The organism is Priestia sp. TGN 0903, assembly GCF_050846855.1.
Lineage (GTDB): Bacteria > Bacillota > Bacilli > Bacillales > Bacillaceae_H > Priestia > Priestia zanthoxyli.
This window is the reverse complement of sequence record NZ_JBOZGL010000008.1, coordinates 57,672-114,118: the sequence shown is the minus strand read 5'-3', so window position 1 is coordinate 114,118 and position 56,447 is coordinate 57,672. Positions and strand designations below refer to the sequence as shown.

64 protein-coding genes and 3 riboswitches (2 of these 67 cut by a window edge) are annotated in these 56,447 nt (G+C 37.7%); of the genes, 44 read left to right on the top strand and 20 right to left on the bottom strand.

Features of this window, described 5'->3' with window-relative positions:
- Both ACRPLY_RS22855 and ACRPLY_RS22850 read left to right on the top strand, forming a co-directional pair.
- On the top strand, window positions 1–74 hold the 3' end of the coding sequence (locus tag ACRPLY_RS22855; RefSeq protein WP_325077425.1) for a LacI family DNA-binding transcriptional regulator. 952 nt of this gene lie to the left of the window's left edge; the window shows 74 of its 1,026 coding nt (coding positions 953–1,026); the start codon falls outside the window, past its left edge; its stop codon occupies window positions 72–74.
- Between the two features lie 134 nt (window positions 75–208).
- Window positions 209–997 (top strand): 5-deoxy-glucuronate isomerase, encoded by a 789-nt coding sequence (locus ACRPLY_RS22850; RefSeq protein WP_033580684.1) that lies wholly within the window; start codon window positions 209–211, stop codon window positions 995–997.
- A 243-nt stretch (window positions 998–1,240) separates the two neighbouring features.
- Here the strand turns inward: ACRPLY_RS22850 and ACRPLY_RS22845 are convergent, their stop codons facing one another.
- From ACRPLY_RS22845 to ACRPLY_RS22835, 3 genes are all read right to left on the bottom strand, one after another.
- Window positions 1,241–1,459, bottom strand: coding sequence for a hypothetical protein (locus ACRPLY_RS22845; RefSeq protein ID WP_013055227.1), 219 nt, complete (start codon window positions 1,457–1,459; stop codon window positions 1,241–1,243).
- A 349-nt stretch (window positions 1,460–1,808) separates the two neighbouring features.
- A complete protein-coding gene (locus ACRPLY_RS22840) occupies window positions 1,809–2,675 on the bottom strand; it encodes a YitT family protein (protein ID WP_028414344.1) in 867 nt (288 codons plus the stop codon).
- 383 nt (window positions 2,676–3,058) lie between these two features.
- On the bottom strand, window positions 3,059–3,469 hold the full coding sequence (locus ACRPLY_RS22835; RefSeq protein WP_154990761.1) for an Lrp/AsnC family transcriptional regulator: 411 nt from the start codon (window positions 3,467–3,469) through the stop codon (window positions 3,059–3,061).
- 195 nt (window positions 3,470–3,664) lie between these two features.
- A riboswitch (PreQ1 riboswitch) is annotated at window positions 3,665–3,709 on the top strand.
- 9 nt (window positions 3,710–3,718) lie between these two features.
- Between ACRPLY_RS22835 and ACRPLY_RS22830 the strand changes: the two genes are divergently transcribed.
- The 4 genes from ACRPLY_RS22830 (at window position 3,719) to ACRPLY_RS22815 (ending at window position 5,782) form a co-directional block, all read left to right on the top strand.
- Window positions 3,719–4,207, top strand: coding sequence for a QueT transporter family protein (locus tag ACRPLY_RS22830; RefSeq protein WP_028414342.1), 489 nt, complete (start codon window positions 3,719–3,721; stop codon window positions 4,205–4,207).
- A gap of 435 nt (window positions 4,208–4,642) precedes the next feature.
- Window positions 4,643–5,092, top strand: a complete 450-nt coding sequence (locus tag ACRPLY_RS22825; RefSeq protein WP_155008646.1) for a hypothetical protein — start codon at window positions 4,643–4,645, stop codon at window positions 5,090–5,092.
- 69 nt (window positions 5,093–5,161) lie between these two features.
- Window positions 5,162–5,407, top strand: coding sequence for a hypothetical protein (locus ACRPLY_RS22820; protein ID WP_028414340.1), 246 nt, complete (start codon window positions 5,162–5,164; stop codon window positions 5,405–5,407).
- A 27-nt stretch (window positions 5,408–5,434) separates the two neighbouring features.
- Complete coding sequence (locus ACRPLY_RS22815; protein ID WP_028414339.1) at window positions 5,435–5,782, top strand: hypothetical protein; 348 nt, start codon at window positions 5,435–5,437, stop codon at window positions 5,780–5,782.
- Between the two features lie 56 nt (window positions 5,783–5,838).
- Here ACRPLY_RS22815 and ACRPLY_RS22810 read toward each other — a convergent pair whose 3' ends face one another.
- Entirely contained in the window at window positions 5,839–6,372 is a 534-nt protein-coding gene (locus ACRPLY_RS22810) for an MFS transporter (RefSeq protein ID WP_432232124.1), read from the bottom strand.
- A 276-nt stretch (window positions 6,373–6,648) separates the two neighbouring features.
- Here ACRPLY_RS22810 and rluF point away from each other — a divergent pair, with 276 nt between their 5' ends.
- On the top strand, window positions 6,649–7,365 hold the full coding sequence (rluF, locus tag ACRPLY_RS22805; protein WP_014461744.1) for a 23S rRNA pseudouridine(2604) synthase RluF: 717 nt from the start codon (window positions 6,649–6,651) through the stop codon (window positions 7,363–7,365).
- A gap of 37 nt (window positions 7,366–7,402) precedes the next feature.
- Here rluF and ACRPLY_RS22800 read toward each other — a convergent pair whose 3' ends face one another.
- On the bottom strand, window positions 7,403–8,356 hold the full coding sequence (locus ACRPLY_RS22800; RefSeq protein WP_033580681.1) for a TRM11 family SAM-dependent methyltransferase: 954 nt from the start codon (window positions 8,354–8,356) through the stop codon (window positions 7,403–7,405).
- 260 nt (window positions 8,357–8,616) lie between these two features.
- Here ACRPLY_RS22800 and ACRPLY_RS22795 point away from each other — a divergent pair, with 260 nt between their 5' ends.
- The 5 genes from ACRPLY_RS22795 (at window position 8,617) to ACRPLY_RS22775 (ending at window position 13,171) form a co-directional block, all read left to right on the top strand.
- Window positions 8,617–8,775: a hypothetical protein gene (locus ACRPLY_RS22795; RefSeq protein WP_165635927.1), complete on the top strand. Its 159-nt coding sequence runs from the start codon at window positions 8,617–8,619 to the stop codon at window positions 8,773–8,775.
- A 167-nt stretch (window positions 8,776–8,942) separates the two neighbouring features.
- Window positions 8,943–9,332 (top strand): tautomerase family protein, encoded by a 390-nt coding sequence (locus ACRPLY_RS22790; protein ID WP_033580680.1) that lies wholly within the window; start codon window positions 8,943–8,945, stop codon window positions 9,330–9,332.
- Window positions 9,333–9,691: 359 nt separating this feature from the next.
- On the top strand, window positions 9,692–10,696 hold the full coding sequence (gene ftsZ / locus ACRPLY_RS22785; protein ID WP_014461739.1) for a cell division protein FtsZ: 1,005 nt from the start codon (window positions 9,692–9,694) through the stop codon (window positions 10,694–10,696).
- Window positions 10,697–10,698: 2 nt separating this feature from the next.
- Window positions 10,699–10,889, top strand: a riboswitch (cobalamin riboswitch).
- 143 nt (window positions 10,890–11,032) lie between these two features.
- Window positions 11,033–12,574, top strand: coding sequence for a nickel ABC transporter substrate-binding protein (gene nikA, locus ACRPLY_RS22780; protein WP_432232123.1), 1,542 nt, complete (start codon window positions 11,033–11,035; stop codon window positions 12,572–12,574).
- Window positions 12,575–12,643: 69 nt separating this feature from the next.
- Entirely contained in the window at window positions 12,644–13,171 is a 528-nt protein-coding gene (locus ACRPLY_RS22775) for a GNAT family N-acetyltransferase (RefSeq protein ID WP_432232122.1), read from the top strand.
- A 574-nt stretch (window positions 13,172–13,745) separates the two neighbouring features.
- Here ACRPLY_RS22775 and ACRPLY_RS22770 read toward each other — a convergent pair.
- Entirely contained in the window at window positions 13,746–14,189 is a 444-nt protein-coding gene (locus tag ACRPLY_RS22770; RefSeq protein WP_028414332.1) for a YfmQ family protein, read from the bottom strand.
- Window positions 14,190–14,376: 187 nt separating this feature from the next.
- On the opposite strand from ACRPLY_RS22770, the gene ACRPLY_RS22765 reads away from it, so the two are divergent.
- Window positions 14,377–14,514, top strand: coding sequence for a lmo0937 family membrane protein (locus ACRPLY_RS22765; RefSeq protein WP_013055244.1), 138 nt, complete (start codon window positions 14,377–14,379; stop codon window positions 14,512–14,514).
- Window positions 14,515–14,546: 32 nt separating this feature from the next.
- On the opposite strand, the gene ACRPLY_RS22760 is transcribed toward ACRPLY_RS22765, so the two are convergent.
- Both ACRPLY_RS22760 and rarD read right to left on the bottom strand, forming a co-directional pair.
- The gene (locus tag ACRPLY_RS22760; protein WP_028414331.1) at window positions 14,547–15,317 is read right to left on the bottom strand and encodes a TatD family hydrolase; all 771 of its coding nucleotides are present in this window, start codon (window positions 15,315–15,317) and stop codon (window positions 14,547–14,549) included.
- 62 nt (window positions 15,318–15,379) lie between these two features.
- On the bottom strand, window positions 15,380–16,300 hold the full coding sequence (rarD, locus tag ACRPLY_RS22755) for an EamA family transporter RarD (protein ID WP_033580677.1): 921 nt from the start codon (window positions 16,298–16,300) through the stop codon (window positions 15,380–15,382).
- A 335-nt stretch (window positions 16,301–16,635) separates the two neighbouring features.
- Between rarD and ACRPLY_RS22750 the strand changes: the two genes are divergently transcribed.
- Window positions 16,636–17,031, top strand: a complete 396-nt coding sequence (locus ACRPLY_RS22750) for an SET domain-containing protein (protein ID WP_028414329.1) — start codon at window positions 16,636–16,638, stop codon at window positions 17,029–17,031.
- Between the two features lie 35 nt (window positions 17,032–17,066).
- On the opposite strand, the gene ACRPLY_RS22745 is transcribed toward ACRPLY_RS22750, so the two are convergent.
- Complete coding sequence (locus tag ACRPLY_RS22745) at window positions 17,067–18,209, bottom strand: AI-2E family transporter (RefSeq protein WP_013081622.1); 1,143 nt, start codon at window positions 18,207–18,209, stop codon at window positions 17,067–17,069.
- A 127-nt stretch (window positions 18,210–18,336) separates the two neighbouring features.
- Here ACRPLY_RS22745 and ACRPLY_RS22740 point away from each other — a divergent pair, with 127 nt between their 5' ends.
- On the top strand, window positions 18,337–18,606 hold the full coding sequence (locus ACRPLY_RS22740) for a hypothetical protein (RefSeq protein WP_028414328.1): 270 nt from the start codon (window positions 18,337–18,339) through the stop codon (window positions 18,604–18,606).
- A 340-nt stretch (window positions 18,607–18,946) separates the two neighbouring features.
- Here the strand turns inward: ACRPLY_RS22740 and ACRPLY_RS22735 are convergent, their stop codons facing one another.
- Window positions 18,947–19,477, bottom strand: a complete 531-nt coding sequence (locus ACRPLY_RS22735) for an IseA DL-endopeptidase inhibitor family protein (protein ID WP_033580675.1) — start codon at window positions 19,475–19,477, stop codon at window positions 18,947–18,949.
- 413 nt (window positions 19,478–19,890) lie between these two features.
- Here ACRPLY_RS22735 and ACRPLY_RS22730 point away from each other — a divergent pair, with 413 nt between their 5' ends.
- Entirely contained in the window at window positions 19,891–20,883 is a 993-nt protein-coding gene (locus ACRPLY_RS22730; RefSeq protein WP_154974264.1) for a zinc-binding dehydrogenase, read from the top strand.
- A gap of 97 nt (window positions 20,884–20,980) precedes the next feature.
- Here the strand turns inward: ACRPLY_RS22730 and ACRPLY_RS22725 are convergent, their stop codons facing one another.
- Window positions 20,981–22,561 (bottom strand): lactate permease LctP family transporter, encoded by a 1,581-nt coding sequence (locus tag ACRPLY_RS22725; protein WP_033580673.1) that lies wholly within the window; start codon window positions 22,559–22,561, stop codon window positions 20,981–20,983.
- A 62-nt stretch (window positions 22,562–22,623) separates the two neighbouring features.
- Window positions 22,624–23,580 (bottom strand): L-lactate dehydrogenase, encoded by a 957-nt coding sequence (locus ACRPLY_RS22720; protein ID WP_013081626.1) that lies wholly within the window; start codon window positions 23,578–23,580, stop codon window positions 22,624–22,626.
- A gap of 332 nt (window positions 23,581–23,912) precedes the next feature.
- Between ACRPLY_RS22720 and ACRPLY_RS22715 the strand changes: the two genes are divergently transcribed.
- Both ACRPLY_RS22715 and ACRPLY_RS22710 read left to right on the top strand, forming a co-directional pair.
- Entirely contained in the window at window positions 23,913–24,788 is an 876-nt protein-coding gene (locus ACRPLY_RS22715) for a cation diffusion facilitator family transporter (protein ID WP_432232121.1), read from the top strand.
- 141 nt (window positions 24,789–24,929) lie between these two features.
- Complete coding sequence (locus tag ACRPLY_RS22710) at window positions 24,930–26,948, top strand: methyl-accepting chemotaxis protein (protein WP_432232120.1); 2,019 nt, start codon at window positions 24,930–24,932, stop codon at window positions 26,946–26,948.
- Between the two features lie 37 nt (window positions 26,949–26,985).
- On the opposite strand, the gene ACRPLY_RS22705 is transcribed toward ACRPLY_RS22710, so the two are convergent.
- Entirely contained in the window at window positions 26,986–27,897 is a 912-nt protein-coding gene (locus ACRPLY_RS22705) for an RluA family pseudouridine synthase (RefSeq protein ID WP_047751693.1), read from the bottom strand.
- Window positions 27,898–28,052: 155 nt separating this feature from the next.
- Here ACRPLY_RS22705 and ACRPLY_RS22700 point away from each other — a divergent pair, with 155 nt between their 5' ends.
- From ACRPLY_RS22700 to ACRPLY_RS22645, 12 genes are all read left to right on the top strand, one after another.
- Window positions 28,053–28,445, top strand: coding sequence for a DUF5365 family protein (locus ACRPLY_RS22700; RefSeq protein WP_325077418.1), 393 nt, complete (start codon window positions 28,053–28,055; stop codon window positions 28,443–28,445).
- A gap of 30 nt (window positions 28,446–28,475) precedes the next feature.
- Entirely contained in the window at window positions 28,476–28,640 is a 165-nt protein-coding gene (locus ACRPLY_RS22695; RefSeq protein WP_224980780.1) for a hypothetical protein, read from the top strand.
- 168 nt (window positions 28,641–28,808) lie between these two features.
- A complete protein-coding gene (locus ACRPLY_RS22690) occupies window positions 28,809–29,801 on the top strand; it encodes a Gfo/Idh/MocA family protein (protein WP_154974271.1) in 993 nt (330 codons plus the stop codon).
- 259 nt (window positions 29,802–30,060) lie between these two features.
- On the top strand, window positions 30,061–30,855 hold the full coding sequence (locus ACRPLY_RS22685) for a SurA N-terminal domain-containing protein (RefSeq protein ID WP_033580669.1): 795 nt from the start codon (window positions 30,061–30,063) through the stop codon (window positions 30,853–30,855).
- Between the two features lie 189 nt (window positions 30,856–31,044).
- Window positions 31,045–31,815: a L,D-transpeptidase gene (locus ACRPLY_RS22680; RefSeq protein ID WP_325077417.1), complete on the top strand. Its 771-nt coding sequence runs from the start codon at window positions 31,045–31,047 to the stop codon at window positions 31,813–31,815.
- 129 nt (window positions 31,816–31,944) lie between these two features.
- Entirely contained in the window at window positions 31,945–32,085 is a 141-nt protein-coding gene (locus tag ACRPLY_RS22675; protein WP_204247882.1) for a hypothetical protein, read from the top strand.
- A gap of 71 nt (window positions 32,086–32,156) precedes the next feature.
- Entirely contained in the window at window positions 32,157–33,695 is a 1,539-nt protein-coding gene (locus tag ACRPLY_RS22670; protein WP_013055260.1) for a carbon-nitrogen hydrolase family protein, read from the top strand.
- 113 nt (window positions 33,696–33,808) lie between these two features.
- Complete coding sequence (locus ACRPLY_RS22665) at window positions 33,809–34,363, top strand: glycerol-3-phosphate responsive antiterminator (RefSeq protein WP_033580667.1); 555 nt, start codon at window positions 33,809–33,811, stop codon at window positions 34,361–34,363.
- A gap of 177 nt (window positions 34,364–34,540) precedes the next feature.
- Entirely contained in the window at window positions 34,541–35,368 is an 828-nt protein-coding gene (locus ACRPLY_RS22660; protein WP_033580666.1) for an MIP/aquaporin family protein, read from the top strand.
- A gap of 67 nt (window positions 35,369–35,435) precedes the next feature.
- Complete coding sequence (glpK, locus tag ACRPLY_RS22655) at window positions 35,436–36,926, top strand: glycerol kinase GlpK (protein ID WP_098999428.1); 1,491 nt, start codon at window positions 35,436–35,438, stop codon at window positions 36,924–36,926.
- A gap of 186 nt (window positions 36,927–37,112) precedes the next feature.
- Entirely contained in the window at window positions 37,113–38,792 is a 1,680-nt protein-coding gene (locus ACRPLY_RS22650; protein ID WP_028412590.1) for a glycerol-3-phosphate dehydrogenase/oxidase, read from the top strand.
- Between the two features lie 164 nt (window positions 38,793–38,956).
- The gene (locus ACRPLY_RS22645) at window positions 38,957–40,711 is read left to right on the top strand and encodes a phospho-sugar mutase (RefSeq protein ID WP_028412589.1); all 1,755 of its coding nucleotides are present in this window, start codon (window positions 38,957–38,959) and stop codon (window positions 40,709–40,711) included.
- Window positions 40,712–40,745: 34 nt separating this feature from the next.
- Here ACRPLY_RS22645 and ACRPLY_RS22640 read toward each other — a convergent pair whose 3' ends face one another.
- Entirely contained in the window at window positions 40,746–41,354 is a 609-nt protein-coding gene (locus ACRPLY_RS22640) for a biotin transporter BioY (RefSeq protein WP_014461709.1), read from the bottom strand.
- A gap of 210 nt (window positions 41,355–41,564) precedes the next feature.
- The gene (locus ACRPLY_RS22635) at window positions 41,565–41,816 is read right to left on the bottom strand and encodes a YhdB family protein (protein ID WP_013055267.1); all 252 of its coding nucleotides are present in this window, start codon (window positions 41,814–41,816) and stop codon (window positions 41,565–41,567) included.
- A gap of 321 nt (window positions 41,817–42,137) precedes the next feature.
- On the opposite strand from ACRPLY_RS22635, the gene ACRPLY_RS22630 reads away from it, so the two are divergent.
- From ACRPLY_RS22630 to ACRPLY_RS22620, 3 genes are all read left to right on the top strand, one after another.
- Window positions 42,138–43,547 (top strand): SpoVR family protein, encoded by a 1,410-nt coding sequence (locus ACRPLY_RS22630; RefSeq protein ID WP_014461707.1) that lies wholly within the window; start codon window positions 42,138–42,140, stop codon window positions 43,545–43,547.
- Window positions 43,548–43,673: 126 nt separating this feature from the next.
- Window positions 43,674–44,003: an antibiotic biosynthesis monooxygenase family protein gene (locus tag ACRPLY_RS22625; protein ID WP_432232119.1), complete on the top strand. Its 330-nt coding sequence runs from the start codon at window positions 43,674–43,676 to the stop codon at window positions 44,001–44,003.
- A gap of 66 nt (window positions 44,004–44,069) precedes the next feature.
- Window positions 44,070–44,501 (top strand): Rrf2 family transcriptional regulator, encoded by a 432-nt coding sequence (locus ACRPLY_RS22620; RefSeq protein ID WP_013081642.1) that lies wholly within the window; start codon window positions 44,070–44,072, stop codon window positions 44,499–44,501.
- 52 nt (window positions 44,502–44,553) lie between these two features.
- Here the strand turns inward: ACRPLY_RS22620 and ACRPLY_RS22615 are convergent, their stop codons facing one another.
- Window positions 44,554–45,549 (bottom strand): NADPH:quinone oxidoreductase family protein, encoded by a 996-nt coding sequence (locus ACRPLY_RS22615; protein WP_028412585.1) that lies wholly within the window; start codon window positions 45,547–45,549, stop codon window positions 44,554–44,556.
- 179 nt (window positions 45,550–45,728) lie between these two features.
- On the opposite strand from ACRPLY_RS22615, the gene ACRPLY_RS22610 reads away from it, so the two are divergent.
- Window positions 45,729–46,673 (top strand): nucleoside hydrolase, encoded by a 945-nt coding sequence (locus ACRPLY_RS22610; RefSeq protein WP_028412584.1) that lies wholly within the window; start codon window positions 45,729–45,731, stop codon window positions 46,671–46,673.
- Window positions 46,674–46,707: 34 nt separating this feature from the next.
- Here ACRPLY_RS22610 and ACRPLY_RS22605 read toward each other — a convergent pair whose 3' ends face one another.
- Genes ACRPLY_RS22605 through ACRPLY_RS22595 form a run of 3 tightly spaced genes read right to left on the bottom strand, consistent with a single transcriptional unit; the run spans window position 46,708 to window position 48,982 of the window.
- Window positions 46,708–47,442 (bottom strand): amino acid ABC transporter ATP-binding protein, encoded by a 735-nt coding sequence (locus tag ACRPLY_RS22605; RefSeq protein ID WP_013081645.1) that lies wholly within the window; start codon window positions 47,440–47,442, stop codon window positions 46,708–46,710.
- A 30-nt stretch (window positions 47,443–47,472) separates the two neighbouring features.
- On the bottom strand, window positions 47,473–48,177 hold the full coding sequence (locus tag ACRPLY_RS22600) for an amino acid ABC transporter permease (protein ID WP_013055275.1): 705 nt from the start codon (window positions 48,175–48,177) through the stop codon (window positions 47,473–47,475).
- On the bottom strand, window positions 48,161–48,982 hold the full coding sequence (locus ACRPLY_RS22595; protein WP_013081647.1) for an amino acid ABC transporter substrate-binding protein: 822 nt from the start codon (window positions 48,980–48,982) through the stop codon (window positions 48,161–48,163). Before ACRPLY_RS22595 ends, ACRPLY_RS22600 begins: the two co-directional genes overlap by 17 nt.
- A 341-nt stretch (window positions 48,983–49,323) precedes the next feature.
- Between ACRPLY_RS22595 and ACRPLY_RS22590 the strand changes: the two genes are divergently transcribed.
- The 9 genes from ACRPLY_RS22590 (at window position 49,324) to thiD (ending at window position 55,313) form a co-directional block, all read left to right on the top strand.
- Window positions 49,324–49,722 (top strand): fluoride efflux transporter FluC, encoded by a 399-nt coding sequence (locus ACRPLY_RS22590; protein ID WP_028412581.1) that lies wholly within the window; start codon window positions 49,324–49,326, stop codon window positions 49,720–49,722.
- Window positions 49,723–50,109: a fluoride efflux transporter CrcB gene (gene crcB / locus ACRPLY_RS22585; protein WP_028412580.1), complete on the top strand. Its 387-nt coding sequence runs from the start codon at window positions 49,723–49,725 to the stop codon at window positions 50,107–50,109.
- Between the two features lie 51 nt (window positions 50,110–50,160).
- Window positions 50,161–50,376: a hypothetical protein gene (locus ACRPLY_RS22580; protein WP_013055279.1), complete on the top strand. Its 216-nt coding sequence runs from the start codon at window positions 50,161–50,163 to the stop codon at window positions 50,374–50,376.
- 158 nt (window positions 50,377–50,534) lie between these two features.
- Window positions 50,535–50,636: riboswitch (TPP riboswitch) on the top strand.
- A gap of 121 nt (window positions 50,637–50,757) precedes the next feature.
- Complete coding sequence (locus ACRPLY_RS22575) at window positions 50,758–51,381, top strand: thiamine phosphate synthase (protein WP_028412579.1); 624 nt, start codon at window positions 50,758–50,760, stop codon at window positions 51,379–51,381.
- Entirely contained in the window at window positions 51,365–52,492 is a 1,128-nt protein-coding gene (gene thiO / locus ACRPLY_RS22570; RefSeq protein WP_028412578.1) for a glycine oxidase ThiO, read from the top strand. Before ACRPLY_RS22575 ends, thiO begins: the two co-directional genes overlap by 17 nt.
- On the top strand, window positions 52,489–52,692 hold the full coding sequence (thiS, locus tag ACRPLY_RS22565; protein WP_028412577.1) for a sulfur carrier protein ThiS: 204 nt from the start codon (window positions 52,489–52,491) through the stop codon (window positions 52,690–52,692). The genes thiO and thiS overlap by 4 nt, the downstream gene beginning before the upstream one ends.
- Window positions 52,693–52,697: 5 nt before the next feature.
- Window positions 52,698–53,465 (top strand): thiazole synthase, encoded by a 768-nt coding sequence (locus tag ACRPLY_RS22560; RefSeq protein WP_013055283.1) that lies wholly within the window; start codon window positions 52,698–52,700, stop codon window positions 53,463–53,465.
- Complete coding sequence (locus ACRPLY_RS22555; RefSeq protein WP_028412576.1) at window positions 53,462–54,481, top strand: thiazole biosynthesis adenylyltransferase ThiF; 1,020 nt, start codon at window positions 53,462–53,464, stop codon at window positions 54,479–54,481. The genes ACRPLY_RS22560 and ACRPLY_RS22555 overlap by 4 nt, the downstream gene beginning before the upstream one ends.
- Before the next feature lie 22 nt (window positions 54,482–54,503).
- Window positions 54,504–55,313 carry a bifunctional hydroxymethylpyrimidine kinase/phosphomethylpyrimidine kinase gene (gene thiD / locus ACRPLY_RS22550; protein WP_028412575.1) on the top strand — a complete coding sequence of 270 codons (810 nt, stop codon included), beginning with the start codon at window positions 54,504–54,506 and terminating at the stop codon, window positions 55,311–55,313.
- Window positions 55,314–55,343: 30 nt separating this feature from the next.
- Here thiD and gpmA read toward each other — a convergent pair whose 3' ends face one another.
- A complete protein-coding gene (gene gpmA / locus ACRPLY_RS22545) occupies window positions 55,344–56,069 on the bottom strand; it encodes a 2,3-diphosphoglycerate-dependent phosphoglycerate mutase (RefSeq protein WP_028412574.1) in 726 nt (241 codons plus the stop codon).
- A 182-nt stretch (window positions 56,070–56,251) separates the two neighbouring features.
- On the opposite strand from gpmA, the gene ACRPLY_RS22540 reads away from it, so the two are divergent.
- Window positions 56,252–56,447: the 5' portion of a hypothetical protein gene (locus tag ACRPLY_RS22540; RefSeq protein ID WP_016762958.1), read on the top strand. Its footprint extends 2 nt past the window's final position; only the first 196 of its 198 coding nucleotides appear in the window; it begins with the start codon at window positions 56,252–56,254; the stop codon is cut by the window's right edge — 1 of its three bases falls inside, at window position 56,447.

The following is a 56,447-nucleotide window of genomic DNA, read 5'->3' as shown; positions in this document are numbered from 1 at the left end:
TTGAGCCGAAATTGATTGTCCGGAAATCGACGGCTCCGTTACGAAGAAACGCCACAGCATCTGCAAATAATTGAATACAATCAAGAGTATTGCTGTTAATAAAAACTCTTCACAGTCACATATTCAAAAGAATGTATAAAGTCTATGAAGAAAAAATGAGTGATTAGTAAATTCTGATTGTGCTACTACATAAAGGAGGAAGTTAAACATGCTAGGTAAATTAGGTGAATTAAATAAAGGATACAACGTACTTACAGAAATGGCCGGTCAGCACAAAGATATGCTGATGGATATTGGGATTTATAATATGTCTCAAGGAAAAGAGGAAACCTTGCTAGACAGCAACAATGAAACGGCTATTCTTTTACTAGAAGGAAAGGTAAAGCTAGAGTGGGAAGGACATTCGAAAGAAATTCAGCGTGAGTCTCTTTTTGAAGAAGAGCCTTGGTGTTTGCACGTTTCGAAAAATGTGGAGGTTAAAATTACCGCGCTTGCCAATAGTGGAGTACTAGTTCAAAAAACGGATAATGAAAAAGAATTTTCATCAAAATTATATACGCCTGAAGACTGTCAAAATACAGTGGCTGGTGAAGGAGTATGGGAAGGTACCGCTCAGCGTGTCATTCGGACAATCTTTGATTATAATAACGCTCCTTATTCTAACCTTGTTATTGGAGAAGTTATTTCTTATCCAGGAAGATGGTCGAGCTATCCGCCTCATCATCATGATCAGCCTGAAGTATATTACTATCGTTTTGACAAGCCGCAAGGATTTGGCTGTGCAATGGTTGGAGAAGATGCATACCGTGTAGTTGATAATAGTTTTATTACAATTCCAGGTGAATTAGATCATCCTCAAGCAACGGCTCCTGGCTATGCGATGTACTTCTGCTGGATGATTCGCCATCTTGACAATAATCCATGGACAGACCGTATTATGGAAGAAGAGCATAAGTGGTTATTAGAGCCGGATGCAAAAATTTGGCCTGAAAAATAAATAAAGATCTTTATACGAAATGGGTTTCAAATGTTGAAAAGCCTCGAATAAAAAAATAATTATGCGTAAAATAATAGTTTATTTTTGTAAAATATGTTTTTATATGTTAAAGTATAGCTTGTATTAATATTCAGGCGATGATATCGCTCTTTTTGGCAGATTCCTTTTTTAGGAGTCTCTTTTTTTTCTAAACAGAAGCAAGAGATCGTATGTCAATCAAAAAAAGGAGATAAGCGTAGCCGCTTATCTCCTTTTCTTTTTAGCATTATCTAACGCTAAGTTCTTTTTCACTACTTTTTCTAAAGCAACTTCCACGTGAACATTTTTTTCATCGATGTCATTCACAAGCACGACGGTTCCTTTTCGTCCCTTAATCTTTAAATCATCACCCGTAGAAGGAATGTTTTCCCTCAGCTGGCTTAATAGAAGCTTTCTGTTTTCAAAAAAGTGGACAGCCACCATTTTATCTCACCTAATTTCATATGATATGTGTGATACAAAGATGTGTATATGAAATCCTTCCTATACATTATGCCGCCAGGGGTGGTTTTAGAACACATTGAATAGACAATTGTTGCATCGATATATGAAATAAATAGGGTGGCATAGTTATAAATCTTCTATTCTTGGACATACTTATACTACTAATCTAAAAAGGGATGTGGATGAAAATGAAGGTGGCTATCGGATTAAGTGTATTTACGGTCGTTACAGGAGCAATTGCGTTAGGGTCAGTTTACTTTTTAGCAGGGATCTTTTCGTTTTTCTTAACGGTTTTTTCATAAAAAAATCCACCAAGAGGTGGATTTTTTTATTTAGCAGCGGCTTTTGTTTCATGAGGCGAATTGCCGATAAATCCAAATTTTCCGCCGACAACTTCTTTTACTTCGTGGATGACAATAAAAGAATTCGGGTCAATTTGCTGGATTTTCTTTTTAATTTTTAATAACTCGTTCTTTTTAATAACAACGTAGATAATGCGTTTATCTTTGTTGGCGTAGTAGCCATATCCATAAAAGATGGTAGCTGCATTTCCAAATTCACTGGTGATCACTTGCGCAATGTCTTTGTACTGATCAGACATAATCGTCATTGCTTTTTTGTTGTGGAAACCTTCGATAACAACATCGACGATTTTAGCACAAAGATAGACGAATATAAAAGTATAGAGGGTATTGTTGACGCCAATAGCAAAAACCGATGCTAAAATAATGACGCTGTCCATGTAGAACATGCTTTTCGAGATATTGTAGCCTTTTGTGTAGTTTAATAAATAAGCTAAAAGAGTTGTGCCGCCGGTAGATCCATCCGCGATAAAAATGAGTGCCAGTCCTGTTCCCATTAGTAAAGCCCCGAATACAATTCCTAAAATCATGTCGTGAACGTGAAAAGGAATATAGCTGACCAGACCTAAGAAAACGGACGTCATGACAGCTCCTAGAATCGTATAGAGAATGGTTTTTTTAGTTAGAAATTTATAAGCTAAGGCAATGAATACAAGGTTCACAAGAAATGTGCTGATACTTGTAGGGATATGAAATAAATAATATAAAACAAGAGCAATACCAACCGTACTTCCGTCACCTAATTTATTTGGAATGACGAAAAAATCAATGGATGCAGCAACTAAAAGCGCTCCGGCAATAATTAAAATGATGTCTTTATAGATTGTTTTCAATATGCAAACCTCCCTGATCATTAGGATATTTTCACGTGGAATTTTGTTTTTACTAGTGTTTCACAAATGATAAAATAAAAAACGTCTTAGAAATTGTCTAGTTATAAAACTGATCAACTTCTAAGACGAAGAATTACGATACGTGTATAATGTCTTGAGTCTGCTTTTCTATGCTTTGATGTCACCGATTATATAAACCTCTGACCGCTATGTCAACGCTATGAGAGATGTTCAACTTTTCAAAAAATAGAAGGCGGTTTCCTACATAAAAAAAGAATCCTTTGCGACGGCGCAAAGGATTTTCAAATTTATTGGAATAGGGGGAATACGTTATTAGGATTACCATTTTCATAAATTAATATACCTTTATTTTTTAAAAAAATTTATTTGTTAATGACGATTGAAAGTTTGTAATTCACATGCTGATTTAGCTCTGTCAAAAAATCATTTAGTTCTTCATTTGAATGAAATTTGCATTCTAGTAAGTAGCAGCCATCGCCGCTAATTTTAAAGTTGTTGATAACGTACTTCTTCTGACTTTTTACAAATGTAAGGTAGGGGTGGTGATGAATGCTCTGCGTATAGATATTTAAAAATGCATGGACGGTGTAGCCAAGTTTTCGTTCATCAATGTTAATTGTATAGCCTTTGATAATGCCTTCATCTTCTAACTTTAATACTCTAGCAGAAGCGGCTTGTCCGGTTAAATGCACTTTTTCTCCTAATTCTTTCATCTTCATACGTCCATTTTTTGATAGCTCTTCTAGTATGCGCTTATCTGTATTATCTAACATCGCTACAAATCCTTTCGTATTTCAAATCAAAAGGGTTAACTACTTTATGTCACCTATGTATACGGATACGTCTTCTATTTTATACTAAAGAAAAGTAAGAAAAAAGAGCAGTCAATATGGAAGACATGAAAGCAGCAGTAGTTTGCAAACAGCTAGATTGACGAAAGCTTAAGCTTGCTGTATGATTCTTTGAGTGTTTACGTGGTTCGTAACCATCCCACGTTAAAAAACTAAGGAGAGAATAGTAAGATGAATATAAGAACACTTTGCGTCAACGGTCTTTTAGCAGCTATGTATATTGCTGTTAGCATGTTAATTCAGCCGTTTGGCTTCACCAATATCCAATTTCGTATATCAGAAATGTTCAATCATTTGATTGTATTTAATAAAAAGTACGTGTACGGCATTGTACTAGGGGTATTTCTGACGAATTTGTTTTTTTCACCAATGGTCGCTTATGATCTGGTGTTTGGGGTAGGACAATCTGTACTATCATTACTCATTACCATTTTTTCTATGCGCTACATTAAAAATATGTGGGCTCGTATGCTTATTAATACACTTGTGTTTACGTTTACGATGTTTATTATTGCGTTTGAACTGCACCTAGCATTTGATTTACCATTTTTCTTTACGTGGTTAACAACAGCTGTTGGTGAGTTTGTGGTTATGCTTGTTGGAGCACCAATTATGGCGGCCATTAATAAACGTGTACAATTTAATAAGCTAGTTGGATAAAAAGATGCGGCTGTGATAAATCTCACAGCCGCATCTTTTTATCTTTGTTATTCTATAAGTGTAGTGATAAACCCCTTATTATTGAAGAGCTTTTCACGCATGGACAAATTACCCATATCTAGCATGTAAAAAGAGCAGGTCGCTATTGCGTTCTGCTCTTTTTGCGTAACGCAATAGCGAGTATTCAATTAGATTATTTTGAAAGAAGAAGTGACAAATCTCACAGCGCGTTCTTTTTTCTTTTGTTACGATGTACATATAGTTGGCAAACTCCTTATCGAAAAGTTTTTCGCACAACAACACATTACCTATGCGTAGCAATTAAAAAAGCAGACCGACAAGGTTTGCTTTTTTAATTGTGTATTTTTACCATTAAATAACTTTTTTGAGTTATAATTGTAAAATAATCTTTGTTACGAGAGAGGGGATTATTTTTTGAATAGAAAGTTAGGAATTCTTGTTTTATTAGTGTTAGCTATCTTATTTGCCGGGTGTTCAAAAGAAGAAGACAACGTTCCTTTAAGAGAACTAGAAAAGATCCATATTAACGTCATCAAAGAACAAAAGATGAAGCAAGGGATTTCGTATGAATTGGAATTCGTAAACAAGAGCGATTTGACCATCAAACAAAACAATGTCTTTTTATCCTATCCTTTAAAAATAAAAAACGGTTATTCTGAAAATAAATTTAAGGTGTTAGCAGAAGGCAATAAGTTAAATATTAAGCCAAAACAAAAGGTAAAGTTGACTGCATTTCTTCCTTATAAAGGAATTAATAAAGAAGCGTTAGCTATTGATGAGCCTGACGTAAAGTGCATAGGATATTGGAATAAGATCGATGACTACCATCAATTTTCTTTTGGAGGATCTTTGAAGCGAGAATAATACATGGATTTGTTAAATGATGGAACTTATGAAGCGTGAAATCGTATATAAATCAAGGGGGAGATTTTAGTGAAGAGATATGGACTATTTATCATTAGTTTCATCGTTTTCTTGGGTAGCTTTCAACTGCTATCAGGAATGATTCTTACGCTCTTATATGTTCCAGAAAGTTCGACTATGTGGAGCTCAATCGAAGGATTATCAAGTAAAGTAACGTTTGGCAGTTATTCTGGTAGCTTTGCTTTTATGATTCCCGCTGTAGCAGCTACAGCCGCTTTTTTTATCTCTAAAAAATGGGTTAGGAAAAGTGTATAAGAAACTAATAGCGGTGGTGAATAAACAGTGAATGTAGACACGGATAGATTAGTTAGCTTCTTTATTTTATGGGGAACACCCGCTGCTTTTAGTATAATAGAGTACTTTAAACTGAGTAAGACTGAAAAACAAGAAGCTATACGAGACTTAACATCATTAAAATCGATTATAACAACAGGCTTTATATTGATTGGAGGAGTGATGGCGAGTTTAGGTAGAGTATTATCGCTGCTGCCTCTGCACATTATAGGTACTTTTATTTTAGTCATTGGTGGTATCGCGGGCGCTATTGAAGCATGGAAAACAGAAAAAAAGAGAGGTATTATTATTCTTGCTTTCATAGTATCTATGATTGCTTTTACATTTGTAATATAAATTCGGCATGTAACAAGAGCTGCTCATGACTTGAGCAGCTCTTGTTAGTTTCTTATTTATTGCGTCTCCAGCTGCTGGTCTTTTTTCTTTAACGTAAGAGCGAGCAGGAACGAAACGATAGCGAAAGCGATGGCTACATAATAGACGGTATGGACCCCGCTTGTCATACTTTTTATTTGTAACAGCGTTTTATTCGTTTCATTTGATTGTTGAATAAAGTGCTGAGAAGCCATTGTCATAATACTTGTATACAAAGCGGGTCCAATTGCGCCTGAAACTTGGTTAATCGTATTTGAAATGGCTGAACCGTGAGCGTGAAGCGGTTTAGGTACTTGATTTAAAGCAAGCGTCATTACGGATCCTATGCTTAAACCTACGCCAATTGTAAAGGCAGCGTATAAAATAGCTGCAGTCATCGTAGTTGTTTCTCTTGAAATGGTAGTGAACAAACTTAAAATAAACGTTAAAAGAATTAAACTTGTTAAAAGCAGCGGTTTAAATCCAATTTTATCAAACAAACTTCCTCCGACCATAGCTGTTAGAGCCAGCGTTACTCCTCCTGGAAGCATAAGAAAACCTGATGGTAGCAACTCTATACTGATCAGTCAATCTAGACGTTTAGGTCTTGCATAGAAGTGGAGATTGACGTTAGTTTGACAGGTGTAAGCATTGCTTGAAATGTTAAGAATAAGATTACAAAGTATTTTGGATCTATACTTCTATTGCTGTTAAAAAAATATAGTCAAGTAATGAAATTAAAAGAAGACGAGAAGCGTATAGCATGTTACGATAGGGACGGTATAGAAATTGACACATATCGGTTTCTAATAGAAGAGACAAATTTTAAAATTTTTAAATGTAAGGTTGTGATTCACCTGAGACTGAATAAATTTATTAGCGAATCTGGCAAAGCGTCAAGACGCGGGGCAGATAAGTTAATTAGTGAAGGAAGAGTAACCGTTAATGGAAAGGTTGCAAAAATCGGAGATCAAGTTAAGCCTGGCGATGATATTCGAGTAAGTGGCCAACAGCTTCGGATTGCTCGAAATAATGTATATATTGCACTTAATAAACCAGTCGGCATTACAAGTACGAGTGAGAAAAAAGTAAAGGGAAACATCATTGACTTAGTCAATCACCCTTTGCGTATTCATCATGTCGGACGACTAGATAAGGATTCAGACGGCTTAATTTTACTTACAAATGACGGCGATATTATTAACGAAATTTTACGTGCAGAAAACAAGCATGAAAAAGAATATATTGTTGCAGTAGATAAGCCGATTACACCCGAGTTTATCAAAAACATGTCTGAGGGAGTAAAAATTTTAGGTACAAAAACGCTTCCTTGTAAAGTGACACAGCTATCTAAGTACGAGTTTCAAATTATTTTAACACAGGGCTTAAATCGTCAAATTCGCCGTATGTGTGAAGTGCTCGGATATGAAGTATACCGACTTCAGCGTACGCGTATTATGAATATTCACTTAAACAACTTGCCTGTTGGGCAATGGAGAGATTTAACGAAAAAAGAGCGTACGCAGCTATTCAAAGAATTAGACTATGAACCTAAAGAGTGGTAAATCAAAAGACACCAGCCTGTTAGACTGGTGTCTTTTTTTATTCGCATACAACTACTTGTCTAGAAAATACGCTTTTGCGCGCTACGCAGCGATCTGAAATAGAAAAGCCAGCTTCATGAATCATATGGTCAATCGTGTCTACTGTAATCACGACTACTTTATCCGCAAAGCGGCGAGCGTGTTTTAAAATAGAAAGCTGATCTTCAGGCGTCGCGTGGGTGTAGAGATTGTAAGGCATGTCGATGATCGCTACGTCATAGTGAGTGGTAACATCCGAAATCGGTCCGGTTTTGACATCACCCTTTAAGCCGAAATGCGCAATATTTTCACGAGATCCGTCGGTCACAAGTGGGTTGATATCGCGTCCTACAATATCAATGCCCATTGAAAGAGCTTCTACGAGGACTGTACCAATACCACAGCATGGATCAATCGCTTTGATTCCTTCAGGCTTTGGAACGGCAATGTTAGCTACAGCTCTTGCAAGGCGGGTACTGAGTGCCGTAGAGTATTCACGCGGTTTCTTCAAATGATGCAGCCATACAGCTTCGCTTTTTTGATATTTTCCAAAATACCAGCGTCCTTCAAATGGAACAATTCCAAACAAATGGTCAGGGTTATGCAAGTCTGCTTCTGCTACAAAATGCCAACCCACATCACGTTCAATCGCACGCTGACCTTTATAGCTTATTTTTTGATCTTTTTCTAAGTCATTAATCTTCATAAAAATGAGTTTAAATGTTTGATCTCCAAGGTCAATATCTTCTACTTGTTTGCAAATATCTGCAAGGTCATCTGATTCATACATAATATCTAATCGCTCTTTGATAAAAGGGCTTCTGCTTGGATCAAGTTTAACGGCGCTTCTTATGATAGGTTTCTCAGTTTCAATTTCAAAAAGAGAGCGTCTCTCTAATTGACATAGTGAGAGTTCCTCTTCGCTGCATGCGTATGTGTAGATATACTGAGGCAGCTGCGTATGGTTATTCAATATCGTATCATCCTTTATCGTATCTAATTATCCTTCTTCTCAAACAATAGCGAGAAAAGAAGAGAAAAGCAACGAATTTAAATATATTTGGCTGTGAATACTAAATTGAAGCGCTACATAGTCCACTTATTTGACAAAACATGCTAAAATAACTGATGATAACCTGCATGTGCTGCTGTTTATACAAAAGAACTGGATCAAGGTTTCTCAAAAATCATTTATACACTGCTGACATTTTGATGAATAGGAGAGGCTACGTGATGTCTAAAAGTGATCATGAAAAGCAACAGATGAGTCGGGCTGATATGAAAAAACAAGCTAAAACATCCTCGCAAAACCTTGTGATGAACGTACTCATTGCCATTGTATCTGCATGTATTTTAGCTCTTATTATAAATATTTTTGTACTAATGAAATGAGTTGTTATGCTGCTCATTTCTTTTTATTAGGTTCAGCTTTTATTGAAGAGTTTGAGGTCTCTTTCACTAGAGAGCACATTGTGAATAGCATATCTTTTTTTTACAAATGATAGTTGTGATATGATAAAGCAATAATACATTAGACAAAAAGCTGGAGGTTACTTAGTATGCCATTACTTAGATTTGATGTAATAGAAGGAAGAGACGAAAAAGAGTTAAAAGCATTACTAGACGCTACTCATCGAGCGATGCTAGAAGCCTTTGGCGTCCCAGAACGCGATCGTTATCAAATTGTACATCAGCATCCTGCTCATGAAATGATTATTGAAGATACAGGTCTTGGCTTTGAGAGAAGCAAGGATTTGGTTATTATAAGTGTGACGAGCAAACAGCGAACAGAAGAGCAAAAACAAGCTCTTTACAAATTAATTGTAAAAGAGCTGGGAGAAAGCTGCGGAATTCAGCCAAGCGACATTATGATTTCAATTGTTGAAAACGGTAATGCTGACTGGAGCTTTGGTATGGGAGAAGCTCAATTCTTAACTGGGAAATTATAAAATGGTTTATTATCTAGAGAAGCCCTTATTTCTAAGGGCTTTTTCTCATTTTGTCTATAAAAATATTATTCTCTTAGTCACATCTTACTCAAAATTAAATACAGACATCTGTCAAATGAATGATACAATAAGCTTATATGCCGTTTTGAGTGGGAAAACCAAAAAAGAGTTCGGCGTACTAACTTCAGAACAACAATAATTTTACATAAAGATGTAAAGATTTAAAGGTTAAAAGAGAAATGTATAAAATCTGTAAAACAAAAGAACAGTTACGCGTTAAACATAGGAGTAAAAGGTTCTTCACGTGTTTTTTCGGATAATAAGAGAAAGTAATTTTGATCATTGAGGAGGAACTTAGAATGTTTGGATTTGATGCAGATGTATCGCCATTAGTGCGAATTAAAGTAATTGGAGTCGGCGGTGGAGGAAATAACACCGTTAACCGTATGATTGAACATGGTGTACAAGGGGTAGAATTTATCGCCGTTAATACGGATGCTCAGGCGCTTAATTTATCTAAAGCAGATGTGAAAATGCAGATTGGTGCGGCATTAACGCGAGGATTAGGTGCAGGAGCTAATCCAGAAGTAGGAAGAGAAGCTGCAGAAGAAAGCAGAGAGCAAATTCAAGAAGTACTGCAAGGCGCAGATATGGTATTCGTAACAGCTGGCATGGGGGGAGGCACTGGTACTGGAGCAGCTCCGGTTATTGCCCAAATTGCCCGTGAACTAAATGCTTTAACAATTGGAGTAGTTACTCGCCCTTTCAAGTTTGAAGGAAATAAACGTACCAAGCAAGCAGTAGGCGGTATTACTGCGATGAATGAATCGGTAGATACCCTTATTGTCATTCCAAACGACCGCTTGCTTGAAATCGTTGATAAAAAGACACCTATGCTTGAAGCATTCCGTGAAGCAGATAATGTTCTTCGCCAAGGTATTCAAGGTATTTCAGATTTAATCGCTGTTCCGGGGCTGATTAACCTTGACTTTGCTGATGTAAAAACAATTATGTCTAATCAAGGATTTGCGCTTATGGGTATCGGACGAGCTTCGGGATCAGATCGAGCAATTGAAGCAGCGAAAAAAGCGATTTCTAGTCCGCTGCTAGATGCATCGATTGATGGAGCAAGAGGCGTGCTGCTGAACATTACGAGCGGCAGCAGCCTGAGTCTTTACGAAGTACAGGAAGCAGCAGATATTGTCACGTCCGCTTCTGATCAGGACTTAAATATGATTTTTGGATCTGTGATTAATGAAGATTTAAAGGACGAAATGATGGTAACCGTTATTGCCACTGGATTTGATGATGAAGATATTTCACCATCAGCTTCCACTTCTAGAGTTTCAAGAGCACGCTACTAAATTAAATAACCAGCTTTTATGGTGGCAATTGTTTTTCAATTGCCTTAAAAGGGAATCCGGTGAAAATCCGGAGCGGTCCCGCCACTGTAACAAGGAGCCTTATGTCAAAAAGCCACTGTCTATTTAGAGACGGGAAGGCGGTATAAGGCAATGACTTGAAGCCAGGAGACCTGCCATAAATCGCAGCACACAATAACCTACGAGGATAGGGAGGTGTTTTGGCAGAATCAAAAATACGATAAACAAGGGATACGTTTATCTGAATTTGTTGTGAAGGCAAGCACTTCTTTTTAGAAGTGCTTTTTTTGTGTATTAAAATAGAAGGTGGAAAAATGAATGATAAATAATAAAAAACTTGTATCTATGATATTTCTCGTGTTACTTTGCCTCACTGCTTGCGCTCCTAATGAAGAGAGCGTAAGTATAAAAGAAAGAAAGAAAACGGATAAAAGTGTGACGTTTTTATTTAATTTTACATCTGCAACGCTTGATCCTCATACGGACGATAATTATACAGCAGTTCGTGGGGGAGTAGGGGAGACGCTTGTTAAAATCAACGACGATTTAAAAATAAAGCCTTGGCTTGCTGAAAAGTGGGAAACGAAAGATAACGGCCTTACATGGACATTTATGATAAGAAAGAACATCACGTTTCAAAACGGAAAAGCGCTGGATGCAAATGCCGTTAAGTCTTCTCTTCAAAGAACGATAGACCAAAGTTATGCGATGAAAAACGCTTTAAATATTAAAGAAATGAAAGCGAACAGTCATGCGCTGACAATTACATTAAAAGAACCAATGCCTAAATTTCCTTCTGAATTAGTGCATCCAAATACAGCTATTATAGATGTTAATGCTTCTAATATAGCTAAGAAGCCCATTGGTACGGGTCCATTTCGCGTCTTGTCTTTTGATCAAGGAAATCAAGTAAAATTAGAAAGATATGAAAATTATTGGGGTGGAAAAGTGAAATTGAAAAGTGCGATCTTTGGATTTAACGAAGATGCTAATGCGCGAGTTGCTGCTCTTCAATCTGGAACAGCCGATATTATTTATCGCCCGCCTTTAGAAAGCTTGGGCACTTTACAAACAGATCCGTCTTTTAAAGTAAGTGGAGTACCTAGTGTGCGCACCCATTTATTGCTTTACAATCAAACTAATGACGCATTAAAAGACGAAAATGTAAGAAAAGCTATCGATACCTTATTGAACCGAAAAGAAATTGTTAGCAGCATCATGAACAATCAAGCGGCAGCGGCTCGAGGTCCATTTTTACCCCAATTTCCTTTTGCTGATAGTACTGCTAATGAGCAAAGAGGTATGACATCTGCTAAAAAATATTTAGAGAAAGCAGGCTATCAAATCAAAAATGACAAAGCAATTAAAAATGGAAAGCCACTATCGCTCTCTCTTGTCACATACAGTTCTTTGCCAGAACTGCCTTTAATTGCTCAGCTTATACAGTCTAATGCCAAAGAGTTAGGAATTACTATTAAGATTCAACTAGTTGAAGATAGCGATGAATATGTAATGGCAAAAGATGATTGGGATTTAGCATTGTACAGCCTTATCACAGCACCTAGAGGAGATGCCAGCTATTATTTAAGTACGAACTATTTGCCCGGCGGTGGTTTAAATGCCAGCCGGATTAATGATGATACGCTAACAAAAATGATAGAACAGTTAAATTCAACAGTAGATGACGCAAAACGAGATCAGTTAGCCAAACAAGCAACCGCTTTGATTAATAGAAAAATGCTGACGTCATCGATTGTACATCCAAACATTGTTGTTGCTTATAATCAAAAAGTGAAAAACTGGACAACAAATCCAAGCGAGTATTATATGCTGACTCAGCATTTAGACGTAACGCCGTAGTTAACATTGCAGCATAAGCAGAGAAAAGAAAAAGTATACAATGATCGTTAAAAGGATGTGACAGTAAACGTGCAAGAAGTACAAATGTATCAAATTAAAGAAGTAAAAGAAAAGGATGCTGAAGTGATTCAGTTTGTCATGAATATGCGGAATGAGCTATTTCCTATACTGGAAAAAAATCAGCTTCCTGTGGATTTGCTTCATTTTAATGAACATTACGTTCAAGCGAAAGACGCTGCTTTTTTTGCAGCTGTTACGGAAAATCAACAAGTAATTGGAACCATTGGTTTATACGCTTACGATGGACGGTTTCATGCATTAAAAGAGCGATATGAACATAGAACTGCAGCTGAGATTGTAAAATGCTATGTCGATCCAGCGTACCGGCGTCTAGGCATTGGACAGCAGCTGTTAAAAGCAGTTGAACAATTTGCCCAAAGTCATTTTTATGACACGCTGTATCTGCATACTCATCCTTTCTTACCTGGCGCTATTCCTTTTTGGGCTTCACAAGGCTTTATCAAAAGGCTAGCTGAACAGGACGAACCATGGAATACGCTGCACATGGACAGAAAAATACAACGAGTCGTAACGTAACGAGATCATACAGTAATTACCATGGAATCTGTATATGGGCTCATGCTATAATGAACGTAACTTACATTTATAGCCTGTAGGGCAAGTCCTTACAGAAAAGAACCACGTTTCGAATTGGCTGAAACGTGGTTTTTTTCTATAAAAAACAAGTAACAAAATATTTTTAAAAATATATATGAAATCGCTTTCAAAATAATGAAATATATTATATAATTACTAGTGTTGTGTTGTACTTTGTTAGTGTTAAATCAATATCCTACATGTGTGAGCCGATTGCCTTATGGTAGTCGGCTTCCTTTTTTTATAGTAGAAGTCTAAAGGGAAACAGCGTTCGTTAAAATGGCTGTAATTGTCATGATAATAGTTGTCCCAAAGGCCCACTTGAAAAGAAAGAAAAGTAGCAATCATTCCAAACCCTAACAAAGAAAGCATTATCCATCACCTCTTAAAAATTTAGAAAATTCTATTAATTTATGTTATAGCATTAGAATTAATGTTAAAGTTTGGTATTTTTAAATAAGGTAACTTCAAACTAAACCTAAAAACTAAAAAAGCCGCCTTGTAGGCGACTGGTTTAAGCTAGGTCAGCTGTTATGGACTGCTTTTGAAGGTGATCAGACAGAAGGCTGTAGGCGATAATCTTCTTTTTGTATTGTTTCACGACGTCGACATGATCATGATAGCTATATACGCATAGTCGAACATCGTTTTTCCCTTTTTTCGTATCGATAACAAGTGGAGTTTCACTGTCTTCTAGGTGTTTATAATAGTCCTTATTTCCTTCATGGACATAATATTGTTTTAAAAATGTTGCTTTATTAAAATAATCAATCACTTGCATTTTGTCTTTGCCTTCTAAATGTTTCCCATCAACTGTGACAGTAGCGTTTTGATCATCAAGTGTTGGGTGTAATTGAAATTTAGTCATAAGCCATTTGACCACTGGAGTTGGAAGACACGTTATTAATATTTTGAGTGCACTTACAAGAATGATGGAAAGTAATACAATCCATGTCATAGTTAATCATCTCCGCTTAAATTAAATAAGATTACATACTTATTTTACCACAGAGAACATGATTGCTTTTTGTACATTATGTGAACCTTCTTTAGTGAAAAGATGTATATGAAATGCGTTTATTTATGCACATTTAGGGAAATATAAAATTATAACAAATACTACATATAAAAAAGGAGAAAAAATTATGTTGTGGACGATTATTGGACTTTTATTTATTTTTTGGTTATTAGGATTAGTTTTTCATATTGGCGGCGGCATCATTCACATTCTTCTTGTCATTGCAGTGATTGTGCTGATCGTAAAACTTGTGAAACGAATTTAGATATAAAAAGCCTTTCCTTAGGGAAAGGCTTTTTATGTGGAGAGATTATAAAAATGAGCTGTATTTCGATATAAAAAATCATATGTCTCCGTTACAGAAACCCTTTTGAGACGTGCTATTTCCTGAACGGACTGATGCATCATTGATGGAACCGTTGTCTGGTTTTGAAAAGGTCCTTCAAATGGCCACGGACCATCTGTTTCGACCATCAAGTAGTCAAGAGGGTAATCTGTGGCAAGCGCTTGGATTTTAGGTTTATATACAATATCAGGTGTAACGGAAATATAGTAGCCGTTGTTTTTCATTCGTTCAACGGTTTTTTTAGCTCCTTTGAACCAGTGGAAGTGAGCTTTAGGCACAGAATGTTTTTCTAGTAAGTCGCACACGATCTCAGCATCTTCATATACAGCGTGAAGAATTAACGGTTTCCCCCATTTTTTTGAATGAATAATAAAAGCTTCAAGCAGCTCCAAATAGGGCTCTAGAGAAAGAGTATAGGTCTGACTTAAGTAATAAGGTAGACCAACCTCCCCAACAGCGATCATTTCTTCATTGTTTTGATCAATCCAGGCAAACAGCTCCGCTAATTCATTTGAAGAAGGCAGCATTTGTTCAGGGTGAAATCCGTAGGCAGGTTTCACGCAGGAATATAACTTGCTGATTTTTTGATTAAGTTGGCAAGAGTGTAATGTAGAAGATACAGAAATAAGCGCTTGTAACGAAGGATCCTGCTCAACTATGTCTTTCCAGCTTTTCTGTTCATATTGATCTAGATGAATATGCGAGTCAATAATGCGTTTCATAAATAATGCTCCTCCCAGCCTATTTTGTTTAAAAATAATACGTAAGAGAGTGTATGATTCTGTTAAGCCTCCACTTTATTTCTTATTTGTTTTCTGTTCCCCCATTTAGTAATAGATGAGAACGTATAAACAATAAGAGCTAACCAAATAAAACTAAAAGCAATAACATGAGCTTTTGTTAGCGATTCATGGTATAGAATGACTCCTGCTAGCAAAGACAAGGTTGGTGAAATATATTGAAGAATACCAAGCATTGATAATGATACTTTTTTAGCACTTTTTGTGAATAATAGGAGTGGTAAAGCTGTAACTACTCCACTGCCCATTAATAAAAGACTTGTTGAAAAAGAATCAAAAAACTGCAAGTGTGATTGAAACGTAAGGTAGCCTATGTATGCTAATGCAATAGGGGAGATGACCATCGTTTCAAGAGTTAATCCAATCGTTGAATCAGCTTTAATCTTTTTCTTTGCCAAACCATATAATCCGAAGGTAACAGCTAAGCTAAGCGAAATCCAAGGAACCACACCATAATGAAGACTAAGCGTTAAGACGCCGATTCCTGCTAGTATAAATGCAAAAATTTGAGCCCCGCTTAATCTCTCTTTTAAGAAAATAACACCTAATAAAACACTTGTTAGGGGATTAATATATTGTCCAAGGCTCGCTTCTACTATTTTTCCATTAATGACAGCCCACATAAAAATGCCCCAATTTGCACTAATAAGTACAGACGCAGTAAAAAGGGACCAGAATAAGGATGGTTTTTTCACTATTTCTTTTATAAACGTAATGTATGTACGCCATTTCTTTGTCATTAATAAAAGAATAAGCATAAAAATAAAAGACCAAAAAACGCGCTGAGCTAAAATCTCACCTGGTGCTACGTGGTGAACCAGCTTCCAATAAATTGGCGTGAGCCCCCACATAAGATAAGAAAGGACCGCATATATCACACCATCTCTGTCGTGATTTAAGTTCATGTGAAACCTTCTTTCTAACATAAGATAAAATCAGTAATAAAAGTCATAGATTAACATAAAAAAGCAGCATAAACGATTATATCACAGAGAAAAACGATTCTTCACATGTTGAATGGCTCAAAAAAGCGCTATGCGCCAGGTCATTGCTTTTCTATGTCTAAAATAAAATCAAATTGCGTGTTTCTAACAAGGTAAGTGCTTACACAAGTGCGTATGATAAGCGTTCCTTCAGCTTATATTCAAGTGGTTATGAAAAACAGTTGATTTCCCCATTATAAACTGTCAAGCTTAGGGAAGAAGAAAATCTTAGAGGAAAGAATATATAGGTGACGAATATGATCGAAATAAAAATGTCTACGATAAGCGACGGAGAATTTAACAGAGGTGTATTTGCTAAGCAAGATATTAAAAAAGGAACGCTTATTCACGAAGCTCCTGTTATCGCTTATCCTAATAAAGAGCATGATTTTATTGAGAAAACAACACTAGCGGATTATGCTTTTGAATATGGAGTGAATCATACGGCTATTCTTTTGGGATACGGTATGCTGTTTAATCACTCGTATACACCCAATGCTACGTATGAAATTAATTTTGACAATCATACCTTTGATTTTTATGCATATACGGATATCCAAGCAGGAGAAGAAATTCTCATCAACTATAATGGAGATGAAGATGATCAAGAGCTCCTTTGGTTTGATCGTGAAGATGAAGAAGAACAAAAGTAAAAAGTTAAGCCCATCGAAAATCGATGGGCTTTTTATTATGCTTTTTTATCTGGATACATAGTAGAGTTCAAACGGATGAATTGGTAAATATGCGTAATAATAACTTTTAAAACGGCATATCCAGGAACGGCTAAAATAATACCGATGATTCCGAATAAGTTTCCGGCGGTTAGAATGACAAAAATGACCGTAATCGGGTGAATATCCAGGCTTCTTCCCATAATTTGCGGAGAGATTACTTTGCCTTCAAGCAATTGAACAACTGCCCAGACAATGGCCAGTTTTACAAGCATGAAAGGAGACGTAATAAACGCAATAATAATGGCTGGAATAATGGCGATAATAGGACCAAGGTAAGGGACAACATTGGTTACCATGGCGATAATCGCTAGAAGTAATGCATAATCTAACCCAATAATCAGATAGCCAATGAAAAGCAGTACACCTATACAAATCGCAACAAAAATTTGCCCGCGAATATATGCGCTTAATGCGTGGTTCATGTCGGCTAAAATGAATTTAGCTTCAGAACGAGAGCGGTTTGGAAGCAGTTTTACAATGTAATTAGGTAAGTTTTTCCCATCTTTTAATAAGTAGAAAAGAATAAAGGGTAAAACGGCAACCGATAATATAATTTCTGTAATGGTGCCGACAAAGTTCACAATACCGCTTGAAAATCCAGAAACATATTTACTCAAGTGTTTTGATGCATCTTTTGAAATCTTATCTAGGTCCGTGTTAGCCGACTGAAGACCTTGTTCGACATATCGGTTATTCGAAAGGTTCGTCACCGCATGCTGAACGTCATGCGTCAGCTCTGGGATATTATCAATAAGACGGTCAACTTGATTTTTTAGAGGCGGAATAACCGATGAAATAATAATGGCTAATGCGCCGATAATCACTATGTATAAAACAAGAATGGAAATAATTCGTTTTACACCTTTTCGTTCTAAAAAGTCAACAAGCGGATTAAATAAATAAAAGCAAATTCCTGCTAAGATAATCGGCAGTGCGATTGTTTTAATAAAAATAGAGATAGGAATTAAAATAAATCCGATTTTTGATAACGAAAAAATAGTCATGCTGAGAATAAAAATAATAATTGTATATACAACAAATTTATTATTTAAGATTTTTTCTCGGAAAAAAGTTCCTTTCTGAGGTCTAGGTTCCAAGCTGTTCAACTCCTTTAAAAAGTAAATGTATAGTTATCATACCCTGATTTAGACTAATTTAAGAGGGTTTTTTACAAAGAAGTGTGCATACTAGTAGAAAATCTTCTAGAAAGAAGGGGTGAAATCATTGAAAGAAGACAAACAGCCCTCGTATCGTGATTTCTCTACAGTAGAAAAAAGCCACGAGTATATAACCGCTGAAGAATTTCCAGACGGTCCCTTCGGCTCTCCGGTTAATCAAAAACTGGGGAAATCTACTTCATGGGAAGAAGGGCAGCGAACGTATAGCGCATTTAATTATGAAAACAAAAACCTTCATGAAAAAGCTCAAAGGTTATTCCCAGGGGCGCACCCTGTACATGATAACCCAAAGGAACATGAACAAAATCCAAGCTAATGTTTTTATTTTTAATGGGAAATGAAGAGCGCTTCTTTCTTGCTTGCATTGATATATGTATAGAATAATGTCTGCCAACTGCGATATCAAAAAGTCTTTGATATGTTTAGTATATGTCGATTTATCTTTTTGTTAAATCATGTTGACAACAAGCAATTTAGCCTGTAATATAAAACGTAACTTATCAATGTTTCTACAGGATTCGACAAAATTTGATTTACTTAAACTTGTGATCTCAACTTCTATTTACAGCTATTAGAGCGCTGTAAGTAGAAGTTTTATTTATGTTATCGATCAAAAAGAAAAAAGCAGGTCTGCTCAAGCAGGCCTGCTTTTTTTATTATTGAACAGCGTCAAATTTATTTACTTTCCACTGAGAATTAGATTTATAGAATGTGACAGTTCGTTTTACACTGCCGCCATCTACAGTTGGAACTGTGAATTCATAAGAGCGAACTGTTGCTGTTTGATACACAAGCTTTGTTTTTGCTTTTGACCACTCTAACATGCTGAATCCGTCGCCGATTGGATGTGCAAGTTTGCCGTTATATGTGATATAGCCGTAATTTGTTAATCCTTTTTCTACTGCACTATTTGTAAATGTCTCAGATAAGTAGCTTGATAGCTCAGCTTTTGTATCAAATTCAGGGCAAAGGTACACGTACTCAGTTCCTTTATATTCAAATGTACGTTCTGTACATGGTTTGTTTTTATAACCGTGCAGAGCACTCCAGAAATGATTGCTGGCACTAGCTGCAATTTTGACAGCATTTGCATCCGTTAGTGTTGAAGATGTTGTTTGTGCTGTAACTCCAGTGCTTAGTGTAAAGAAAATAGCGATTGATGATAAAACTAGTCCAATTTTTTTCATTTCTAACTCACTCCTAATTAATTAACCTTATTTATGTAACGATTATGTGTTTTATATTTCTTTTGTTACATTTATATTACAATAAATCTGTAATAAAAGAAAGTGTTTTGTCTTTTTTTCTTAAATTTTTTTAGATTTTTACTAGTTTCTGAAGTAGATATAGTAAATAAATTGCGGGTAAATGTTGATTTATCAGGATTTTTAAACCGATTTTTCTATTTTATATTCGTTTTGTTACAAATAATCTTTTTTGTAACAAAACTGTAATAAAAGAAGCTGAATACTTTTAGGATACAGAAAAATAAAGATAAAACGGTGAAAAAGCGATTTTAAAAGTTTTTTTCCTTTTTTTGGGCATATTTCTTTTGCGGTTTTGAGCTTTTTAGTAGAGTAGATTAAGAGGAGGCGAAATCATGAAAGTCATTATACATAGTGAGAAAAGCGGTATAGCAGGCATGAATTACAGAGATCTTCAGGAGATGCCCCCTGAAAGAGGAGAAGTAAAAGTAAGGTTAAAAACAGCAGGTTTAAACCGGAGAGATTTATTTGTTATGAATAATCGAGGCAAAGGAGATAAGCCGTTTATTCCCGGTTCAGACGGTGCAGGTATTATAGAAGAAGTGGGAGAAGGCGTAAAAGGTTTAAAAATTGGAATAGAAGTGATCATTAATCCAAGTCTGGAGTGGGATCGTATAGAGGACATTCCGTTTACGCCTAAAATTTTAGGTGGTCCATCGAATGGAACGTTTGCAGAGTATGTAATCATAAAAGCGGATAATGTTGTGCAAAAGCCGCCTTATCTATCTTGGAAACAAGCGGGAGTTCTTTCATTATCAGCTTTAACTGCGTATAGAGCTCTCTTTACAAAAGGGCAGTTAAAAAAAGGAGAACATCTACTTATTCCTGGTATAGGGAGCGGAGTCGCGACTTATGGCTTGTTATTCGCAAAAGCTATCGGAGCTGACGTAACGGTTACTTCTAGAAGTGATGAAAAAAGAAAGCAAGCCCTAGAGTACGGAGCTGATTATGCATTAGACAGTGGAAGTAACCTAAAAGAAGAAATCAACGATAGAAAAGTAGATATCATACTTGATAGTGTGGGGGCAGCTTTATTTCCGACGTATTTTGAAATACTAAAGCCAAATGGAAGAATTGTTAATTTTGGTGCGAGTTCTGGAAATGAAGTTGAATTGCCTCTAAGAACTATTTTTTATCCTCAATTCAATATACTTGGCACATCTATGGGAAGTCAGGAAGAATTTGTGGACATGATGGATTTTATAGAGAAACATCAAATTAAACCAATCGTCGATAGATTCTATCCGCTGTCAGAGGCAGCTGCAGCTTGCGAACGATTAGATAAAGGAAAACAATTTGGCAATATAGGTTTACTTATTTCAGAATAAAAAAATCCCCGGCGCTAACTGGGGACTTTTTTATATAATCAAACGTTTGTTTAAATGAAAGAAACAAGGTAATAACAGGATTTTTAGCAGTTTTTTATCATAACCACCAAGCCAATAAAAAGGTAACAAATCCTCCTAGTATCAAAAATCCCATGCTGTATTTGAGCGTGTATTTAAACAGTTCACCCTCTTTTCCGGCTAAACCTACTGCTCCAGCAGCGACAGCAATTGATTGAGGAGAAAGCATTTTAGCCATCACGCCGCCGGCAGTATTAGCCGCTACGAGAATAATTGGCAAGACATTAATTTGCTGAGCAGTAGTTAGCTGCAAGTTGCCGAACAGCGCATTATTCGATACGACAGACCCCGTTAGAAATACGCCAATCCAGCCAAGAAATGGAGATAAAAATGGAAAATAAGCAGCTGATGTAGCGAGTGCCAATCCAAGTGTAGAGGACTGTCCTGAATAATTTGAAATAAAAGCAAAAGCAATGACCATCATAATCGTCATAATAGGTCTTGATAGTTCTTTTACGGTTTCCAAAAGAGTGGTCCATGCCACTTTTGCCGATACGTTAAGCAAGAAAACTGAAAGGATACAAGCGATAAGAATTGCCGTACCTGTTGCTGCAAATAAGTCTATTTTTAAGACAGCAGCGTAAGGCGTAGGATCTTTTACTAAAGGCGCTGCTTTAATTACGTGATTGTGTAAAAATGGGACGTTAATAAGCAGGTTCAGATGTTCAAGCGCCGTTTTGACAAAAGAAATGCTCCAAGCCGTAACGAGTATCGTTAATAGAATAAAAGGAGACCAAGCCTTTAAAATTTGTTTTGGTGACAGGCTGAAGCTTTTAGCTGCTGCCGGGCTTGTTCTTTTAATATAAAAAGCAAGAGCAAGCAAACTCACAATAGAAGATGTGATATTTGGAAGTTCAGGGCCGATGTATGTAACAGTTAAATACTGCGTCAGTGCATAGGAAATGGCTGTGATGCTCGTTGCTTTCCATACGTCTTTTAATCCTTTTATCCCATCCATAATAAAGACCAGTAAAAAAGGGATAAGAAAAGAAATAATCGGAAGCTGCGTGCCAAGAAAATGAGCAATTTCTTTTGGATCAATGCCAGATACTTGTCCTGCGACAATGACAGGAATCCCCATGGCGCCAAAAGCTCCTGAAGCTGTATTAGCAATTAAGCATAGCGCCGCTGCTTTTAACGGTTTGAATCCAAGTCCAACTAGAAGCGCTGCTGTAATGGCAATTGGAGCTCCAAATCCTGCTGCTCCTTCTAAAAAAGCATTAAAGGAAAAAGCAACAAGCAGCATTTGCAAGCGGGGGTCATCGGTTATTGAAATAATAGATTGCCTAATGGTAGTAAACTGTCCGCTTTTGACAGTTAGCTTGTATAAGAACACCGCGCCGATAATAATATAGCTGATGGGCCAAAGTGCATACAAAAACCCATAGCCTGTGGCTCCTAAGACCATTGAGGCAGGCATATCATAAAAATAAATAGCAATAATCATAGAAAGAAGTACCGTAATACCAGCAGCAATGTGTCCTTTTAATTTCAAAAGAGTTAAAGCAATAAAGAAAAAGATGATGGGGATGAGTGCAATTAGTGCAGAAAGCCAAATATTATTTAACGGATTATATACTTGAGTCCACGTCATATTCATACACCTCTACTACATATTTAAAACAAGGGAGCGGGGGAGTCCCCCGCAAAAATCTTTTGATGTTACACAAAAGCTCTGTCGCGAGTTTGCTTAAGAATGCTAGCAGAGTGCTCGAGCTGCTGCTGTTCGTGAGGAGTTAAATTCAATTCAATAATTTGGCGCACGCCGTTTTTATTAATGATAGCCGGCACGCCGATATACACATCAGAAATACCGTATTGTCCTTCTAATAAAGCAGATACCGTTAAAATAGAATTTTCATCATCTAAAATAGCCTTGGTTATGCGTACAAGTCCCATCGCAATTCCGTAATAAGTCGCTCCTTTTCGATTAATAATATGGTAAGCCGCATCGCGTGTTTGTTCGAATAGATGCTGCATATCCGGCTCTTTTTCAATAGCAGCAGTATTGATAAAATGTTCGAGCTTCACACCGCCAATTTGCGCGTGGCTCCAAACAGGAAATTCCGTATCTCCATGTTCCCCCATAATATAAGCGTGGACGTTGCGAGAATCTACTTCGAAATAGTCGCTTAACAAGTAGCGGAAGCGAGCTGTGTCAAGAATCGTTCCTGAACCAATTACTCGTTCGTTTGGTAATCCTGATACTTTTTGTGTAACGTGTGCGAGAATATCAACTGGATTTGTTGCCACTAAAATGATGCCGTCAAATCCGCTGTTCATAATATCTTTTACAATGCATTCAAAAATTTTAACGTTTTTTTCAACTAGATCTAAGCGCGTTTCCCCTGGAGCTTGATTAGCGCCCGCTGTAATAACTACTAAATCAGCATCAGCGCAGTCTTTATAATCTCCAGCCCAGATTTTCATCGGTGTGGCAAATGGCATTCCATGATTGATATCGCGTGCTTCGCCTTCTGCTTTTTCTTTGTTCATATCGATTAACACTAATTCATTGGCAATACCTTGATTCACCATTGAAAAAGCGTAGCTTGAGCCAACAAAACCAGTTCCGATAACGGCAACTTTTCGTGTCTTTGGTGTAAATTGTGTTTTCATTTGTATCATCCTTTGAATTTTATTTTGTGATATTTTTCACAATGTTAGTGTAACAAGAATAAATACCCTCGGCTGTGATAAAAATCACACCCTTAAAAAAATAGTAAACAATTTTACAGGGCGATTTAAAAAAGGGTTCTTCTACATGAAGTGCCACATTTAGAAAGATCTTAAACGTTTAAAGTGTTGAGTAAAGGCAACTTGTTTTGCAGAAAGCTAAAGAGTTTAACATTCTCTATTTGTATGTTAACAGCCAATAATGTTTCTATAGACCCACACGAAATCCATTTGTTACACTAAGTTTGCTTATTTTGAATAAAGGAGTGGAAGGGATGGAGAACTACTATGAGCAAGCCCAAAAAGGCGCTTGGGTTAGTATCTTATCATATATCTTTTTATCAGCATGTAAACTTATTATTGCGGGTGTCACCGCTTCCTCTGCTTTAAAAGCCGACGGTCTTAATAATGTTACAGATATTATTGCATCAATTGCCGTCTTAGTCGGCTTAAAAATCTCTAAAAAACCTCGCGATAATGATCATCCCTATGGACATTCCAGAGCGGAACATATCTCTTCACTTATTGCTTCTTTTATCATGATGGTCATCGGACTAGAAGTATTGGTCGACGCGGGTCAGTCATTATTTATGGACAAATCTGAAGCGCCTAATTTACTGGCTGCTTGGGTAGGTCTTGGAGCGGCTGCTGTTATGGGTGGTGTCTACCGGTATAATATTAAGCTTGCTAAAAAACTTGATAGCCAGTCTTTATATGCGGTTGCTAAAGATAATTTGTCTGATGCACTTGTGAGTATAGGGGCTGTTGTGGGAATTTTCGGCTCACAATTCGGCCTGCCCTGGCTGGACGTGGTAGCTGCTTTTGCTGTGGGAATTATTATTTGTAAAACAGCCATCGAGATTTTTAAAGAAGCGGCTCACTCCTTAACGGACGGATTTGATGAAGAAAAGTTAGGGCACTACAAAGAAAGCATTGGGCTTGTAGAAGGTGTAAAAGAAGTAGAAGATGTGAAAGCGCGCAAGCTTGGTAATCAAGTCGTGATTGATGTAACTGTTAAAGTAGATCCCTATTTAAATGTTATTAAAAGCCATGAAATTGCTGATCAAATTGAACATATGATGAACGATGAGCATCAGATTAAAGATACGCTTGTTCATATTGAACCTGATGCATACGAAAAGCAAAAATAAAACCAGCACGTTCTTTCGTTATGAAAGGATGGGCTGGTTTTATTTTTGGAGAAATTTGAAATAAATCACAAAAACTTCTTCAAAAATGAAAATGAAAAGCCGTTATTAGTAATATAAAGATTTTTGTAGAAGGGTGAGGGAATGAAGAGGTTAAGTGCAAAGCTCGTAGTATTTTTTAGTATTTTTATAGCTATTTTATTATTAGTTGTTTCAGGGGCTGTTTATCAATTTACCAAAACACAAATAGAAAAAGATGTAGAGATTCAGTCTCAAAGTCAAGTGAAAGAGTTAAAAGAAACGATTCATACGTACTTAGACATGTATAGTCGTTCTTTGCTGACGTACAGTGAGAACGATGTAATCGTTAATTTTGTTAAGCAGGAAGGAAATGAAACAAATCAAGAGAAAAATCCTTATTTTACATGGAATACGGTTCAAAAAGAGTTTACGCAGTTTAAAGAAAAATATCCGAACCTGGCACTTGAATACATAGGCACAAAAAATAAAGGAATGTATTCTGTTCCTAAGCAAGAGTACGGATCAGGTTATGACCCGACTTCAAGAGTTTGGTACAAACAAGCAGTGGCATTACCTGATCAAGTAATTTATACGGATCCATATGAAGATGCAGCAACAAAAAAGACGGTTGTGACGATTGCAAAGGCTATTTTAGATCCAGATACTAAAAAGGTGCTGGGTGTTATAGCTACTGATTTAGACTTAGATGCATTAAAAAACATTGTAGGTAAGGCAGAAGTAAATCACGGTGGGTATGCATTTTTATTTGATCAAAATGGCACAGCGCTCGTCCATCCAACAGAATCTGGAAAAAATTTAATGAATCAGCCATTTATGAAAAAAATGTACGAAGCAGACCGAAATAGAGATTTCATGAAGTATACCTTTCAAGGTGAAGAGAGAGTGATGGCATATGATACTCTCGAAGGAACGAATTGGAAGATAGGAAATGCCTTTATTTATAATGAAATGCTCTCAAGCGCTCATCATTTACTGACTGTTATTGTCTGGATTGCGTTAATTGGCATCTTATTATCAGTGGTGTTAACCATCTTTTTCTCAAGAATCATTACTAATCCAATTCGCCGCTTGAAAAACGAAGTAGCCAAAGTAACAGCTGGCGATTTAACAGTTCAGGTGAAGACGAAATCAAAAGATGAAATTGGTGAGCTTACTCATTTATTTAACGACATGGTAGCTAAAATGAAAACATTGATTGGCACGGTTCAGACGTCTGTTGAGACAGTAAAAACGTCCGTTGAAGACTTGAGTGCTGTATCTGAAGAAGCAACTGCATCCAGTGAAGAAATTGGCCGGGCTATCCATGAAATTGCCAGCGGCGCCACGCAGCAGGCTTCTGATGCTGACTCTACTAATCACAAAACGATGAGTTTATCTTCGCAAATTGAAGAAGTCATTGAACAAAATGCCCAGATTAATAAAATGACGATTGAAGCTGTAACCATCAATGAAAAAGGTTTAAAACAAATGCAGCTGCTTCGCAACCAAACTACTGAATCGTCTCAAACGATTCACGCTGTTCAAACTGTAATGGAAGAATTAACAAGTAAGATGAAAGAAATTGAATCTATTATTTTTACGATTAATAGTATTTCAGATCAGACAAATTTACTTGCACTAAATGCTAGTATTGAAGCAGCACGCGCAGGAGAACATGGCAAAGGATTTGCGGTAGTAGCTGAAGAGGTGCGAAAGCTTGCTGAACAGTCCTCTCAGGCTACTGAACAAGTTCGCCACACGATTGCAGCGATTCAAGGGGAAGTCGCAGCTGCGCGTGAAGAATGCAACCGGACAGAAGAGCTTTCAAAGTCTCAAGATTTTGTCGTAGGAGATACAGAACAAGCTTTTCATGAAATTGCAACCACGATTGAACAAGTGGCGGCGGCTGTCGAACATGTGACAAGCAGCATGGACAGTATTGATGAGCATAAGGAAGACGTGGTAGCGGCCATTCAAAGCATAGCAGCTATTGCACAGCAATCAGCTGCGGGAACTGAAGAAATTACGGCTTCTACAGAAGAACAAATTAGAGCTATTTCTACTGTTTCTCAATCGGCTGAACATCTGCAAGAGATTAGTGAAGAATTAGCGAACTTGATTCGTCAATTTAAAATTAAATAAAAAAGAGCGCCAATAACATATTGGCGCTCTTTTTTATTTAATAGGAAAACAAGTTGCTGTACGGTAAAAAAACCTGCTGATCAGGAGGTGCAACAGCTGACACGCGCTGATGTGTAAACGGGTGTATAAAAGAAAGCTTAATGGCATGTAAAGCTTGCTGCTGATCTTTTAATCTCTTTCCGCCATAAAGCGTATCACCAAGTAATGGATGGCCGATGTGACTCATATGAACACGTATTTGGTGAGTGCGTCCGGTCTCGAGCGAAAGTTCAATAAGCGTTTCATTTTTTGCCATATTGCGCTTTAACACGCGATAAGATGTTTTGGCAGCTTGTCCCGTTCTAGATACTCTTCTTCTCGTAGCGTGATGGCGATCGCGTCCAATAGGTTCATTAACGATTCCTTGCTCTTGTTTCATGAGTCCTTGGACAAGAGCAACATAAGTCCGGTTAATTTTACGTTCAGCCAGCAGCTGGTCAAACACAGAGCTTGCTACAAAATGCTTCGTGAATAAGATAGCACCTGATGTATCGCTGTCCAAACGGTGAACGTGTCTAGGCTTTGTTTTGAGGCCTATTTTTTGAAAATAAGCAGCTACAGCATTTAAAAGAGTTTTTTGGTCCTGCTCTGATGAAGGATGAGTATTTAGGTTTATTGGTTTGTTTACAATTAGCACGTGTTCATCTTCAAACAAAATCTCTATATTAACATTGTAAGGTGTTATTTCATCAGGTTCTGCTTCAAAAAAAGGGAGTGACACTCTATCATTTTCCTTAAGAGTGTTCCTCCATGGTAAAGGTTCACCGTTTATAAGCACATTTTTATTCATCCGAAACTGATGCAGCGTTTTTTTAGGAATACGCCATTTCGTTTTTAAATAATCTTCAATTGTTTGCCCTGCATCATTTTTTGCAATTTTATCTTCTAGCCATTGGCCGTGTATACTCATATTTAATCCCTTCCTTACATACTAGTAAATATCATTTAATCTTTAAAAAGAACTTGTAAATAATTAGGAGGAAATAACTACCTGAAGTTCTCGTTTTATGTTTATGTTATGCTAAATAAAGAGACATAAGTTAAGAGAAAAAAGGGGGGGTAACCATGAAAATTGCCCAAGCAGCTCCGCCAGAAATGGAGAAATACATAGAAGAGTTGACTGAACAGCTTCGCTATGATTTGTTACCTCGGTATGTATCTGTAGATAAGCTTAATCCTGATGAATTATTAAATCCAGATTATTGTACAGACCATTTATATAATGGCTTACTCGATGAAGCATTGCAAGTCATTAGTAGCCTTCAGACAATAATTGCCGTAATTGAAGCGATTCAACATCGGCCGATTGAAGAAAGCGACTGCGAGCAATTCGAAAAAAATATTGCAATTTTAAAAAAATACGGGTTTTTATTTCCTGTTTCCATTGAGTGTTTTGCAAAAGAAAACAATTTGATTACGTATTCGTATGAATCGTTTTATAATTCATACATAAATTAAAGAGGCTGGGAGAAAAGTATTTTAGCCTAAGTGAAAAACGAACTATTGATCAGCAAGTTTGATGAGTGGTTCGTTTTTTTTTTTATGGTGAATACAACTTCATCTGTTTCGTCCTTCCAGCAGTTGATTGAAGGGCAAGGCGAAGACTCCCGCGGAAAGCGAAGCCTTGCATGGAAATCAACGGCGGTGTCATAAGCGGTTCAGTTCATGTATCTCATTTGTTCGTCTTTAGGTTGGATTCATTTAGTTCTGTACCGGCCTCTTTTTAATCATATATTTCAGACTTCTATTGGACATTCAAAAAGAGCTTGTGATATGGTCAAACTTGTATAAATCCATCAAAAAATAAATAGGAGCGAAAACATGACAAAAGCAAAATTATGTTTTATTGGTGCAGGCTTTCACGCATCAACGAACATTTACCCCTCTGTTATTGAAGCGGGAGCAGAAATTAAAGCAATTTCCACACGCAGTATCGAAAGATCAAAAACTGCTCTTCAACGATTTGGGAGCAGCGGTACGCCGTACGATGATTATAAGAAAATGCTAAAGCAAGAAAAGTGCGATGGAGTAGTGGTTGTGGCACAGCCTGAAGATCATCCTGCTTTGGTGCTGGATTGCATTCGAGCAGGACAAAATGTTTATGTGGACAAGCCTTTGGGGATGAATAAAAGAGAAGCAAAAGAGATTTCAGATGCTGCTAAGCAAGCTGGCGTAAAAGTTATGGTAGGTTTTATGAAGCGCTATGCGCCTTGTTATATGAAGTTAAAAGAATTAATTGAAGAAGGTAGCCTAGGAAGTGTCCGTTCATTTCAAGCAAGATTTGCTGTAGACAGTACCCCTTTTTGTAAAGATGAAGAGCAGTTTATGAAGCTTGCTGCCATACATATTGTTGATCTCGTCCGTCACTTGTTCGGCGAAGTCGTTCACGTGACAGGGTTCAGAAATAATCATGGTGAATATATTTCAAATAGTATTTCGCTGAAGTTTGACAATGGCACTGTAGGGAGCCTGTATTTTACTGGCATGACAGCATGGTCTCGAGAAAGTGAAAACTTATTAGTGACATTTGACGATGGCTTTGCTTTTGTTGACGAAATAAATTCATTAACTATTCACGAATCCCAGACTTTTGATGAATTACCGTGGAAATCATTAAAAGAAAACGATCGTGTGTTTACACCTTCTGCTTCACCGATGTCGGGAGCTTACCGAGATCTTTACCTTCGTGGTTTTGTTGGAGAGATGGCTCATTTTATTGAGTGTTGTACAAATGACCAAGAACCTCTTTCCAGTGGGAGCGACAATGTAAAAACGATGAGATTATGTGATCAAATACTGTCATCTTTAATGTAAAGAAAGCTTTAAAGAAAAGAATGTACGATGAATAGCTTACTGTAAATTATGTAAATCATACTAAATAATGTTATGATTAGACAGGTCGTATAAACGAAAGCATTTACCTTTCATAAGATTACAAAACGTTTCAATCTTATTACATATGTTTAAAATTAGCCTAAATGGTTTCTTTTTACGCCTATATCATATACAATGCCCCCTAGATGATTTTTTCGAATAGCTAATAATCGTTTGGGATTATGAAAGGAGATTAATCATGAGAAAACTGATGTATACATTGCTCATTGGGTTAATTGCTGCAGCTTTAACAGCTTGTGGTTCAAACGATGATGCAAAGCAATCAAAGAACGATGATCAAAAAACTGCACAAACTGAGAAGCAAAAAGAGGCTCAGGAAAAGCAGGAAAAGCAAGCAAAAGAAATGCAGAAGAAATTAGATAAACAAAAAGTAGATGAAAAGAAAACCGTAGCAGTTGTAAACGGTAAAAAAGTTTCGGGTGAAGAATATAATGCAGCCCTGGCTACATCACAAAATCAGTACCAACAAATGGGACAAGACCCAACTTCTAAAGAAGCAGCTAAACAAGTAAAGCAGCAAACAATTGACAATTTAGTAGGTCAAACGCTGCTATTGCAAGAAGCTGAAAACAAAGGCTATAAAGCAACTGATGAAGAAGTAAATAAAAAGTTAAAAGAAACGAAAAAGCAGTTCAAAACAGATAAACAGTTCAAAGCGGCTTTAAAAGATGCAGGAATCACTCAATCACAATTAAAGTCTGAGCTGGCTGACAGCATTAAATATCAGCAGTACGTAGATAAAGATATCCAAACACCTGAAGTAACAGATAAGGAAATTCAAGATTATTACGATCAATTTGCAAAACAAAGCCAAAGTCAAGCAAGCGGCAGTAAAGAACAATCTCAAATGCCAAAGCTTGAAGACGTAAAGCCTCAAATTAAGCAGCAGCTTGAACAACAAAAGAAACAAGAAGCATTACAGAAAAAAGTTGAAGAACTTAAGAAAAATGCAAAAGTTGAAGTGAAGCTTTAAATACAAATGAAACGGCCCTTTAAAGGGCCGTTTTTTTGTTATGTACATTTATTGCTTCTTGTCAGTAAAAAGGGGTGCGTGAAAGATTTTAATGTATTTTGACTTATAAGGTGAAAAGTGTTCTGATGGTTTGCCTTTCATCCTATACTTTTCTTATATAGATATAAGAGAAATTGGGGGAGTCGATAAATGAAAAAGGTGGCTGTTTTTTTTGTTGGGCTTGTTTTTTTACTCGCAGGGATGGGTCTGACAGGCAATGCTTCTGCGGCGTCAAATCAACTTATTATCATTAATAAATCTACTAACACCCTTGCTTTTTATAATGGAGGAAAATTAGTAAAGACGTTCAAAGTTGCGACAGGGAGGCAGATGAGTTATACACCAGAGGGTACTTTTAGCATTGTGAATAAAATTAAAAACCGGCCTTATTATAAAGACAACATTCGGGGAGGAGATCCTAGGAATCCACTAGGTGATCGCTGGCTAGGATTAAATGCGCGCGGAACTTATGGCACCACGTACGCTATTCATGGAAATAATAATCCAATTTCTATCGGAACCTACGCAAGTTCAGGGTGCATTCGTATGTATGATGAAGAGGTACGCTGGCTGTTTGACCGCGTTCAAACCGGTACAAAAGTGGTTATTGGTCAATTTCATTCTCAAAGTTTTGATTCAATCGCTATGAAAAACAAATACAAAATAAGCAGTACTCCAGTTGCCCAGAATCTTTGTAAAACGAAAAAGCTCTCAAAAGGCCAAATTGGTTTTGTAACGATTCAATCACCGATGGTTTTGTTAAAAGAAGAACAAGGAAAATGGGTAAAGATTCGTACGTTAAATCGCGGTGAACGTTATAATGTATATAAAATAGATGGCATTAAAGTCTCTTTAGGACCAGGATTTATTGAAAATTATCCTAATAAAAAAACATCCATAAAATTAGATATTTGCAAATAGAAAATGAGGCTGGGACAAAAGTATTTTAGCCTAAGTGAAAAACGAACCATTGATCAGAATTTTGATTCTTGGTTCGTTTTTTTATTATGGTGAACGCCGGTTTCATTCCTTCTAGCAGTTGATGGGAGGGTGAAGACTCCTACGGCCGCCCGCGGAAAGCGAAGTCTTGCACGGAAGTCAACAGTGGTGTCACAAGCTAATGTATCTATTTGTTCGTCTTTAGATTGGATTTATTTCGTTATGTCTCACCCTCATTTTTTGAATTTTTAATAATGTTTATTATAATAAAAAACAGGGAAACTAATTGCCTAATGAAGAGAGAGAAAGGGTTGTTTTAGCGTATGTCTACAATAGATTTATCAAAATTCGAGAAAAAAATGATTATTCGTAACATCAAACCGGACGATATAGATGAAATTTTAGCACTTCAAAAGCTATCATTCCCCGGAATGGATCCGTGGAAAAAAGAACAGCTTGAAAGTCATCTGGCCATTTTTCCAGAAGGACAAATATGTGCAGAGTACGACGGGGAAATTATCGGATCTTGTTCCAGCTTGATTGTGAACTTTGATGAGTACGATGATCAGCATACGTGGGACGATATTACAGACGAAGGATACATTACAAATCATAACCCGGAAGGCTACAATCTGTATGGAATTGAAGTAATGGTTCATCCAAAGTATCGCGGCATGAAAATAGGACGCCGCTTATATGAAGCGCGTAAAGATTTAGCACGTGAATTGAACCTTAAAAGTATCATCATCGGAGGAAGAATTCCTAATTACCATAAGCATTCAGCTGAAATGTCGCCTAGAGAGTATGTAGAGCAAGTTATTCATCATAAAATTTATGATCCAGTACTATCTTTTCAGCTAATGAACGGATTTACGCTTATGCGTATAAACCCTGGTTATCTTCCTGATGACCTAGCTTCTAATAAGTATGCAACGCTTATGGAATGGAACAACGTAGATTATGTTCGCCGTTCAAAACGCCATTTTAAAACATCATTCCCAGTGCGTATTTGTGTTGTTCAGTATATGATGAAACAGATCAATTCATTTGAAGAGTTTGCAACACAGGTAGAATATTATACAGATGTTGCTTATGATGCAAAAGCCGACTTCTGCGTATTCCCGGAAATTTTCACAACTCAGCTCATGTCTTTCTTGAATGAAAAGATTCCAAGCAAAGCGGTTCAGCGCGTAGCAGAATATACGGAAGAGTACATTGAGTTATTTACTAACTTAGCGGTTAAATATAACGTAAATATTATTGGAGGATCCCACTTCGTCGAAGAAGATAATGGAGATATCTTTAATATTGCCTATCTATTCCGCCGAGATGGAACAATTGAAAAGCAGTACAAAGTGCATATTACACCTAATGAAAGAAAATGGTGGGGAATTAGCCCAGGAGATAAAGTTGAAGTGTTTGATACAGATTGCGGGAAAATTGCGATCCAAATTTGCTATGACATTGAATTTCCGGAGCTTGCTCGTATTGCTACAGATAAAGGTGCAAATATTATTTTTACACCATTCTGTACGGAAGATCGTCAAGGCTATCTGCGCGTAAGATACTGCTCTCAGGCTCGTGCGATCGAAAACCAAATTTATACGGTTATCGCAGGTACGGTTGGAAACCTGCCTGAAACAGAAAATATGGATATTCAGTACGCTCAGTCTGCTATTTTTGCACCGTCTGACTTTGAATTTGCACGAGACGGTATTGTAGGAGAATGTAACCCTAATATTGAAATGGTGGTTATTGGAGATGTAGATTTAGAAATTCTTCGTCGCCAGCGTCAATCAGGAACGGTTCGTCAATTAAAAGATCGACGCCATGACGTTTACAATATTAAATATAAAAAATAACGCAGTTTCTAAAAACATCATGCAAATGCATGGTGTTTTTTATTTCAACTTTTGCCATAATAAAAACTATTACAATGAATTTTGTGGACTAACCATGGAAAAGAGGGGAAAACATGAGTTTTCATGGACAATCGGTATTACCCGCTGTTCGAGATATGAAGCAATTGGAAAATTTTTTAGTAAGCAATTACGAGTACGGAGTTCTTTTAGACAATCAAGTGGGCATGCTAAAAGGAATTATGAGAGAGGTTCATAAGCATGAAAAAAAGCTAATCATTCATTTAGACTTAATTCATGGCTTAAAGCACGATGAGTATGCGGTTGATTTTTTGTGTCAGGAGTTTAAGCCTGCGGGGATTATTTCGACAAGAACAAACGTCATTTTAAAAGCTAAACAAAGAGGAATCTATGCCATTCAACGGGTCTTTTTATTAGACAGCACGGCTTTGAAGAAAAGCTACGAGTTAATGAAGAAAGTAAAACCCGATTATATTGAGCTTCTTCCTGGAATTGTGCCCACTTTAATCCAAGAAGTCAAAGCTGAAACAGGCATTCCGGTGTTAGCCGGAGGTTTAATACGAACCGAAGAAGAAGTTCGTAATGCTTTAGGAGCCGGGGCTTCTGCTGTTACAACATCAAATAGAGAACTGTGGAGTATTTCAACTTAAAAAAACCGTTTGACAACGCTTTCATCATCTAGTAAACTTCTAGATAAGTTAATAGTTGTGAGGGAGAATAGGAGATCCACGGTATAGCCTTTTAATGATTTTATTAGGGGGATGTATGGTGGATTTTCTTATTTTCTTGTAATGTTAACCGTGTTTATACAAAGGGGAGGTATTTATATGCAAGCATTTTTAGGAGAAGTAATTGGAACAATGATACTAATTATCCTTGGCGCTGGTGTATGTGCGGGCGTCAATTTAAAAAAATCGTTTGCTGCTAATTCAGGATGGATTGTTATCACAATGGGGTGGGGAATGGCAGTAGCCATGGCAGCATATGCGGTTGGTAATATGAGTGGAGCACACTTAAACCCAGCGCTAACAGTAGCGCTTGCTATTACAGGTGATTTTCCATGGTCGCAAGTACCGATGTACATTTTAGCTCAGTTTATTGGAGCGATTCTTGGTGCAACAGTTGTTTATTTACACTATCTTCCACACTGGAAAGAAACAAAAGATGCTGGTACAAAACTAGGCGTATTTGCAACGGGGCCAGCAATTGCGAACCCATTTGCAAACGTTTTAAGTGAGGCGATTGGAACATTTGTATTAGTAGTAGGAATTTTAGCAATTGGAGCAAATAAATTTACAGATGGATTAAATCCTTTAGTAGTAGGATTTTTAATCGTAAGTATTGGTTTATCATTAGGAGGAACAACAGGGTATGCTATCAACCCTGCTCGTGATTTAGGACCTCGTATTGCTCATGCTATCTTGCCGATACCGGGTAAAGGCAGCTCGAACTGGAAATATGCTTGGGTGCCAGTAGTGGGGCCTCTATTAGGGGGATCAATTGGCGCAGTCTTTTATCAAGCAGCATTCTTAAATAAAATGTCTAACAGCTTATGGATTGTCTTAAGTATTGCAGTGATTGTTTTAGCGGTTATCTACGCGGTTTCTAAACAAAAAGCAGCGCAAATTCAATCAGCAGTAGTACCGAAAAAATGAATGCGCTTTACCATCTAACTATGTACAATAAAGAAACGACACTATACAGAGAATAGGGGATATTGATATGGAAAAATTTATTTTATCTTTAGACCAAGGAACAACGAGCTCACGAGCAATGTTATTTAATAAAAAAGGTGAAGTTGTGCATGTAGCTCAAAAAGAGTTTACGCAGTACTTTCCAAAACCAGGTTGGGTAGAGCATAATGCAAGTGAAATTTGGGGTTCTATCCTTGCTGTTATCGCATCTTGTTTATCTGAGTCAGGCGTTCACGCGGACCAAATTGAAGCAATTGGGATTACGAATCAGCGTGAAACAGCCGTAGTATGGGAAAAAGCAACAGGAAAACCCGTGTATAATGCTATCGTATGGCAGTCTCGTCAAACGTCTGGTATTTGTGAAGAATTAAAGGCAAAAGGATTAAACGATACGTTCCGCGACAAAACGGGGTTATTAATTGACGCATACTTCTCTGGAACAAAAGTAAAGTGGATTTTAGATAACGTAGAAGGTGCACGAGAAAAAGCGGAAAACGGTGAATTGTTGTTCGGAACAATCGATACATGGTTAATTTGGAAGTTATCAGGCGGAAAAGCGCATGTAACGGATTACTCAAATGCCTCTCGCACGCTTATGTTCAATATCTACGATTTAAAATGGGATGATGAACTGCTAGATATTTTAGGAGTACCGAAATCTATGCTTCCAGAAGTAAAGCCTTCTTCTGAAGTATACGCTCATACAGTAGATTATCACTTCTTCGGTCAGAGCATTCCAATTGCGGGAGCAGCAGGAGATCAGCAAGCCGCTTTATTTGGACAAGCGTGCTATGAAAAAGGAATGGCGAAAAACACGTATGGAACAGGCTGCTTTATGCTCATGAATACAGGTGAAAAAGCAGTTAAGTCGGATCACGGTTTGTTAACTACATTAGCATGGGGGATCAACGGCAAAGTAGAATACGCGCTTGAAGGCAGTATTTTTGTAGCAGGATCTGCTATTCAGTGGCTTCGCGACGGTTTAAGAATGTTTAAAAATGCGTCTGAAACTGAAAACTATGCAACAAGAGTAGAATCGACAGACGGCGTATATATTGTGCCAGCTTTCGTAGGACTTGGAACACCTTATTGGGACAGCGATGTACGTGGAGCGATGTTTGGATTAACTCGCGGTACAAAAAAAGAACACTTTATCCGTGCAACGCTTGAATCATTAGCTTATCAAACAAGAGACGTATTAAGCGCGATGGAAGCAGACTCTGGAATTACATTAAAAACATTGCGTGTAGACGGAGGAGCAGTTAAGAATAATTTCTTAATGCAGTTCCAAAGTGATGTGTTAAATGTTCCTGTTGAGCGTCCTCAAGTGAATGAAACAACCGCTCTTGGGGCAGCATATTTAGCGGGTCTTGCGGTCGGCTACTGGAAAGATTGTGATGAAATTGCGAAGCAGTGGAATATGGAAAAATCTTTCGAACCAAATATGGAAGAAGAACAACGTGAAGAATTATATAGCGGCTGGAAAAAAGCCGTACATGCAACAATGGCTTTTAAGTAATTATTTGATGAAAATCCTTTAATTAAAAGCGCATGTATGATATAATGTATTCAAGTTAATAAATTGGTTGGAGAATCGGAGAGACCACAGATCCATATGTAGGCATACTATATATGTGATTTGTGGTCTCTCTTTTTGTATATTGGAAAATTTTGATATCTTTGAAAAATGAAAGGGGAATGACGTATGTTTTCAAGTCAAACACGTTCGAATAAATTGGTAGACATGACACAAAATCAATATGATTTGTTAGTAATTGGTGGGGGAATTACTGGGTCAGGTATTGCACTTGATGCGACTCATCGAGGCATGAAAACGGCATTAGTTGAAATGCAGGATTTCGCAGCAGGAACATCTAGTCGTTCAACGAAGCTTGTTCACGGCGGTCTACGCTATTTAAAACAGTTTGAAGTTAAAATGGTAGCCGAAGTTGGTAAAGAACGTGCCATTGTATATGAAAATGGCCCTCATGTAACGACTCCGGAGTGGATGCTGTTACCTTTCCATACGGGTGGAACATTTGGGAAATTCTCAACTTCAATTGGACTGCGCGTATATGATTTCTTAGCAGGGGTAAAACGTGCAGAGCGCCGCAAAATGTTTAGCGCAGAAGAAACGCTTAGACGCGAGCCACTGGTGAAATCTAAAGAGTTAAAAGGCGGCGGTTACTACGTTGAATATAAAACAGATGATGCACGTTTAACGATTGAAGTAGCTAAAGAAGCTGCTGCAAGAGGAGCAGATTTAGTCAATTACACAAAAGTGGAAAACTTCATCTACGATAAAGGAAAAGTAGTAGGGGCTGTTGTTCGCGATCAGCTTACGAATAAAGAATATAATATCTATGCAAAAAAAATCGTCAACGCTGCAGGTCCATGGGTGGACACGCTGCGTGAAAAAGATAATTCAAAAAAAGGCAAGCAGCTTCAATTAACAAAAGGAATTCACTTAGTTATTGATCAAGAGCGCTTTCCGTTAAAACAAGCCATTTACTTTGATACACCTGACGGACGTATGGTATTTGCGATTCCGCGTGATGGAAAAACATACGTAGGCACAACAGACACGGTCTATAAAGAAGACGCTAGACATCCGCGTATGACTGTAAAAGACCGTCAATATGTTGTTGATGCAATTAACTATATGTTCCCAACGGTTGATATTACAGTAGACGACGTAGAATCAAGCTGGGCGGGTGTTCGTCCACTTATTCACGAACAAGGAAAAGATCCTTCTGAAATTTCGCGTAAAGATGAAATCTGGACATCAGAATCAGGTTTAATTACAATCGCTGGAGGGAAATTAACTGGGTACCGTAAAATGGCTGAAATTGTCGTAAATCGCGTAGCTGAAGATTTTAAAGCAGAAGGACGCGAATTTGAAAGCTGTCAAACTAAACATTTACCGATTTCTGGAGGTAATGTAGGAGGTTCAGGCGGGTTCCCAACGTTTGTAGAGCAAAAAGTCAAAGAAGGCATCAAACTAGGGTTATCACGTGACGCTGCTGAAAAGCTTGTAAAACGCTATGGCTCAAACGTAGACAAAGTATACCGCTACATGATTGAACGTCCGGATCAGCTAAAAAACAGCGATCTTCCAGCTAGTGTATTTTTGCAAATTCAATATGGTATCGAAGAAGAAATGGTTTCGAAACCAGTGGACTTCTTCATTCGACGTACGGGCGCTTTATTCTTTGATATCAACTGGGTAAGAAGCTGGAAAAAACAAGTGATTGCTCATATGGCCGAAGAGTTAAAGTGGACGCCTGAGCAAACAAAAACTTATACGGATGAATTAGAACAGCACCTTCATGACGCAGTTGTACCAGTAGATGAAAAAGTTAACCGTATGACAGGTATTTCATGATAAAATAAAAAAGTACCTCAAAATTTGTCAATACAGCCATAATATAATAGCAGGAAGTCAAATTTTGACGAAGAAATATAATATGACTGTTAAAAAAAGAGAAAGACGATTACTCGTTTTTCTCTTTTCATACATATTTACATTTATATAAGGGGGCTTTTTTTATGAGTTGGAAAGAAACGTATACATCTTGGATTAATCACCCAAATTTAGATCCTGAATTACGTCAAAATTTGGATGCAATCAAAGGTGATGAAAAACAATTAGAAGATAGTTTTTACAAAACATTGGAATTTGGAACAGGCGGAATGCGTGGAGAAATTGGAGCGGGTACAAACCGTATGAATACATATACAATCCGAAAAGCTTCTGAAGGCTTTGCTGAGTACATTAAACAAGCTGGCGAAGAAGCTATCAAGCAAGGCGTAGTCATTGCATATGATTCTCGCCACAAATCGCCTGAATTTGCGATGGAAGCAGCAAAAACATTAGCAAGCCACGGAATTAAAACGTATGTATTTGAAGAGCTAAGACCAACACCTGAACTTTCATTTGCAGTGCGTGAGTTAAACGCATTTGGAGGTATTGTTATTACAGCGAGCCACAATCCTCCTGAATATAATGGATACAAAGTATATGGTCCAGACGGTGGTCAGCTGCCGCCAAAAGAAGCTGATGAACTAGTTGGCTTTGTAAATGCTGTGGAAAATGAACTTACATTAGCTGTTCAATCTGAAGCGGAGCTAAAAGAAAAAGGTGTTATTGAAATGATTGGTTCAGCGATTGACGAAGCATACAATGAGAAGCTAAAAACGATCTTAATTAATCCAGAGCTAGCTTCTGAAATAGGTAAAGACTTAAAGGTAGTTTTTACACCTCTACATGGTACAGCTAATAAGCCAGTTCGCAACGCGCTTCAATCCATCGGTTACGGAAATGTTACGGTTATTGAAGAACAAGAACTTCCTGATCCGAATTTCTCGACGGTTAAATCTCCGAATCCTGAAGAGCCGGCTGCATTTGAATATGCTGTTCGTAAAGGAAAAGAAATTGATGCCGATATCTTAATCGCAACGGATCCAGATGCAGACCGTTTAGGAATTGCTGTCAAAGATCCAAGCGGCGAATATGCGTTATTAACAGGAAACCAAACCGGTGCTTTATTGCTTCACTATTTGCTTTCTCAAAAGAAAGAAAAAGGCGTGCTGCCTGCTAATGGCGTTGTGTTAAAAACGATTGTAACGTCAGAAATCGGCGCACAAATTGCTCGTTCATTTGGATTGCAAGTTGTTGACACTCTAACAGGTTTTAAATTTATCGGTGAAAAAATTAAGCAATATGAGCAAACGGGCGAGTATACATTCCAATTCGGCTATGAAGAAAGCTACGGCTATTTAATTGGTGACTTTGCTCGTGACAAAGACGCTGTACAAGCAGCCATTCTAGCGGTAGAAGCTTGTGCTTATTATAAAAAGCAGGGCATGACGCTATATGAAGCCCTTCAGCAAGTGTTTACTAAATATGGTTTCTATCGTGAAGGTCTGAAATCTTTAACGCTTAAAGGAAAAGAAGGATCTGAGCAAATTCAGCATATTTTGGCTACATTTAGAAATGAGCCTCCTACTGACATTGCAGGGTTAAATGTTTCGGTTGTAGAGGATTATACATTAAGTGAGCGCCAGCATATTAAAGCAGGAAAAGTAGAAGAGATTACATTACCAAAATCAAATGTATTAAAATATATCTTAGAGGACGGTTCTTGGTTCTGCCTTCGTCCGTCTGGTACAGAGCCAAAGGTGAAGTTCTATTTTGGCGTCGTGTCAGAAGATGAAGCAACGAGCATTGCCCATTTAGAAGCTGTACAAACAGCTGTAATGGGTGAAGTGGAGCATGTACTAGATAAAGTGAAAACGGTATAAAAATAAAGCCTGCTCAAACTTGAGCAGGCTTCTTTTAGGATACTTTATTTGATTGCGTATTTGACAAATATGAAGAAGATCGTAGGGCTTTATAAATTCTCGGAGCAAGCATAGCCCCAAGAACAGTGAAAATAAGATCCTTTACGGCAAACCACGACATAATCTTCCAAGCAGCTGCGTATGTCATTGCAGGAGCTTCAAGCCAGTAGTTAACCGCTATATACATATACGTAGTACCAATTAAATAAATAACGGCAATACCAACTAGCGATGAAATTAAAAAGATAGAAAAAGTCGGCTTGCCGCGCATTTCCATAATTTTTCCTGTGATAAATGCAGCGACAATATAAGAAAGCAAAAAGCCGCCGGTGCTTCCAAATAAAATACCAATTCCTGCTTTAAATTGAGCAAATACCGGAGCGCCGGCAATGCCAATTAATACATATACAATCATCGAAATAGAACCCATTCGGCTCCCAAGTAAAAGTCCTGCTAATATAACAAAAAAAGGCTGAAGCGAAAGAGGCACGCCGCCTACTTGTAAAAAAGGTGCCCAAGAAGTAATGTTTGCACCAATAGCCATAAGAGCTGCAAACATACCAGCTAATGTTAAATCTAATGTGCGAAACCTTTTAGTATTCATATATGTTCCTCCCAGTATGTACTGAAATATCTTAGCGTATGTACTGAAGATTGTACGTCGAATTCACTTTTATGTCAACGATAAAAATAAATATGTTTACATATATTATTTGATGTTTTTTGAAATAAAATATGCATATTTTTAGTGCAACATAAAAAAATAAAGAAGGGAATTCATCCCTTCTTTGTCCAAGTGTGTGTATCAAAAATACTAGTACAATGATTCTTCCAGAAGCTCCGGGTTGTGCTCCGAATATTCCGTTGCATGATCAATGTAGCGTAGTAAAGAATAGAGCTCTTCTTGAATGATGCGGTAGTTTCGTTCAAAATTGTAGGCGTGCAAAAAATGTTCAATCTTTTTTGAAAGAAAATCGTCGTCTGTTCGAACCATTAAAATTAATAAGTTATCCCATTGTGAACGGTGTGTGTAATATAAAGCTCGATCATAATCAATTACATCCATTAATAACGTTCCTCCTTTTGAGGAGTTGAAATTAGTGTATGATATTTGCGGGAATTCTTACGCTGTAAATGTTGGGCAAAAGACCAGTGCATAATTAAAAGAGGTTGTAGTCATTATGTAAGAAGAATAAACGTACAGCACCAGCTAAATGATAAGAAAGGCAAAGAATGATGCAGCGTAACACTTAAATTACATCCATTATTTAAGACAACTAAATAAAAATCCCCTTTTCTTGAAAAAATAAAGCTTCTTTTTGATGAAAACACATGAATTGACATGTTTGTACATAGATTGAAGTAAGGAGTGAAAGGGGGAGCTGTCGTGAAAGAAGCAGATTATAAGCAATTATACCGTGCGATTGATGAAATTACGGAAATAGCTAGCGGTTTCGGCCTGGATTTTTATCCGATGCGCTATGAAATTTGCCCGGCAGATATTATTTATACGTTTGGTGCATATGGGATGCCAACTCGTTTTTCACATTGGAGCTTTGGAAAACAATTTTACAAAATGAAATTACACTACGATCTTGGATTGAGTAAAATTTATGAATTAGTTATCAATTCAGATCCTTGTTATGCATTTTTATTGGATTCCAATGCGCTTATTCAAAATAAATTAATTGTAGCTCACGTGTTAGCTCACTGTGACTTCTTTAAAAATAACAGCCGTTTTGCCAACACGAAACGGGATATGGTAGAAAGTATGGCAGCGACCGCTGATCGAATTAAAGAATACGAAGTAAAGCACGGTAAGCGTGAAGTAGAAAAGTTTTTGGATGCTGTCTTATCGATTCAGGAACATATTGATCCGTCTCTTATGCGTGCCAAGCTTTCTTGGAGCATAGATGATGTAGAATCATCGGAAGAAGAAATCATTTCTCCTTATGATGATTTATGGAATTTGGATTATAAAGAAAAGAAAAAACCAAAACCTCCAAAGTCTTTTAAAAAATTTCCGCCTCAGCCTGAAAAAGACATCTTATTATTTATTGAAGAATACAGTCCTTATTTAGAGGATTGGCAGCGGGATATTTTAACGATGATGCGAGAAGAAATGCTTTATTTCTGGCCGCAGCTTGAAACAAAAATTATGAATGAAGGCTGGGCTTCTTTCTGGCATCAACGCATTATTCGAGAAATGGACTTAACGAGTGATGAAGCGATAGAATTCGCGAAGCTAAATGCAGGGGTTGTGCAGCCGTCTAAGACGGGAATCAATCCATATTATTTAGGATTAAAAATCTTTGAAGACATTGAAGAACGCTACAACAATCCAACCGAAGATATGATTCGCCGGGGTGTCGAGCCCGGGTCAGGAAGAGAGAAGATGTTTGAGGTACGTGAGGTTGAATCAGATATTTCCTTTATCCGCAATTACTTAACAAAAGATTTAGTTATGCGGGAGGATATGTACTTATTCCAAAAACAAGGAAAAGACTATAAAATCGTCGATAAAGAGTGGACAGAAGTTAGAGATCAGCTTGTTAATATGCGCGTAAACGGAGGATTTCCTTACATCACAGTAACCAATGGAGACTATTTAAAAAATGGAGAGCTCTATTTAAAACACTGGTATGAAGGAATTGAATTAGATGTTAAATACTTAGAAAAAGTGGTACCGTACGTTCATCAGCTTTGGGGCCGACCGGTTCATTTAGAAACGATGATGGAAGGCAAGCCAATTGCCTTCACGTATGATGGGAAGACAGTGCATCGAAAACATTTATAAAAAGGAGACCGCTTAAATAGCGGTCTTTTTGTGCTTCTGTAATTTTATTATCCATATAAATTGAAAAAATAAAATTACTATGCAATAATTTGGTGAGAATCATTTTCATTTAGAAAGGGAGATAAGATGTTTGTTGTAAACGCAAGTTTTGAAACGGAAAAGAAATTTGAAGAACGGCTCAAGCAAAAAGCTAAGAAAAACAAAACAGAAATTGAGGAAGCCAAAGGAAATTTATCGTTCGAATGCTGGAAAAAAGATTCCGCGGATAAAGTCGAATATATCTTTGTATCCAAGTGGGAAGAAAAACAGTTCTTTCAAGCTTGGATTTCAAGAGAAGAACATGTGAATGAACATAAAGAAGCGAATAAAAAGAAAACGAAAGCATTTTCTGAAGCTATGGAAATCAAGAAAACGCTGCGTTTTTATGAGGCGGTAGAAGAAGACATTCGTTCCTAAAAAAGCACGCTTGACTTTCATAAATGTTGTAACTATAATGATTACAACAAAATAGGAGTGAGAGTAATGAAAATTAGCAGTCGATTCACCGTGGCCGTTCACATACTGTCTTTAATTAAAGTAGATAGCAGTCATCCTAGTACTTCAGAGTGGATTGCTAGCAGTGTAAATACAAATCCTGTTGTTATAAGACGAGTAATTGGGATGTTAAAGAAAGCTGGACTTGTGGGCGTAAAAGCCGGAGCTGGCGGAGCTTATCTATTGAAAGATTTAGAAGAGATAACGTTGTTAGACGTTTATCGAGCGGTAGCGGCTGTGGAAGAAGGAGAATTGTTTCAAATGCATGAAAATCCGAATGTGGAGTGTCCTGTAGGAGCCAATATTCAAAGTGTCCTTGAATTGATTTTAAAACGTTCTCAAGATGCCATGGAACAAGTCTTAGCCGATGTGACGATGAAAGAATTAGTGACGGATTTAATAGCAAAAATAGATGCATAATAACATGCGTCTGTTCGTAAAAAAACGGAGAAACCCAGGTTTCTCCGTTTTTTTATAGCTTCACAATTGTTCGTCCTCGAGCTTGTCCTTTTAATAAAGTAGGAAGAACCTGAGGGAGATCTTGTAAAGAAACTTCCTGCTGAATGAAAGGTTCGAAGCTTTCAGGTTTAAAGTCATTAGCGAGTCTATTCCAAATCTCTTTTCGAGTAGGCATTGGACAGTAAACAGAATCGATGCCGAGTAAATTAATCCCTCTCAAAATGAAGGGAAAGACCGTTGTTGGCACTTTGCCTCCAGCTGTTAGCCCGCTGACCGCTACAGAGCCTCCGTACTGAATTTGACTGAGGACAGAAGCTAGGGGCTCTCCACCCACAGGATCCACTGCAGCGGCCCATTTTTGCTTGCCTAATGCTTTTAATTTGCCGTTATAAACGTCTTCACGCGCTACAATAGAGGAAGCGCCAAGCTCTTTCAAATAAGCTGCTTCCGAGCTTTTTCCTGTACTTGCTTCCACTGTGTAGCCTAATTTTGAAAGAATGGCAACCGCAAAGCTTCCTACACCTCCCGTAGCCCCTGTTACAAGCACAGAGCCGTTAGATGGACTAGTATGGTTTTCCTCTAAGCGATGCACAGATAAAGCAGCTGTAAAGCCAGCTGTTCCGATAATCATTGCTTCTTTTAACGTCAAATTTTCAGGAAGAGGGACAATCCATTCGCTGCGTAAGCGCGCATACTCACTGTAGCCTCCAAAGTGTGATACGCCAATGTCATAGCTTGTTGCGATGACACGATCACCTTCTTTAAAATCAGGGCTGTCAGAAGATACAACGATTCCTGCTAGGTCAATACCTGGAACAAACGGATAGCTTGTCACAATATTGCCGTTTGCGATGCTGGCTAAGCTATCTTTATAATTCACCCCTGAATAATGAACGCGAATAAGTACATCGCCTTCTGGCAAATCGTTTAGCGTCAGTTCTTGGACAGACGCCTCCACTTGTTCTTCACCTGTTTTATCTACTACTAATGCTGAAAATGATTGCTTCATTTTATTTCTCCTTTCTATACTGAGATGTATATGCCTATACATAGATTACCTTATTTCTATACCCATTATAGAAAATAGTAAAAGAAGTTCATAATACTTTGATTACCAAAGAGGCCATTTCATTATAAAATAGCGGTACAGCTATTACGTAGCGATACATAGAAAAGAGGAGAAGAGACATGAGCACAAACATATATTTTAACCATGATGCAGGGATTGATGATTTAGTATCCCTTTTTTTACTGCTGCAAATGGATGATGTAAAGGTAACGGGGGTATCTGTCATTCCTGCTGACGGATACTTAGAGCCAGGTATCAGCGCAAGCCAAAAAATTATTGATCGTTTTGGAAGTTATGATATCGAGGTAGCCAAATCTACTTCACGTGGTATGAACCCATTTCCAAAAGAATGGCGCATGCATACGTTTTATGTAGATGCACTGCCAATTTTAAATGAAAAAGGGAAAGTGCAAACAAAAATAAGTCAGCTGCCTGCTCATGATCATTTAATTGAAACATTGCAGCACACAGACGGAAAAACGACTTTATTATTTACAGGACCGCTAACTGATTTGGCAAGAGCACTTGAAAAAGCGCCTGAAATAGAAGAGAAAATTGATAAGTTAGTGTGGATGGGCGGTACATTTCAAGAAGTAGGAAATGTGCAGGAGCCTGAACATGATGGAACGGCGGAATGGAATGCTTTTTGGGATCCAGAAGCAGTAGCAAGAGTATGGGAAAGCAGCATTAAAATTGAGATGGTTGCTTTAGAAAGCACGAATCAAGTTCCATTAACGCCGGCTATTCGCCAAATGTGGGCTTCACTTCGCAGGTATGAAGGAGTAGACTTTGTAGGGCAGTGCTACGCGGCTTGCCCGCCGCTTGTGCATGTTGAAACCAATTCGACTTATTATTTGTGGGACGTACTCACAACAGCATTTACAGGGAATTCAACACTTGTGAAGGTAAAAACCGTTTCGAGTATTGTGTATACAGAAACACCAAGACAAGGAAGAACAGAAATTTCTGAAGAGGGACGACCTGTAGACGTCGTGTATGACGTCACAGCTGAAGCATTCTTTACGTACATTACAGATTTAATGAAAAAAGCAGTAGCCAAATAAAGAAAAAGGTTGCACGTGAAAATGTGCAACCTTTTTAATGAATCATATTCAAGAATTGACGTGTCCGCTCTTGTTGAGGATTTGAAAATATTTGATCCGGTGTACCTCTTTCCATAATGACACCTTGATCCATAAAAATAACTTCATCTGCTACTTCACGGGCAAAGCGCATTTCATGAGTTACCACCACCATCGTCATTCCTTCTTTTGCCAGGTCTTTCATCGCTTGAAGAACGTCTCCTACAAGCTCAGGGTCAAGAGCTGAAGTAGGCTCATCAAATAGCATAACTTTTGGGTCCATCGCCATTGCTCTGGCGATGCCAACACGCTGTTGTTGTCCGCCAGACAGCTGGAAAGGGTAAAAGTCGAGCTTATCGCCTAAGCCAACGCGTGTTAACAATTCTTTACCTCTTTTTTCTGCCTCTTGAGTAGAAACGCCTTTTACAATTACAGGACCTTCCATAACATTTTCAAGCGCACTTTTATGAGGAAATAAGTTATAGTTTTGAAAGACCATACCTGTTAGGCTTCGAAATGAAGTAATGTCTTTTTTACGAACAGGCTTGGTGAAATTCATGCTTTTTTTATCAAGTTCAATCGTGCCGTCTGTTGGGATTTCTAAAAGATTTAAGCAACGTAAAAAAGTAGTTTTACCCGATCCAGAAGGACCAATTAATACAATTACCTTGCCCTGTTCAACTTCTAAATCAATCCCTTTTAATACTTGCAAATCACCGAATGATTTATGCAAATTTTTGATATTAATCATATGAAAAACTCCTTTAGCTACTCGAAACGGTTATTTAGATACGTAACGATCTAGTCTTATTTCAATGCGTCCTTGGATAATGGATAAGATTGTACACATAATCCAGTACAAGAGCGCTGCTTCACTATAAAGAAGTAAAAATTCATAGTTAGTCGAAGCAATTTCTTGAGCTTTACGGAACATCTCAGAAACAAGAATAAGCGATGCAAGTGACGTATCTTTAATAAGGCTAATAAAAGAGTTAGATAATGGCGGAATCGATACACGTGCTGCTTGCGGTAAAATAATCCGTCTTAACGCTTGGGAATAGGTCATACCAAGTGAGTAGCCAGCTTCCCACTGTCCTTTAGGAATAGATTGAATCGCTGCTCGGATAATTTCAGATGCATACGCACCTACACTTAATGAAAATCCAATAATAGCAGAGATAAATGGGTCAATTGTTATATCTAAATTGGGTAAGCCGTAGAAAATAATAAATAATTGCACAAGCAGCGGTGTACCTCGAATAATCGATACATAGATGCGCGCAATTATATTTAAAACTTTTATAGATGATAAACGAGCCAAGGCTGTTAAGACAGCTAAAATGATACCGAGTACAAACGTGATTAATGTTAGTGGAATAGAATATTGAATAGCTCCCTTTAGCATTGGTAAGAGAGATGATTGAGCGATTGAAATCAATTGATTCAATCGCTCTCCATCAGGAAAAATATTATTTAGGAGAAACATCTTCGCCAAACCATTTCTTAGAAATTTTTGCGTATGTTCCGTCTTTTTTCATATCTTTCAATGCTTTGTTTACTTCATCCACTAACTTACCGCTGTCTTTTCTAAACATAAAGCCGCTTGCAGCACCATCGGATTTTTCATCCGCGATTTTGATAGGTGCGTTAGGGTGCTTTTTCTTATAGTCAAGGAACGATAATTTATCGTTGATTGTAGCATCAACACGGTTTGCGCTCATTAGTTCTACTGCTTGAGCAAAACCTTCAGCACTCGTAATGTTTGCACCATAAGATTGAGCCATGTCTTTGTAGTTACTTGTTAATGACTGTGCTGATTTTTTTCCTTTTAAATCTTTAAATGATTTGATATCTTTTTCGTCTTTACGAACAATTAATACGGCGCCTGACTGGATGTATGGGTCAGAGAAATCGTATTTCTTTTGACGATCTTCACGAATACCCACTTCATTAGCAATCATGTCAAAGCGTTTAGCATCTAATCCGGCAAACATGCCATCCCACTGTGTTTCTTTGAACTCAGCTTTTACGCCAAGACGTTTAGCTACTTCTTGAGCCAATTCTACATCAAACCCAGTTAGCTTTTGTTTGTCATCATGAAAAGTGAACGGAGGGTATGTACCTTCAGTTCCAATTGTTAATACGCCATCTTTTTTCACTTTATTATATAAATCCTCTTGTGAAGATTTATTGTCTCCATTGTTTGCTTCATTTTTTGAGCTAGAACCGCATGCGGCAAGCACAACTGTGAAAGCTAATAGTAGCGACAAAAGTGCAGCAAATTTCTTCATTTTCTAAACCCCCTAGTATTCTGATAGGAAATGATACTCTGTGATACTAAACAAGAACACAGCAAAAGTCAACAAAAAAAACTTATACGATTAATGTGACTTAAAATAAGGGAAATATACCTTCTATACACGGTTTGTCATAAGGATACAGAAAGATTTTAAAATTTGGATTAAGTGGATTTTTAAGGGATATTTGAGGAGTAAAAAGGAAGTTTCATGCGACGATTTTCTCTTTCATTTTTTCATGACTTTTGGTGCAATAAACATATAGTTAAATGTTAAGGTAGAAATAAATTCCTTATGGTACACTTAAAGAAGAATTTATGAAACGGAGCGATATGATGAAAGCCATAAACTTAATCTCAATTGCCTTTGGTGCTATCGCTGGTACATATGCGCGTTATTTGCTAAATCTTTCCTTATTATATACGGGCTATCCAATAGGAACGGTAATTGAAAACCTATTAGGAAGCTTCATACTAGGCCTATTAACAGGATTTTTTGCGTGGAAAAAGCCAAAAGAATGGATAAAGCTTGGACTAGGAGTTGGCGTGTGCGGCGGTTTTACAACGTATTCAACCTTTGCAGGAGACGTCATTTCTCTCACTCAGCACCATTTATTTTGGGGAGCCATTTATGTCATTGTCTCTTTAGTAGGTGGAATCCTTCTTGCTTTAGCAGGTTATCTATGCGGTGAAGCGGCAGGGAAAAATTTAGTGAAAGTACATGAGGTGAAGTAAATGAGCATAGTGAGCTTGGCACTTGGCGGGGCAGCTGGAGGAATATGCCGTTATCTTTTGGGTTTAAAAGTTACAAAAACAGTTTCAAACCCTCCTTTTCCAGTCTCAATGCTGTTTGTAAACTTGCTCGGTGCGTTTGGGCTTGGTCTTTTTTACGGTAGTTATTATGGAAAGGTTCCGAGTCATGCTTATGATGATTCAATATTTTTAATGATTGGCATTGGGTTTTTTGGTGCCTTTACCACTTTTTCAACGTTTAGTGTGGAAACCGTACAGTTAATTCGGGAAAAATCTTATCGGAAAATGTTGGCGTACGTGGGGATTTCAGCATTTGGAACAGTTGGTTTATTTACAGTCGGTTTACTGGCAGGAACGTTTTTATTATAAGTAAAGAGAACGTTTCTAGTAGGGAAAAACAAAAAGACGGAGAAGTAGAGAATGGATAGAAAAGCAGAAGTTTGGAAATACATTTTGTTGATTGTAGCTGTTGCAGGTCAGATCATTGGTTTTTTATTTTTATTTATAAATGTTGTGGCGGCATTTATTTTTTACGGTTTTTATATTCTAACTTTTATTATGTTACTCCTGCTGTTTATATGGGATCGGAAAAAGGAAAAAGACAAAGAAGAATTTGACGACTATACCGATTACTAACTATATAAAAAGCAGAATGATTCGGTGCGCCGGGCCTCTTAGTAAAGAAGCTTAAAAGATACATCTATAAAAGGAAGAGAGCCGTAAGAGCATAAAGAGATATTGTATTTACATCTAGTTGTGTTATAATTTTAAGTGCAAAAACAAAATCAATAAATAGCAATCACTAGGGGAGCTTTTTGAAGCTGAGACGGATGTATTTCGGACCCTTTGAACCTGATCTGGTTTGGACCAGCGTAGGGAAGTGGCGATCATGTTTACATAACGATGCATGCTAACCACTCTACGTTGTAGAGTGGTTTTTTGTATGTAATAAAGCCCTCTGCACAAGATGAAGTGATTGAAATTTCTCTTTATTCTGAATGGAAAGGTTTCGATCATGTGGATATTCCTAAATTTCATGTCATTACAACAGATAAGCAGCCAATCGAAGAGCTTCAAAAAATTTTAACGGCTATCGCGCCTTTTGCGGGCGCCATTCATATTAGAGAAAAAAAGAAAACGGCAAAGCAGATTCAATGTTTACTAGAAAGCCTACCATTTTGTCGCTCTAAAATTATTGTGAATGACCGAGTTGATGTAGCGCATGCTTTAAAAGCAAAAGGTGTACAGCTTGCCTATCATAGTTTAGACGTTTCGTTTGTTATAGACGCATTTCCTTCTCTTATTGTTGGAAAGTCAGTTCACTCTGTGGAAGAGGCTTTAGAAGCTGAAAAAGATGGTGCTCACTACATTTTATACGGACATATTTATTCAACACATTCAAAAAAAGAATTAAAAAGTCGAGGGATAGCGGCACTAAAAGAAGTAGTAGACGCTGTGCAGATACCGGTTATTGCCATTGGAGGAATTACACCTGTAAATGCCAAAGAGGTACTTCAAACAGGAGCACACGGTATAGCCGTGATGTCTGGTGTCATGCTTGCGCAAGATCCCCTGAAAGCGATTAAACAATATTCTCATATATGGACATCTGGAGGTGGAGAAAATGAAGCAGCATTATGATGTACTGTTAATCGGAGGAGGTATAATCAGCTCTTCTATCGCTTATCATTTGTCAAAACAAGGAGCGTCAGTAGCTATTCTTGAACGCAATCAAGTTGGTTGTGAAGCTTCAAGTGCAGCCGCTGGTATTTTAGGTGCTCAAGCTGAAATTGATGAAGAAGGTCCTCTTTTAGACCTTGCTATTAAGAGCAGAAGCATGTTTCCTGAACTGGTGAAGGAACTAAAAGAAAAAACGGCTATCGACGTAGAGCTCATTCAAAAAGGCTTATTAAAAGTCGCTGTAACAGAAGAAGATGCACACGTATTAAAGAAAAAAGCCGCTCAGCACCACCGGTGGGACAAAGATGTAAGATGGATCGATGTAAAAGAAGCGCGTTTGTTAGAACCCGGGCTCTCTCCAGACATATACGGAGCCATTACAATACCGGGAGACGGCCAGCTAGCTCCGGCTAAGTTAACACAAGCTCTTGCTCATGGAGCCTTGTATCACGGAGCAGATGTATTCGAATACTGTGACGTTCACTCTCTTATTATGGAAAATGAAACAGTAAAAGGGGTACAGACGTCCAAAGGCTCTTTTTATGGAGAAAAAGTAGTGATTGCAGCAGGCTCATGGGCTAAACGCTTTATTTCTTCTGAACATTTAGGCGAGGTGTTTCCTGTAAAAGGAGAGTGTATTGCTCTGCAAAGTCATAAGCCCCTGCTTTCTAAAACGATTTTTTTAGATGAAGGTTTTTACTTAGTCCCTAAGACTGGTGGAAGAATCGTAATCGGGGCAACTAAGCTGCAGCATGATTTTACTAAGACCGTTTCTGCACAAGGTATTCAATTTTTGCTGAATAAAGCTTCTGCGCTTCTGCCGGCCATTAAAGAAGCCACATTTGAAAAAGCATGGGCTGGTCTTCGTCCACAAACAAATGATGGCTGGCCTTATTTAGGAGAGCACCCTGAAATAGCGAATCTGCACATGGCTTTTGGCCACTACCGAAACGGTATTTTATTAAGCGCTGCAACTGGAAAAATTATGGCTGATGCTTTGTTAGGGAAAAAGCCAAATCATTCATTCTTTACATCATTTCAGCTAACGAGAGCAATGGAGGGAGTTCATTGAATCTAATTATTAACGGTAAGACCGTCACTGTCGGAGATGAAATTGAAACGGTCGAGCACTTGCTGCAGGCTCAGAGTCTGCATGAGCGAGTTGTAATTGTTGAATTAAACAAGAATATTTTGCAAAAAGAAGAACATAGCGATGCATGCTTAAAAGATGGAGATACATTAGAAGTTGTTTCATTTGTTGGAGGAGGATGAAGAGTATGTTAAAAATTGGACAATATACATTTAATTCACGTTTATTATTAGGAACAGGGAAATTTCCGGACTTTACGACTCAGCGTCAAGCGGTAGAAGAGTCGGAAACAGAAATTTTAACATTTGCTGTTAGACGAATGGATATTTTTGATCAAAATCAGCCTAATTTATTAGAAGCACTTGATGTGAAGCGTTTCACTCTTTTGCCTAACACTGCTGGAGCAAAAAATGCAGAAGAGGCCGTACGTATTGCTAAATTAGCAAAGGCTTCTGGACTTTGTGACATGGTGAAAGTAGAAGTAATTGGATGTGATAAGACGCTGCTTCCTGATCCAGTTGAAACATTAAAAGCTAGTGAAGAACTGTTAAAAGAGGGCTTTACCGTTTTACCTTACACATCAGATGATGTTTTACTTGCGCGTCGTTTAGAGGAGTTAGGCGTACATGCCATTATGCCAGGAGCGTCGCCTATCGGTTCAGGTCAAGGTATTATTAATCCGTTGAACATGCGTTTTATCATTGAACAATCAACCGTTCCAGTAATTGTAGATGCAGGTATTGGAACGGCTTCAGACGCAGCTCAAGCTATGGAGCTAGGAGCAGATGGTGTGTTATTAAATACAGCTGTTTCAGGAGCAAAAGATCCTGTGAAAATGGCTCGTGCTATGAAGCTAGCGATTGAGGCAGGAAGAGCAGCATTTGAAGCAGGACGTATTGAAAAGAAACAATATGCAACGGCAAGCAGTCCAACAGAAGGGATGAGTATCGGTTGATTAATCGTTATTCCCGCCAAGAATTGTTTCAACCTATTGGAAAAGGCGGACAGCAGCAAATTCAAGAAAAGCATGTTCTGATTGTAGGAGCAGGTGCTCTTGGAACAGGGAACGCCGAGGCCCTTGCACGAGCGGGAGTAAAGAAAATAACGCTCATTGACCGCGATTATGTAGAGTGGAGCAACCTTCAGCGTCAGCAATTGTATAGTGAAAAAGATGCTGATAAAAGAATCCCAAAAGCAGTTGCCGCTAAAAAAAGGCTTCACGATATTAATCATGATGTAAAAGTAGAAGCCCACGTAGCGGACGGTACCCCTCAAGTTTTAGAACAGCTTGTTGAGGGGGTAGATGTTATGATTGATGCAACCGATAATTTTGACACACGCCTTGTAATGAATGATTTATCACAAAAATATGATATTCCTTGGATTTACGGAGCATGTGTAGGAAGTTACGGAATTAGTTATACTATCATACCAAGTGAAACACCGTGTTTATCCTGTTTGCTTGAATCTGTACCGCTTGGAGGGTTAACATGTGATACAGTGGGGATTATTAGTCCTGCTGTACAAATGGTAGTCGCTCATCAAGTAACAGAGGTGTTAAAAATATTAGTTGGAGACTGGAATGCGCTCAGGAGGGAACTTGTTTCGTTTGACGTATGGAAAAATGAGTATACGAGCATCAATGTGAACGTATTTCGCAAATCTGCTTGCCGCTCATGCGGCAGTGAACAAACGTATCCCTTTTTACAATATGAAAATCAAACGAAAACAGCTGTGCTATGCGGAAGAAACACGGTACAAATCCGTCCGGGCAAATCAGCCAAGCAGCCGCTGCAGTCTTTAGGTGAACGATTAAAAGAAAAAGGATATAAAATTGAACAAAATCCGTATCTGCTTTCTTTTTATGTAGATGATTACCGTTTAGTGATGTTTCAAGACGGGCGCGTCTTTGTCCATGGAACAAACGATATAGTAGAAGCAAAGTCACTTTATCATCGGTATATTGGGTAAGAAAGAGATGGAGGTTTCAAGCATGACAGTACCAAAAGCATTAACCATTGCTGGATCAGACAGCGGTGGAGGAGCAGGCATTCAAGCAGATTTAAAAACATTTCAAGAGCGTGACGTTTTTGGCATGTCTGTTATTACAGCTGTGACTGCACAAAATACAGTTGGCGTTCAAGGAGTTTATCCTTTAGAAGTAGAAGCAGTTGAAACGCAGTTAGATTCAATTGCGACTGACTTATTTCCTAATGCAGTGAAGACAGGTATGTTGTTCAGTGCTGATATTATTTACGCAGTGGCTCGTAAAATCAAACAGCACGGACTGCAAAATGTTGTAGTTGATCCCGTTATGATTGCAAAAGGCGGTCAATCTCTTCTTCAAAGAGAAGCTATACAGGCTCTAAAAGAATTATTGCCCCTTTGTGAAGTCATTACGCCGAACATACCGGAGGCGGAAGTCATCACGGGGAAAGAAATTCACACGATTGAAGACAGAAAAGAAGCGGCAAAACAGATGCATGAGCTAGGTGTAAAGCACGTGGTAATTAAAGGCGGACATGACCAATCTCATCAGGATATGATTGATCTAGTGTATGATGGTCATACGTATGTTGAAATCAAGCATGAAAAGATGAATACAAAGCATACACACGGGACGGGATGCACGTTTGCTGCTTGCGTCACGGCTGAACTAGCGAAAGGCAAAAGCGTAGTTGAAGCAGTTCAAACCGCTTCGGATTTTGTTCACTATGCGATTAAGCATACGCTTGAACTTGGTTCGGGACACGGTCCTACTAATCATTGGGCGTATAGAAAATACTTTCGTTCAAATATATAAAAAAACGTGCCTACAATCTAGGCACGTTTTTTATGAAGAAGGAATATGTGTCGGAATTTCTCCATCGATGCCTAAATAATAATGTCTAATGGGCTTTAAATTATCATCAAGCTCATACACAAGCGGTACGCTTGTGGGAATATTCAAGTTCGCAATGCCATCAGGTGAAATGTTATCCAAATACTGCATCAGAGCTCTAATCGTATTACCGTGAGCGGAAATAATAACCTTTTTGCCAGCTTTAATAGAAGGAGCAATAGTTTTGTTCCAATATTCTAGAACCCGCTTTTCTGTATCGGCTAAGTTTTCCGTTACAGGAAATTGTCCCTTGGCTAATTCCTTATACTTAGGGTTGGAAGCTTCATAGCGAATATCTGTTGTCTCTAAAGCAGGAGGGCGTTCGTCCATCGACCTTCTCCACAAATGCACCTGCTCTTCTCCAAATTTTTTTGCGGTTTCTTCTTTGTTCAAACCTTGAAGAGCCCCGTAGTGTCGTTCATTCAGTCTCCAAGATTTATATACAGGAATCCACATGAAGTCCATTTGATGTAAGACAATCCATAGAGTACGAATGGATCGTTTTAAAACAGAAGTATAGGCGATATCAAAAGCATATTCGTTTTTCTTTAGCACTTTTCCGGCTTCTCGCGCTTCTTGCAATCCATTTTTAGAAAGGTCTACATCCGTCCAGCCTGTAAATTTATTTTCAAGGTTCCATACGCTTTGTCCATGCCTAATCAACACAAGTTTTATCATCATGTTCTCCTTTCAACAGTGACTAAGGACTCTATTCTTTTTTATTATGAGAAGGAAAGTGTTTTTTATCCTAAAAGCCGGGGAAAGGAGTTTTTAACATTTAGAAAAAGTGATGCTGAAAAGTAAAGCTTTAACTTTTTTACGCATATGATAAAAATAAAAAAGGGAAGGGAAGATAGTGGATGAGTGACCAAGAACGTCAGATTCAAGCGCTGCACGGCCAGATTGAAGATTTAAAAGAAGAAATGTATCAGATGAAGCTTGATATTAGCACATTAGAGAAAGAAAAAGGAAAGCCTGTTTTGACACCGGCTCTCGTTGGTCAAATAGGAGGTTTTGTTCTAGGTGGATTAGCTATAATTGGTATTTTTTGGATGT

Bases quoted from the DNA above. Each gene is read 5' to 3' on its own strand.
- ACRPLY_RS22835 (WP_154990761.1), bottom strand. From the start codon at position 3,469: ATGTTAGATAATACAGATAAGCGCATACTAGAAGAGCTATCAAAAAAT.
- ACRPLY_RS22665 (WP_033580667.1), top strand. From the start codon at position 33,809: ATGAGTTTTCATGGACAATCGGTATTACCCGCTGTTCGAGATATGAAG.
- ACRPLY_RS22615 (WP_028412585.1), bottom strand. From the start codon at position 45,549: ATGAAGCAATCATTTTCAGCATTAGTAGTAGATAAAACAGGTGAAGAA.
- ACRPLY_RS22650 (WP_028412590.1), top strand. From the start codon at position 37,113: ATGTTTTCAAGTCAAACACGTTCGAATAAATTGGTAGACATGACACAA.
- ACRPLY_RS22610 (WP_028412584.1), top strand. From the start codon at position 45,729: ATGAGCACAAACATATATTTTAACCATGATGCAGGGATTGATGATTTA.
- ACRPLY_RS22850 (WP_033580684.1), top strand. From the start codon at position 209: ATGCTAGGTAAATTAGGTGAATTAAATAAAGGATACAACGTACTTACA.
- ACRPLY_RS22790 (WP_033580680.1), top strand. From the start codon at position 8,943: ATGCCATTACTTAGATTTGATGTAATAGAAGGAAGAGACGAAAAAGAG.
- glpK (WP_098999428.1), top strand. From the start codon at position 35,436: ATGGAAAAATTTATTTTATCTTTAGACCAAGGAACAACGAGCTCACGA.
- ACRPLY_RS22730 (WP_154974264.1), top strand. From the start codon at position 19,891: ATGAAAGTCATTATACATAGTGAGAAAAGCGGTATAGCAGGCATGAAT.
- thiO (WP_028412578.1), top strand. From the start codon at position 51,365: ATGAAGCAGCATTATGATGTACTGTTAATCGGAGGAGGTATAATCAGC.
- ACRPLY_RS22590 (WP_028412581.1), top strand. From the start codon at position 49,324: ATGAAAGCCATAAACTTAATCTCAATTGCCTTTGGTGCTATCGCTGGT.
- ACRPLY_RS22770 (WP_028414332.1), bottom strand. From the start codon at position 14,189: ATGACATGGATTGTATTACTTTCCATCATTCTTGTAAGTGCACTCAAA.
- ACRPLY_RS22715 (WP_432232121.1), top strand. From the start codon at position 23,913: ATGGAGAACTACTATGAGCAAGCCCAAAAAGGCGCTTGGGTTAGTATC.
- ACRPLY_RS22625 (WP_432232119.1), top strand. From the start codon at position 43,674: ATGTTTGTTGTAAACGCAAGTTTTGAAACGGAAAAGAAATTTGAAGAA.
- ACRPLY_RS22685 (WP_033580669.1), top strand. From the start codon at position 30,061: ATGAGAAAACTGATGTATACATTGCTCATTGGGTTAATTGCTGCAGCT.
- ACRPLY_RS22700 (WP_325077418.1), top strand. From the start codon at position 28,053: ATGAAAATTGCCCAAGCAGCTCCGCCAGAAATGGAGAAATACATAGAA.
- ACRPLY_RS22605 (WP_013081645.1), bottom strand. From the start codon at position 47,442: ATGATTAATATCAAAAATTTGCATAAATCATTCGGTGATTTGCAAGTA.
- thiD (WP_028412575.1), top strand. From the start codon at position 54,504: ATGACAGTACCAAAAGCATTAACCATTGCTGGATCAGACAGCGGTGGA.
- ACRPLY_RS22725 (WP_033580673.1), bottom strand. From the start codon at position 22,561: ATGAATATGACGTGGACTCAAGTATATAATCCGTTAAATAATATTTGG.
- ACRPLY_RS22735 (WP_033580675.1), bottom strand. From the start codon at position 19,477: ATGAAAAAAATTGGACTAGTTTTATCATCAATCGCTATTTTCTTTACA.
- ACRPLY_RS22830 (WP_028414342.1), top strand. From the start codon at position 3,719: ATGAATATAAGAACACTTTGCGTCAACGGTCTTTTAGCAGCTATGTAT.
- ACRPLY_RS22645 (WP_028412589.1), top strand. From the start codon at position 38,957: ATGAGTTGGAAAGAAACGTATACATCTTGGATTAATCACCCAAATTTA.
- ACRPLY_RS22635 (WP_013055267.1), bottom strand. From the start codon at position 41,816: ATGGATGTAATTGATTATGATCGAGCTTTATATTACACACACCGTTCA.
- ftsZ (WP_014461739.1), top strand. From the start codon at position 9,692: ATGTTTGGATTTGATGCAGATGTATCGCCATTAGTGCGAATTAAAGTA.
- ACRPLY_RS22765 (WP_013055244.1), top strand. From the start codon at position 14,377: ATGTTGTGGACGATTATTGGACTTTTATTTATTTTTTGGTTATTAGGA.
- crcB (WP_028412580.1), top strand. From the start codon at position 49,723: ATGAGCATAGTGAGCTTGGCACTTGGCGGGGCAGCTGGAGGAATATGC.
- ACRPLY_RS22710 (WP_432232120.1), top strand. From the start codon at position 24,930: ATGAAGAGGTTAAGTGCAAAGCTCGTAGTATTTTTTAGTATTTTTATA.
- nikA (WP_432232123.1), top strand. From the start codon at position 11,033: ATGATAAATAATAAAAAACTTGTATCTATGATATTTCTCGTGTTACTT.
- ACRPLY_RS22690 (WP_154974271.1), top strand. From the start codon at position 28,809: ATGACAAAAGCAAAATTATGTTTTATTGGTGCAGGCTTTCACGCATCA.
- ACRPLY_RS22705 (WP_047751693.1), bottom strand. From the start codon at position 27,897: ATGAGTATACACGGCCAATGGCTAGAAGATAAAATTGCAAAAAATGAT.
- ACRPLY_RS22560 (WP_013055283.1), top strand. From the start codon at position 52,698: ATGTTAAAAATTGGACAATATACATTTAATTCACGTTTATTATTAGGA.
- ACRPLY_RS22845 (WP_013055227.1), bottom strand. From the start codon at position 1,459: ATGGTGGCTGTCCACTTTTTTGAAAACAGAAAGCTTCTATTAAGCCAG.
- ACRPLY_RS22670 (WP_013055260.1), top strand. From the start codon at position 32,157: ATGTCTACAATAGATTTATCAAAATTCGAGAAAAAAATGATTATTCGT.
- ACRPLY_RS22620 (WP_013081642.1), top strand. From the start codon at position 44,070: ATGAAAATTAGCAGTCGATTCACCGTGGCCGTTCACATACTGTCTTTA.
- ACRPLY_RS22795 (WP_165635927.1), top strand. From the start codon at position 8,617: ATGTCTAAAAGTGATCATGAAAAGCAACAGATGAGTCGGGCTGATATG.
- ACRPLY_RS22760 (WP_028414331.1), bottom strand. From the start codon at position 15,317: ATGAAACGCATTATTGACTCGCATATTCATCTAGATCAATATGAACAG.
- ACRPLY_RS22660 (WP_033580666.1), top strand. From the start codon at position 34,541: ATGCAAGCATTTTTAGGAGAAGTAATTGGAACAATGATACTAATTATC.
- ACRPLY_RS22640 (WP_014461709.1), bottom strand. From the start codon at position 41,354: ATGAATACTAAAAGGTTTCGCACATTAGATTTAACATTAGCTGGTATG.
- ACRPLY_RS22595 (WP_013081647.1), bottom strand. From the start codon at position 48,982: ATGAAGAAATTTGCTGCACTTTTGTCGCTACTATTAGCTTTCACAGTT.
- rarD (WP_033580677.1), bottom strand. From the start codon at position 16,300: ATGAACTTAAATCACGACAGAGATGGTGTGATATATGCGGTCCTTTCT.
- ACRPLY_RS22580 (WP_013055279.1), top strand. From the start codon at position 50,161: ATGGATAGAAAAGCAGAAGTTTGGAAATACATTTTGTTGATTGTAGCT.
- ACRPLY_RS22600 (WP_013055275.1), bottom strand. From the start codon at position 48,177: ATGTTTCTCCTAAATAATATTTTTCCTGATGGAGAGCGATTGAATCAA.
- ACRPLY_RS22720 (WP_013081626.1), bottom strand. From the start codon at position 23,580: ATGAAAACACAATTTACACCAAAGACACGAAAAGTTGCCGTTATCGGA.
- gpmA (WP_028412574.1), bottom strand. From the start codon at position 56,069: ATGATAAAACTTGTGTTGATTAGGCATGGACAAAGCGTATGGAACCTT.
- ACRPLY_RS22750 (WP_028414329.1), top strand. From the start codon at position 16,636: ATGATCGAAATAAAAATGTCTACGATAAGCGACGGAGAATTTAACAGA.
- ACRPLY_RS22680 (WP_325077417.1), top strand. From the start codon at position 31,045: ATGAAAAAGGTGGCTGTTTTTTTTGTTGGGCTTGTTTTTTTACTCGCA.